The organism is Micromonospora sp. NPDC005205 (assembly GCF_040608275.1).
GTDB lineage: Bacteria > Actinomycetota > Actinomycetes > Mycobacteriales > Micromonosporaceae > Micromonospora.
In genome coordinates this window covers 1-55,595 of sequence record NZ_JBEXHV010000019.1, presented here as the reverse complement: position 1 = coordinate 55,595, position 55,595 = coordinate 1, and the positions used below count along the sequence as shown (strand labels likewise).

The window sequence follows — 55,595 nt, the reverse complement described above, 5'->3', positions numbered from 1 at the left end:
TGAGATCTGCGTGATCAATAGTGCGATTCAGTGGGCATTGCCCGATTGTGCGGTGACTGCCGGTTAAGAGATCCGGGTCGGTCAACCCTCGTTGAACACCTCGGCGACCACCTGGCCGGCGGGGTTCTGGCGGCCGTCCACCCGGCCCCACGAGCCGCCGCGGGCGGTCCACTCCAGGTCGCCGAAGCCGACCCGCTTCACGCCGTGGTCCTGGGCGTGCGAGACCAGCCAGTGCGCGTACCGCCAGCCGTCGCGCTGGTCGCCCGGAGTCACCGCCAACCCGGTCTGGTCGGTCGGGTCGGTGCCCTTGAGCCCCCAGTCCAGCACCAGGTTGCGGGTCAGTTGCGCGGCCGCGGCCGCACCGTGCATCGCCGGGGTGCGCCCCACGGTGCAGGCGACCGCGCCGCTGGCGTCGCCGAGCAGGGCCCGGCTGAGCACCTCGGAGTCGTCGGCCCACTTCTGGTACGCCTCGGGGAACGCCGAGCGCTGCACCCGCTGGGCGGCGTCGGTGACGCGCATCTTCTCCCAGCCGCGCACCTTCTTGAGAGCCGCGTAGAACCTGTTCGCCGCGTACCGCGGGTCGCGGATCTGCGCCGGGGTGCCCCAGCCCTGGCTCGGCCGCTGCTGGAACAGGCCGACCGAGTCGCGGTCGCCGTCGGCGAGGTTGCGCAGCCCGGACTCCTGGTACGCGGTGGCGAGCGCGACCACGACGGCCCGCTCGGGCATTCCGCGCTTCGCGCCGATCGCCGCGATGGTCGCCGCGTTGGCCATCTGGTCGGCGTCCAGCGCGACACGTCCGTCGGCCTGCACCGTGCACTTGCGTGCCACCAGCGGCAACCCGAGGTTGTCGCCGACCTGTCGTACGACGAGCCAGATCGCGATCACGGCGACGAGGATGAGCACCACTCCACCCGCCACGGTTGCCCGAGTTCGCACCCACACCCCCAGATCGACAGTCCGACAAGCGTACGTCCCCGCAGGCCCCTTCCGGGTCGTCCGAGCGGTTCGGGCCCGGCCTGGACGACTCCGACCGGTTCGGGGCGGGCTCCGCCGCCGCGTACCGGTTGGCGACGTTCCCGCTCCGGTCGCGATCTCACCTGCCACGCCCCTCCGACACGCAGGGCTGTCGTGCGCGTCACCGGGTACGCGATATCGGGAAGCGATTGAGCGGTCAAGGACTTAACTCGGTTGACATGTCAATCTGACCTACCGCCCCAAGCCGGGCGCGTTGGTCATTGAACGAGGAGGAGTTCCATGGGAACGCTTGATGGCAAGGTCGTGCTGATCACCGGCACCGGCGGGGGCCTGGGCCGCGTCGCGGCGCTGACCTTCGCCCGTGAGGGCGCGAAGGTCGTCGGGGCCGACCTCCAGGTCGCGGGTAACGACGAGACCGTCGAACTCGTCCGGCGCGCGGGCGGCGAGATGACCGGCATCGCGCCGGTCGACCTCACCGACCCCGAGCAGGTACGCAAGCTCGTCGACGACGCCGCGGCCGCCTACGGCGGGCTCGACGTGGTCTACAACAACGCCGCCGCGCTCCGCTTCGGCCCGATGCCCGACTTCTCCGTGGAGGACTGGCGCTACACCATCACCGGAGAACTCGACATTCCGTACTTCGTGTCGAAGTTCGCCTGGCCGCACCTGGTCCGACGCGGCGGCGGTGTCATCATCAGCGCCGCCTCCATGGCCGGAATGATCGGCGGCCACGTCCCGCCGATGGTCGGTCACACCGCCGCGAACGCCGGCATCATCGGCATGACGCGACAGCTCGCCCTCGAAGGTGCGCCCCACGGCATCCGCGCGGTGGCGGTCAGCCCCGGGCCCACCCTCACCCCGGCCAGCGAACGCGACCTCGGTGACAACCAGGAGGCGCGGGACGCCATCACGGCCAAGACGCTCCTCAAGCGCTTCGCGCGCCCCGAGGAGGTCGTCGAGCTGGTGGTCTTCCTCGCGTCCGACCGGGCGTCGTACATCACCGGGGCGAACTACCCGGTCGACGGCGGCGCGACCGCCTGGTGACCCGACCTTGGGGCGCCGCCGAACGACGGTGGCGCCCCGACCGTCAGTCGTCGAGAGCGGGAACCCAGCGCGCCGGTCGCTTCTCCCGGAAGGCCATGACCCCCTCGCGCCCCTCGTCGGAGAGGAAGTAGCCCGTCGAGACGGCGGAGAGTCGGGCCAGGTCGGCGCGCAACTCGGCGGTGCCCGGTCGACGCAGCAGCTCCTTCGCGCCGGCCAGCGCACCGGGGGCGCCGCGCACCAGCGAGTCGCAGTAGCCGCGTACCGCGTCGTCCAACCCGTCCGCCGGGACCGAGGCCGTCACCAGGCCGACCTCGGCGGCGCGGCGGCCGTCGAAGGTGTCCCCGGTCAGATACAGCTCGGCGGCGGCGCGGGGGTGCAGCCGGGGCAGCACGGTCGCCGAGATCACCGCCGGGATCACCCCGATGCGTACCTCGGTGAACGCGAAGGTCGCCTCGTCGGCGCAGACCGCCAGGTCGGCGGCGGCGATCAGGCCCAGCCCGCCGGCCCGCGCCGGCCCGCCGACCCGGGCCAGCACCGGCTTCGGGCACTCCCAGAGCGCCGCGAGCACGTCACCCAGCATCCCGGCCGGCACCGTCCCGCTGGCGTACGCCGCGGCGGTCTCCTTCAGGTCCGCGCCGGAGCAGAACACCGGGCCGGTGTGGTCGAGCACGATCACCCGCACCGCCTCGTCGGCGACCGCGTCCGCCAGCCCGGCCAGCAACTGGGTCATCAGGGCGGTGGAGAGGGCGTTGCGGTTGTGGGGGCTGTCGAGGGTGAGGGTGGTCACCCCACGGGCCGTGGCGACCCGCACGAGGACGTCGGGAGAGGTCATGCCGGGCACACTAGTGGCCATGCCCGGCGTCCTTCCAGATGGTGAGACCGTCCCCGTCGACGGATCGTTGCCCGCCACCGCCACCGCGGCGGTCGGCGCGCGCGGCTTCGGCGTGTACGTGCACGTGCCGTTCTGCGCCAGTCGCTGCGGATACTGCGACTTCAACACCTACACCGCGGCCGAACTGGGCGGCGGCGCGAGCCGCGAGGGGTACGCGGACACGGTGCTGGCCGAGCTGAGGCTCGCCGCCCGGGTGCTCGGCGACACTCCGCCGCCTCGGGTCGACACCGTCTTCGTCGGCGGCGGCACGCCGACCCTGCTCCCCGCCGACGACCTGGCCCGCATCCTCGACGGCATCGACAGCACGTGGGGGCTGGCCGCCGACGCCGAGGTGACCACCGAGGCCAACCCCGAGTCGGTCACCCCCGAATCGTTGAAGCTGCTGCGGTCCGCCGGCTACACCCGGATCTCGCTGGGCATGCAGTCCGCCTCCCCGGGGGTGCTGGCGATCCTGGACCGCAAACACAGCGCCGGTCGGGCCACCGCCGCCGCCCTGGAGGCGCGTGACGCCGGGTTCGAGCACGTCAACCTGGACCTGATCTACGGCACCCCGGGGGAGCGCTCCGAGGACTTCGCCGCCTCGCTGGAGCAGGTCGTCGCCGCCGGGGTGGACCACGTCAGCGCGTACGCCCTGATCGTCGAGGACGGCACCCGGCTCGCCGCCCGGATGCGGCGCGGCGAGCTGGCGTACCCCAGTGACGACGTGGCCGCGGACCGCTACCTGGCCGCGGAGGCCGCGCTCGACGCGGCCGGGCTCTCCTGGTACGAGGTCTCCAACTGGGCCTGCACCGAGGAGGCCCGCTGCCGGCACAACCTGCTCTACTGGACCGGCGCGGACTGGTGGGGGCTGGGGCCGGGGGCGCACAGCCACGTCGGCGGGGTCCGCTGGTGGAACGTGAAGCACCCTTCGGCGTACGCCAAGCGGTTGGCCGCCGGGGAGTCTCCCGGCCTGGCCCGGGAGGTGCTCACCGTCGACGAGGCGCACATGGAGGACGTGATGCTCCGGCTGCGGTTGGCCAGCGGTCTCCCGCTGGCGGTGCTCGACGCGGCCGGCCGGGCCGGCGCCGAGCGGGCCCTGGCCGGCGGTCTGCTGGCAGCCGACGAGTACGCCGCCGGCCGGGCGGTGCTCACACTGCGCGGGCGGCTGCTCGCCGACGCGGTCGTCCGCGATCTGCTGCCCTGAGCGGCCCACCGCTCCCGGACCGGGACGGCGGTGAATCGGGCCGGCCGGGGGAGCGGCCGGCCCGGTTCACTTGATGAAGTTGGCAGTCATCGGGTAGCGGTACGGGGTGCCCTCGTTGGCCTTCATGCCGGCGATGATCCCGAACAGGATCTGGATCACCACGACGGCGACGCTGGGCAGGAAGAGCAGGCACCAGCTCACGAAGAGCAGCACGAACGCGATGATCGACCAGAGGATCTGGAAGTTCAGGGCGGCGAGGGCGTGCGCCCGGACGGTCGGCGACTGCTGGCCCCGGGCCAGGTAGGCGATCAGCGGGGCGACGAAGCCCAGCGGACCGAAACTGACCAGCGCGCCGAGCGCGCCGCCGAAGTGCGCGACCAGCGCCCAGGTCTTGTCCTCGTTGTTGGCGTAGCCGCCGCCGGGGCCGCCGTAGGCCCCACCGGCCGGGTAGCCGCCGGGCGGGGGATAGCCCCCGGGCGGGGGGTATCCGCCTGCCGGAGGGTAGCCGCCTGACGGCGGTTGGTCACCGGTGGGCGGCGGATAGCCGCCGGGCGGGGGATAGCCGGCCGGGCCGGGCGCCCCGGACAGTGGTGCGGTGGGCGGCTCGGCCGACGGGTACGGCCCGGGGGAGGTGGGCTCCGGCGGGTAGTTGCCGGGGTCGCCCGACCCGGGAGGGCGAGGAGGTTCAGTCATGGATGTCACGGTAGGTGCCGGTGGCAACGCCGCACCAGAGCGACTTCGCCTCGCTGTGCGGGCCGATCGGCCCAACAGGGTGGCGTGGGCCGCACCGAAGGGTGGCCGTTGATCATCGCGTCGGCGGGCCCGCCGACGTAGACTGGCACTCGTTACAGTCGAGTGCCAGGACGGCCCGGCCGGCCCAGAGCGCCGGCGGCCGACGTGCGACAGGAGGTGCGGAGGATGGGTCTCGACGACCGGAAACTCGCCGTGCTCCGCGCCATCGTCGAAGACTACGTCTCCACCCAGGAGCCGGTCGGCAGCAAGGCGCTGGTCGAGCGGCACCAGCTCGGGGTCTCCCCGGCCACGGTCCGCAACGACATGGCCGTGCTGGAGGAGGAGGGCTACATCCGGCAGCCGCACACCAGTGCCGGCCGGGTGCCCACCGACCGCGGCTACCGCCTCTTCGTCGACCGGTTGTCCCGGGTCAAACCGCTCAGCCCGGCCGAGCGCCGGGCCATCGAGCGCTTCCTGGTCGGCGCGGTCGACCTCGACGACGTGGTGCACCGCACGGTGCGGTTGCTCGCCCAGCTGACCCGACAGGTCGCCGTCGTGCAGTACCCGAGCCTGGCCCGCTCCTCGGTGCGTCACCTGGAGCTGGTGCCGATCTCCACCACCCGGTTGATGCTCGTCATGATCGCCGACACCGGGCGGGTGGAGCAGCGACTCGTGGAGCTGCCCGGCCCGGTACCCGCCGACGACGTCACCGACCTGCGCCGACTGATCAACGAGAAGCTCGCCAACGCCCGGCTGTCCGAGACGCCCCCGCTGGTGCAGGCGCTGGTCGAGGAAGCGCCGCCCGGCCTGCGTCCGACCATGACCACGCTCGCCACCGTCCTGCTGGAGACGCTCGTCGAGCGGCACGAGGAGCGGATCGCCCTCGCCGGCACCGCGAACCTCACCCGGGGCGGCCTGCTCGACTTCCAGGGCTCCCTGCGGCCGATCCTCGAAGCTCTGGAGGAGGAGGTCGTGCTGCTCAAGCTCATCGGTGAGACCGAGCCGAGCACGACCCGGGTGCTGATCGGCGACGAGAACGAGTTCGACAACCTGCGAGCCGCCTCGGTGGTCAGCACCGGGTACGGCCCGGGCACCACCATCCTGGGCGGCCTGGGGGTGCTGGGGCCCACCCGGATGGACTACCCCGGCAACATCGCCACGGTCCGCGCCGTGGCACGCTACGTGGGCGAGTTGCTGGCCCAGAACTGATTGGTCAGGGCCGATGCGGCCGGCTGCGGCCGCCGACCGGCGCAACGCGAGACGAACATGAGGACACGGAACGCAGTGGCCAGGGACTACTACGGCATTCTCGGTGTGAGCCGGGAAGCCTCCGATGACGAGATCAAGCGCGCCTACCGCAAGCTGGCGCGCCAGTTCCACCCGGACGTCAATCCGGACCCGGAGGCTCAGGAGAAGTTCAAGGACATCAACGCCGCGTACGAGGTCCTCTCGGACGACCGTAAGCGGCAGATCGTCGACCTGGGTGGTGACCCGCTCGCCCCTGGTGGCGGCGGCGCCGGCGGCCCGGGTGGCCCCGGAGGCGCCGGCCCGTTCGTCGGTTTCCAGGACATCATGGACGCGTTCTTCGGCGGTGCCGGAGGTGGCGCCCGTGGCCCCCGGCCGCGTACCCGCCCTGGGGCCGACGCGATCCTGCGGCTCGAACTCGACCTGCACGAGACGGCCTTCGGCGTGGAAGCCCCGATCACCGTCGACACCGCGGTGCTCTGCACCACCTGCTCCGGCGCCGGCACGGCCGCCGGCACGCACCTGGCGACCTGCGAGGCGTGTGGTGGTCGGGGCGAGGTGCAGTCGGTGCAGCGCACCTTCCTCGGCCAGGTGGTCTCCGCCCGGCCGTGCACGGTGTGCCAGGGCTACGGCACCACCATCCCGCACCCCTGCCCCACCTGCGCCGGCGACGGCCGGGTGCGGACCCGCCGTTCGCTGACCGTCAAGATCCCGGCCGGTGTCGAGGACGGCATGCGGATCCGGCTGGCCCAGCAGGGCGAGGTGGGCCCCGGCGGCGGCACCGCCGGCGACCTCTACGTGGAGATCCACGAGCGCCCGCACGACGTGTACTCCCGCAAGGGCGACGACCTGCACTGCCGGGTCACGGTGCCGATGACGGCGGCCGCGTTGGGCACCCGGCTGACCATCAAGACGCTGGACAGCGAGGAGACCGTCGACGTCAAGGCCGGCACCCAGCCGGCCAGCACGCTGCGACTGCGCGCCCGGGGCGTGCCGCACCTGCGCGGCACCGGCCGGGGCGACCTCTACGTCCACCTGGACGTGCGGACGCCGACCAAGCTCGACCCGGACCAGGAGAAGATGCTGCGCGACTTCGCCAAGACCCGTGGTGAGGAGGTCGCCGAGTTATCCAAGCAGGGCGGCTTCTTCTCCCGGATGCGCGACGCGTTCAACGGGCACGCCTGAGGTGTCCGCACCGCTGTTCCTGGTGGAGGCGCTGCCCACCGGCGACGCGCTGACCCTGGACGGCCCGGAGGGGCACCACGCCGCGACAGTGCAGCGGTTGCGCGTCGGCGAGGAGTTGCTGCTGGCCGACGGCCGGGGTGGCACGGCCGCCGCCGTGGTCACCGCCGTCGGCCGGGGCACCCTGGAGGTCACCGTCACCTCCCGGGGGTACGCGGACGCGCCGGTACCCCGACTGGTGACGGTGCAGGGCATCGCCAAGGGCGACCGAGGTGAGCTGGCCGTGCAGGCGATGACCGAGGTCGGGGTGGACGAGATCGTGCCCTGGGCTGCCTCGCGCTCGGTGACCCAGTGGCGCGGCGACCGGGGCGTACGCGCCCGGGAGAAGTGGGTGGCCACCGCACGGGAGGCGGCCAAGCAGGCCCGCCGGCCGTGGCTGCCGGTGGTGGCCGGTGCGCCGGACGAGTCCACCGCCACCGTTGCCCGCCGGATCGCCGGTGCCGCCGTCGGGTTCGTGCTGCACGAGGAGGCCGACGACCGGCTCACCACCGCCGAGCTGCCCTCCACCGGCGAGATCGTGCTGGTGATCGGCCCGGAGGGTGGCATCGCCCCGGCCGAGTTGACCGCCTTCGCCGAGGCCGGCGGGCGACCCGTACGCCTCGGGCCGGCCGTGCTGCGCACCTCCACCGCCGGGGTGGCGGCCCTCAGCGTGCTCGCCGCCCGCCTCGGCCGCTGGTGACCGTTCAGGGCCTCGGGAACACCGGTACGACCTCCTCCTCCGGCCCCAGGTCCAGCCCAGCGTTTCCGATGATCTGCGGGTCCGGTGTGCCGACCACGTCGGGGTCCTTGCCGGTGTAGTCGAAGCGGTGCAGCACGTGCCGAATCGCCTCGAGTCGAGCCCGCTTCTTGTCGTTGCTCTTCACCACCGTCCACGGCGCGTCGGCCGTGTCGGTCCAGAAGAACATCGCCTCCTTGGCCTCGGTGTACTCGTCCCACCGGTCCAGCGAGGCGATGTCCATCGGAGACAGCTTCCACTGCCGGACCGGGTCGACCTGGCGGATCGCGAACCGGGTGCGCTGCTCGTTCTGAGAGACGGAGAACCAGAACTTGACCAGCCGGATACCCGAGCGCACCAGCATCCGTTCCAGCTCCGGGGCCTGCCGCAGGAACTCCAGGTACTCCTTACGGCTGCAGAAGCCCATCACCCGCTCCACGCCGGCCCTGTTGTACCAGGAACGGTCGAACAGCACGATCTCGCCGGCCGCCGGCAGGTGTGCCAGCCAACGCTGGAAGTACCACTGGGCGGCTTCCCGCTCGTCCGGCTTGGCGAGCGCCACCACCGACGCGCCACGCGGGTTGAGGTGCTCCATGAAGCGCTTGATGGTGCCGCCCTTGCCGGCGGCGTCCCGGCCCTCGAAGAGGATCACCAAACGCTCGCCGGACTCCTTGATCCAGTCTTGGAGCTTCAGCAGCTCGATCTGGAGCAGCCGCTTGTCACGGTCGTACTCGTCGCGGTCCAGTCGCTCGTCGTACGGGTAGTCCTCGCGCCAGGTCTCGACGGGGGTGCCGTCGGGGCGGAGCAGGACAGGGTCGTCGTCGTGGCCATCGGCCACCCGGTAGTCGGCGGTGAGGTCCAGCAGCGCGGAGTCGGCCATGTCGGTGAGACTTACCCGCCCACGAACCGCCAACCACATCCCTGGCCAGGTGATTTGCCGCTCGCGTCGTCAACTGCGCAGGTACGAGGCGCCGTTGAGGTCGACGATCGTGCCGGAGGCCCACTCGGCCTGCGGCGAGGCGAGCCAGTGCACGGCGGCGGCGATCTCCTCCGGTCTGCCCACCCGGTCGAACGGGCTCTGCGCCCGGATGGCCACGCCCTCCTCACCGCGCAGGTACTCGGTGACCATGTCGGTCGCCACGAAGCCCGGCGCGACGGTGGCGACCGCGATGCCGTACGGCGCGAGCGCCACAGCGAGGGACTGGCCCAGCGCGTTGAGCCCCGCCTTGCTGGCCCCGTACGCCGGCTGGTGCGGCTCGCCGCGGAACGCGCCACGGGACGAGACGTTGACGATCCGTCCGCCGCGTTCGCGCATGTGCTGGGCGGCGCACCAGATGGCGTTGCCGGCGCCGGTCAGGTTGGTCTCCACCACCTGCCGCCAGCGCTGCTGCCACTGCTCGTACGAGGCACCGAAGATCGGGTGCGGGTCGTCGCGGTCGCCGTACGTCCCGGCGTTGTTGACCAGCACGTCCAGCCCGCCGAGCAGTTCGGCGGCCCGGTCGACCATGGCCCGGACCGCGTCCGGATCGGTGAGGTCGGCGCGGACCACCACGTGCCCGGTGCCCGGCAGTTGCGCGCGCAGCTCCTCGGCCGCCTCGGCGGAGTCCCGGTGGTGGATGGCCACCCGGTCACCGCCGGCCGCGAACGCCTCCGCCACCGCGCGGCCGATCCCGCGCGAGGCCCCGGTCACGAGTACCGCCCGATCCGTCATGCCGGCCATCCTGCCTCAGCGTGCCTTCCCCGCGAACAGGCCGGTGGCGGTCGCCGCGCCGGAGTGTCCCCGGCCCGTTGGTCCCTACACTGCTCCGATGGGATCCGACTGCCTGTTCTGCCGCATCGTCGCCGGGGAGATCCCGGCCACAGTGGTCCGGGAGACCGACACCACGCTCGCCTTCCGCGACATCGACCCGAAGGCGCCGGTGCACGTCCTGGTCATTCCGAAGGAGCACTACGCCGACGTCGCCACGCTCGCCCAGGGTGACCCGGCGCTGGCCGCCGACGTGCTGGCGACGTCCGCCGCCGTGGCCGAGGACGAGGGGCTGCTCGGCGACGGTTTCCGGCTGATGTTCAACACCGGCGCGTACGGCGGGCAGGAGGTGTTCCACGTGCACGCGCACCTGCTCGGTGGTGCGCCGCTCGGCCCGATGCTCGCCCGGGACCTGGCGTGACCCCAGGGGCGGCACCCGGCTCTGGGGTGGATGAGCACCTGGCCCGGTTGGTCCGGCGGGTGCAGGCCGAAGCGCGGGTGCCGGCGATCTCCGCGGCCCTGCACCGGGCCGACCGACCGCTCTGGAGCTGCACCGTCGGCGAGACCGGCACCGACAGCCCTCTGGGCGCGGGCACCCAGTTCCGGATCGGCTCGATCACCAAGACGTTCACCGCGGTGCTGGTCCTGCAGTGCCGCGACGACGGGCTGCTGGACCTGGACGACCCGGTGGGCCGGCACCTCGACCTCCCGGCGCACGGCGAGCTGACCGTACGCCGGTTGCTGTCGCACACCGGTGGCCTGCAACGCGAGCCGTTCGGCGATGTGTGGGACAGCCTGCGCGCACCGGACGACGCCCAGCTGGTCGCCGAGCTGGACCGGGCCGAGCGGGTGCTGCCGACCGGCCGACGGTTCCACTACTCCAACCTGGGCGTGGCCGTACTCGGCCAACTCGTCGCCCGGCTCCGGGGTGGCAGCTGGGCGCAGGCGCTCACCGAGCGGATCCTGACTCCGCTGGGGCTGACCGACACCACGGTGACCCCACGCCCGACGGCGGCCACCGGGTTCCTGGTCGACGCGTACTCCGACGAGGCGCACCCGGAACCGCCGACCGACTTCGGCGCGGTCGGCCCGGCCGCCCAGCTCTGGAGCACCGCTACCGACATGGCCCGCTGGGCGGCGTTCCTGGCCGACCCGGCGGCGCTGGACCCGTCCGGCGCGGTCCTCGCCCCGGCCACCCTGGACGAGATGCGGTGGCCGCTGACCACCACCGACGAGACGCTCTGGGGCGCGGGCTTCGGGCTCGGGCTGATCCTGGTCCCGCAGGGGGAGCGGGTGATGCACGTGGGGCACGACGGGGCGATGCCCGGGTTCCTCGCCGGGGCGTACGGCCGTCGCGGCGGTGACGGCACGCCCGGGGCGATGGGCGCCGCCGTGCTCGGCTCGTCCGGCACGGCGACCGATCTGTTCGATCTGTCGCACCGACTGCTCGCCGCGGCGGTCGAGCGCGACCCGGCCGAGATCGAGCCCTGGCGACCCGGCGCACCCGCGCCGGCGGCCCTGCGGGGTGTGCTCGGCCGCTGGTGGGGCGAGGGCTCCGAGTACGTCTTCTCGTGGCACGACGGCACCCTGCGGGCGCGCGGGGTCGGTGACCCGACCGGACGTCCGCCGGCGATCTTCACCCCGCTGCCGGACCAGCCGGACGTGTTCCGGGTGGTCTCCGGTCGGGAGGTCGGGGAGCTGCTGCGGCTGACCCGGGACGAGGCCGGCGCGGTGGTCCGGATGCACTGGGCGACGTACCGGTTCACCCGCCACCAGGAGACCTTCGACCGGTACGACTTCCGGGCCGGGAGTTGATCGCGGCCAGCGGAAATGGGCGCGATGCGCCCCGCGTTGAACCGATACGATGGGTGTAACGTCCGCACGCCAGGCCAGCAGGCCGGCGCCGAGATCGAGAGCAGGTGCGCAGGGCCCTTCGGCCCAACCTATGACCGGCACCCCACCTCCCGGCCCGCCCCGGGTGCAGACCAGGATCACCGTGCCCGACCCGAAGATCATGGTCAATCTGCTCGGCGCAGGCGACGAGATCCTCAGGCTCGTCGAACGCTCGGTCACCAGCGACGTGCACGTTCGCGGCAACGAGATCACCATCACCGGTGACCCCGCGGACAACGCCCTCGCCGAGCGGGTCTTCAGCGAGCTCCTCGAACTCATCGAGAAAGGCGAGACCCTGACCAGTGACGCCGTCCGGCGTACCGTCGGCATGCTCGAGCAGGGCAGCGCCGAGCGGCCCGCCGAGGTCCTGACACTCAACATCCTCTCCCGGCGCGGGCGCACCATCCGCCCCAAGACGCTCGGGCAGAAGAAGTACGTCGACGCGATCGACACCCACACCATCGTCTTCGGCATCGGCCCGGCCGGCACCGGAAAGACCTACCTGGCGATGGCGAAGGCCGTCCAGGCGTTGCAGGCCAAGCAGGTCAACCGGATCATCCTCACCCGGCCGGCGGTCGAGGCGGGCGAGCGACTGGGCTTCCTGCCCGGCACGCTCAACGAGAAGATCGATCCGTACCTGCGCCCGCTCTACGACGCGCTGCACGACATGCTCGACCCGGAGACCATCCCGAAGCTGATGGCCGCCGGCACGATCGAGGTCGCCCCCCTCGCCTACATGCGGGGTCGGACGCTCAACGACGCGTTCATCATCCTGGACGAGGCGCAGAACACGACGCCCGAGCAGATGAAGATGTTCCTCACCCGACTCGGCTTCAACTCCAAGATCGTCGTGACCGGTGACATCACCCAGGTGGACCTTCCCGGCGGGACGAGCAGCGGGCTGCGGGTGGTCCGGGAGATCCTGGAAAACGTCGATGACGTGCACTTCTCCCAGTTGTCCAGCTCCGACGTGGTCCGCCACCAGCTGGTCGGGGAGATCGTCGACGCGTACGCCCGCTGGGACGCCGAGCGGGAGAACCAGCAGGCGCAGGGCGTTCACGCCGTGCCTGGGCGACCCGCCCAGGGCGGCCGGGCCGCCCGCCGCCGCTAAAGCAGAGGAAAGCAGTTGTCCATCGAGATCGCCAACGAGTCCGGTGTCGACGTCGACACCGACGCCGTGCTCGCCGTCGCCCGGCACGCCCTCGACGAGATGGGGGTCAACCCCCTCGCCGAGCTGTCAGTGCTGCTGGTCGACATCGACTACATGACCGAGCTGAACCACCGCTGGATGGGTGGCGACGGCCCGACCGACGTCCTCGCCTTCCCCATGGACGAGGGCAGCGTCGACCACGGCCCGGGTGAGTCCGCACCGGCCGGCGGCGAGCCCGCCCTGCTCGGCGACATCGTGCTCTGCCCCGAGGTGGCGGCCAAGCAGGCGGCGACCGCCGGGCACGCGCCCGCCGACGAGCTGCACCTGCTCACCGTGCACGGGGTGCTGCACCTGCTCGGTTACGACCACGCCGAGCCGGAGGAGGAGCGGGAGATGTTCGCACTCCAGGCTCGGCTGCTGTCGAGCTGGCGGTCGACCCGCACCCAGTGATGTCCACTCCTCCGTTACTCGCGGCCGGCGCCACCGCCGGCCTTCCCGACTTTCAGCTGATCGTCTTCGCGGCCGGTCTCGTGGTGCTGGCCGGCCTGATCGCGATGACCGAGGCGGCCCTCGCCGCGGTCTCACCGGCCCGAGCCGCCGAGCTGGCCCGCGACGGCGTGCGCGGCGCCCGTACGCTCCAGGTCGTGGCCGGCGACGTCGTCCGGCACCTCAACCTGCTCCTGCTGTTGCGGCTGCTCGCCGAGCTGACCGCCACCACACTGGTGGCGCTCGTGGCGGTGGACAGCTTCGGCGCCGGCTGGCGGGCCGCACTGGTGACCGCCGGCGCGATGACAGTGGTCAGCTTCGTGGTGGTGGGCGTCGCCCCGCGCACCATCGGCCGGCAGCACGCCTACGCCGTGGGTCGTGCGGTGGCACCGCTGGTCCGCTGGCTGGGCCGGGCGCTCAACCCGCTCGCGTCGCTGCTGATCCTGATCGGCAACGCGGTCACCCCGGGGCGCGGCTTCCGGGAAGGCCCGTTCGCCACCCAGGTGGAGCTGCGGGAGCTGGTCGACCTGGCCGAGCAGCGCGGCGTGGTCGAGCACGGCGAACGCCAGATGATCCACTCCGTCTTCGCGCTCGGCGACACCATCGCCCGTGAGGTGATGGTGCCGCGTACCGAGATGGTGTGGATCGAGGAGGGCAAGACGCTCGCGCAGGCGCTGGCGCTCTTCCTGCGCTCCGGTTTCTCCCGCATCCCGGTGATCGGCGAGAGCGTCGACGACGTGCTGGGGGTGCTCTACCTCAAGGACCTGATCCGGCGCTCCCGTGGCGGGGACCCGCGGGCCGAGCAGTTGCCGGTGGCCGAGCTGATGCGCCCGGCGACCTTCGTACCGGAGTCCAAGCCGGTCGACGACCTGCTGTCCGAGATGCAGGCGGCCCGCAACCACCTGGTCATCGTGGTCGACGAGTACGGCGGCACCGGCGGTCTGGTCACCATCGAGGACATCCTCGAGGAGATCGTCGGTGAGATCACCGACGAGTACGATGTCGAGCGCCCGCCCGTCGAACGTCTGGCGGACTCCTCGGTGCGGGTGACCGCTCGCCTGCCGGTGGAGAATCTCGGCGAGATGTTCGACACCGACCTGCCCACCGACGAGGTGGAGACGGTCGGCGGTCTGCTCGCCCAGTCGCTGGGGCGGGTGCCGATCCCGGGCGCCGAGGCCGAGGTCGCCGGTCTCCGCCTGGTCGCCGAGGGCACCACCGGGCGGCGCAACCGGATCGACACCGTCCTGGTCACTCGGGTGGAGCCGGGCGATGAGCAGGACACCACGGGGCGCGGCGAGCACGCCGGCCCCGGGGACGACACGGACAACTATCGAGACGATGAGAGGCAATCCGCCGATGCCTGAAACACCCACCGCGCCTGCCGCCCGGCCCACCCCCACCGCGTCGGGCGCGCTGAGCGCCGAGGACGGCAAGCTCGTCGTCCTGGCCCGGGGAGCCCGGGCGCGGGTCGGTGCCGTCGAGGGCGCCGCGGTCCGCGACCAGGACGGCCGGACGTACGCGGCGGCCAGTGTCGCGCTGCCGTCGCTGACGCTCACCGCGTTGCAGTTGGCGGTGGCGTCGGCCGTGGCTGCCGGCGCGAGTCGGTTGGAGGCGGCGGTGGTGGTGACCGAAGCGTCGACGCTGGATGGTGCCGGGCACGCGGCGGTACGGGACCTCGCGGCGGACGCACCGGTCCACGTGGCCGCTCCGGACGGCACGGTCCTCGGCACGGTGACCCAGTGAGCCCGGTGCAGGATCCGCAGGCGCGTCCGTACCGGGCGGGGTTCGGCTGCTTCGTCGGTCGCCCCAACGCCGGCAAGTCGACGCTGACCAACGCCATCGTCGGCACCAAGATCGCCATCACCTCGAACAAGCCGCAGACCACCCGGCACGTCATCCGGGCAGTGCTGCACCGACCGGAGTCGCAGCTGGTCCTCGTCGACACACCGGGCCTGCACCGCCCCCGTACGCTGCTCGGCGAACGTCTCAACGACCTGGTCCGCTCCACCTGGACCGAGGTCGACGTGATCGGCCTCTGCATCCCGGCGAACGAGCCGGTCGGGCGCGGTGACAAGTTCATCACCGGTGAGCTGGCCGAGTTGAAGGCGACAGTGCTGGCGGTGGTCACCAAGACCGACCTGGTGGACAAGCGCCAACTGGCGGAGCAGTTGCTCGCGGTCAGCAAGATGGGGGAGTTCGCCGAGATCGTGCCGGTGAGCGCCGTGTCCGGGCACCAGGTGGACACCCTCGTCGACGTGATGACCAAGTACCTGCCGCCGTCGCCGCAGCTCTACCCGGACGACATGCTCACCGACGATCCCGAGCAGGTGCTTGTCGCCGAGCTGATCCGCGAGGCCGCCCTGGAGGGGGTCCGCGACGAGCTGCCGCACTCCATCGCCGTGGTGGTGGAGGAGATGATCCCCGAGGGTCAGGTCATGAAGATCTACGCCGACCTGTACGTGGAGCGGCCCAGCCAGAAGGCCATCGTGCTCGGGCACAAGGCGAGTCGGCTCAAGGAGGTCGGCACCACCGCCCGCAAGCAGATCGAGGAACTGCTCGGCGGTCGGGTCTACCTCGACCTGCACGTGCGGGTCGCGAAGGACTGGCAGCGCGACCCGAAGCAACTGCGCAAGCTGGGCTTCTGACCCACCTCGTCGGCGGTGCCCGACCGGCGGCACCATCGCCGTCGGTCGGGCAGCCGGGGATGTTCACGCCTGGCCGGGACAGCCGTCGTTTGGTACGGGCGCCACGCAGGGTAGGAAAGTCGTGCCCCGCGTCCCCGACCGAGATGCAGGCTGATGCGCAACAGGTACCTCGACCTCCTCCGTGCCCTGGCCATCATTCGAGTGGTCGTTTACCACGTCACCGGATGGGCGACCCTCACCCTCGTCTTCCCCGCCATGTCGGTGATGTTCGCGCTGGCAGGCTCACTGATGGCCGCGTCGCTGACCCGGGTCGGCCCGGCGGCGGTCGGGCGTAGGCTGCGTCGGCTGCTGCCGTCGCTGTGGGTGCTCGCGGTGGTCTTCGTGCCGGCCATGCTGTTCAGCGGGTTGTCGGTGAGCCCTCGGGTGCTGCTGTGGCTGTTCCCGATCGCCGACCCGCCGGCCAACCACTGGGGCGCGCTGGCGCTGAGCACCATCTGGTACCTGCGCGACTATCTCTGGTTCGTGCTCGCCTCGCCTGTCGCGTTCTGGCTGTTCCGGCGTGCCCCGCTGATGACAGTGCTCGCCCCGTACCTCCTGCTGGTGACCATCGAGGTGGGGATCTACCCGGCACCGCCGGTGCTGCGCGAGTTCGGGCTCTACTTCGGCGCGTGGCTGCTCGGCTTCGCCCACCACGCCGGGATGCTGCGCCGGCTCTCCGGCCGACTGCTGTACCCGGTGGCCCTCGCCCTCGCCGTGGGCGGCGGCGCCTGGATCGTCGAGCATCCCGGTCCGCGGGGGTACGACCTGAACGACAACCCCCTGGGCAACGCCCTCTGGTCGGCCGCGTTCATCCTGATCGTGCTGGGCCGGGCGCCGGCCGGGGTGGCCTGGCTGAGCCGGAGCCGACCGGCCGACCGGGCGGTGACAGTGCTCAACCGGCGGGCGCTCACCGTCTACCTCTGGCACATGCCGTTCGTGGTGGCGCTCACCCCACTGGTCGACGTGGTGGGCTGGTCCCACCAGGACCCGGTGGGCCTGGCCATCCGGGTGCTGCTGGTCTTCGCCCTGGTCGGGCTGGTCACCCTGGCCGTCGGGTGGGTCGAGGACGTCGCCGCCCGCCGCCGCCCGGAGCTGATCCCCGGTGGCCCGACGCCGTCCGCCGACGCGGCGGCCCGGCCGGGTGCCGAAGCCGGTGCCGGGGCGACCGTCGGACGACCGGTGGTGCCGGCGCAGCGGACGGCCCGGGAGCCGGCCGACGTCGAGATCAACGCTCGCTGATCGTGAGGTTGCCGCTGTTGGCCGAACCGTCGAGCACCAGGGACGCCGCCGGGTTGTCGGCGACGGTCACGGTCTCGTCGCCGGAATCGGCGTTGGACCGGACCCGGTAGCTGCCCTGCGGCACCACCAGCGTGACGTCACCGCTGGAGGCGTGGACGCGGGCCGAGGCGGGCTTGTCCAGCTCCACGTTGACATTGCCCGAGCTGGCCTCGGCGTCGACAGTGCCGCCCAGCCGGCGTGCGGTGATGTCTCCCGACGAGGCGCGCAGCCGTACCGCCGCGGCGGCCTCGTTCACCTCGATGTTGCCCGACTGGGCCTCCACGCCGACCGCGCCCGACGCACCGGAGATCCGCACGTCGCCCGAGCGCACCTGTAGCTCCACGGTGCCGACCCGGCTCAGCTCGACGTTGCCGGAGCTGGTCTCGCCCTTCACCGCCACACCCTCCGGCACCGTCACCTCGTAGGAGATGCTGCATCGCGAGCCACAGTCGGTGTCCAGCACCAACTCGCTGCCCTTGATCTCGTAGCGGGTGTTGTCCGGTTCACCGCCCTGGTAGCGAACCACTCGCTTGATCCGCACCTCGGACGCCGCGCCGGTGCCGCGGATCACCACGTCGCCTGAACCCCCGGAGACCCGGACCGTGGTGATCCGGGCCGCCTCGGTGTTGTCGTAGTCGAGCCGACGGAACGACAGGTTGTCGCACCCGGCGAGCACGATGAGGGTGGTGGCGAGCCCCAGCGCGACGGGAGCGGCGACGCGACGACGGCGGGCGGTGGGGGTCAGGTGCAGGGCCATGACCAGCACGCTACGGCCGGGCACGAGGCCGCCGCATCGGGGTTCAACCGCGCTTGCACCCCGAACCAACCCTGATTTCACACCCCGAGGGAGAATGGCCCGATGGCCGGGTATCGCCGACAGCTCTACCGCGACGACGCGGTGGTGCTGCGTGTGCAGAAGCTCGGCGAGTCCGACCGGATCATCACCCTGCTCACCCGCCGGCACGGCCGGCTACGCGCGGTGGCTCGAGGCATCCGCCGCACCACCAGCAAGTTCGGTGCCCGGCTGGAGCCGTTCGGCCACGTCGACCTCCAACTCGCCGGCGACCCGAAGGGCAACCACGGCAGTTCACTGCACACCGTGAGCCAGGTCGAGGGCATCGACCTGTACGGCAAACGGTTCCTGGGCGACTATCCGCGCTACACGGCGGCCAGCGCGATCGCCGAGACCGCCGAGCGGCTGACCCCGGTGGAACGGGAGCCGTCGCTGCGGCTGTTCCAGCTCACCATCGGCGCGCTGAAGGCGCTGTCCCGGGGCGAGCACGCCACCACCCTGGTGCTCGACGCGTACCTGCTGCGCGGGATGTCCCTGGCCGGCTGGGCGCCGGCGCTGGTCGCCTGCGCGGTCTGCGGCACGCCCGGGCGGCACCGGGCGTTCTCCGTTCCGGCCGGCGGCGCGGTCTGTCCGGACTGCCGGCCCCCCGGGGCGGCTCATCCCGCCCCGGCCACCATCGACCTGATGTCCGCGCTGACCTCCGGCGACTGGGTGATCGCCGACGCCACCGACACCGCCGTACGTCGAGAGTGCAGTGGGCTGGTCGCGGCTCACCTGCAGTGGCACCTGGAGCGCGCGCTACGCTCGCTGCCGCTGGTCGACCGGGGTCCCTCGGCGGCCGGCACGGCCCCTCCGCCGGAAGGCACCGGGGCCGTGGTGCTCCGGCCACGCGGCGACGTCGAGGCCGGGGCGGACGGCGCGAACAGGGAGTGACCGAGTGATTCGATCGAAGAAGGCCGGCCGGCGCGAGCCGACCCCGCCGGTGCCACACCCGTCCGGGGCCCGACCGCCGGCGCTGCCCACCGACGCGGTGCCGAAGCACGTGGCGGTGGTGATGGATGGCAACGGCCGCTGGGCCAAGGACCGCGGGCTGCCCCGCACCAAGGGGCACGAGGCGGGGGAGCACAGCCTCTTCGACACCATCGAGGGCGCCATCGAGATGGGCATCCCGTACCTGTCGGCGTACGCGTTCTCCACCGAGAACTGGCGGCGCTCGCCCGACGAGGTCCGGTTCCTGATGGGGTTCAACCGGGACGTGATCCGTCGCCGCCGTGACCAACTGGTCGACCTGGGAGTACGGGTGGTGTGGTCGGGCCGGCCCGGTCGGCTGTGGAAGAGCGTCATCACCGAGCTGCAGACCGCCGAGGAGATGTCCCGCGACAACTCGACGCTGACCCTGCAGTTCTGCGTCAACTACGGCGGGCAGGCCGAGATCGGTGACGCCGCCGCCGCGATCGCACGGGACGTGGCGGCCGGCCGGTTGGACCCGGCGAAGGTCACCGAGAAGACCGTGGCGAAGTACCTCTACCACCCGGAGATCCCGGAGGTTGACCTGTTCCTGCGCCCTTCCGGTGAGGAACGGATCTCCAACTTCCTGCTCTGGCAGACCGCATACGCCGAGTTGGTCTTCCTGGACACGCTCTGGCCCGACTTCGACCGTCGCCACCTCTGGTACGCGTGCGAGCTCTACGCCCAGCGGGACCGACGCTTCGGCGGCGCGCTACCCAACCCGGTCGCCCCGGTTATCTGAGCCGACGCGCTTACCCGCACGTCACTCTGGGTATCAGAGACGTCAGAATCCACTGACGGAGGTGAACCCACATGATCCAGAAGCGCATTGCCCAGTGGGCGGTGATGGCTATCGCGGTGCCGCTGGCCGCGGCCGGCGCCCGCCGACTCAGCCACACCCTGGAGGCCCGGCGTGGTCCCTCCGGGGCGACCCGGCTGCTGACCAAGGGTGCGGACCTGATCCGTCCGCAGAAGGCCAAGCGCCGCCGCTTCTTCTGACCGACCCCTTATCTGTCCTCGGCGCCGTCCGCACTCCCGTGCGGGCGGCGCCGTCGCGTCCCCACCAACTCACCCCGCGTGTGGTCCCCGCCCCGCGTGTGGTCCCCGCCCGCGTGTTCCCCGACCCACCCCTGCGCCTGCCCCGCCCCAGCCCCGACCCTCCGCGCCCCAACCTCGCCCCAACCGCGGCCGCATCCAGGCCTCGACCCAGTCGATCATGGAGTTGTAGTGGCCAGATTCGATGTTCTTGCGGCTTATATCCACCACCACAACTCCATGATCGATGCGGCCGGGCAGGGCAGGGCCGGGCGGGGGCGGGCGGGGGCGGGGGCGGGCAGGGTGGGCGCAACGGTCGGGTGGGCCGCAACGGTCAGGGTGGGGCGCAGGGCTGGGGTGGGGCGCAACCGCCGTGGGGATCGCCGGGCCGGTCCGCGCTCGCGGGGCAGGGTGGGGCCGTGTGGTTGGGGTGAGCCGCCCGGTCTGGGCCAGCTCTCGATCGGGGGCGGGGTGCGCGGTGGTGGGTTGGGGTGGGTGCGCTCGTTTCGGGGTCCTGCGCAAGGGTGGCGGGTAGGGTCCGGAGGTGGTGGGACGACAGCGGTTGGGGGCCAGATGCGGGATCTCCGCTTCAAGATGATCATGGCGTTGAACGCCGCCGACCTGGGCGACCCGATCTGCGAGCAGGTAGCCGAGATCTGTGCCGAGATCGCCGAGCAGCACTGTGCCGAGTTCGGCCACACTCCCCAGCTACGCACCGGTGAGATCGCCGAACTGGCCAGCGGCGATCCGGCCCTGACCTGGGCGCCGTCGACCCCCGACGCCGGGCAGCGTGCCTGGTGACCGCGCCAGCGCCCGCCGTCGACATCCGTCGTGCCGATGATCGATTCGCCACCCGGATCTCCTGGCTGGACTCCAAGCACTCCTTCTCGTTCTCCCGGCACTACGACCCGGCCAACACCCACCACGGCCTGCTGCTGGTCAACAACGACGACGTGGTCCGACCGGGCGCCGGCTTCGAGACCCACCCGCACCAGGACATGGAGATCGTGACCTGGGTGCTGCGCGGTTCCCTGGTGCACCAGGACTCCACCGGGCACTCCGGGGTGATCTACCCGGGTCTGGCCCAGCGGATGAGCGCCGGCACCGGCATCCTGCACTCGGAGAAGAACGACGCCTGGCGGCTCAACAACCAGGAGCCGCACACCGACCCGGTGCACTTCGTGCAGATGTGGGTGCTCCCCGACGAGCAGGGCGTAGACCCCGGCTATGAGCAGTTGGAGATCGAGGACGAGCTGCTCCGCGGGGGCCTGGTGCCGATCGCGTCTGGGATGGACCGCTACGACGGCGCGTCCGCGATCCGGATCCGCAACCGGTACGCGACCCTGCACGCCGCCCGTCTCGCCCCCGGCGACGAGGTGACCATCCCGGACGCGCCCTACGTGCACCTCTACGTGCCCAACGGCACGGTGACCCTGGAGGGCAGTGGTCCGCTCGGCAGCGGCGACGCCGCCCGGCTCACCATGACCGGTGGCCGGCGGGTGACCGCCGACGAACCGGCCGAGATCCTTGTCTGGGAGATGCACGCAACGGTCGCCTGACCGCTACCGGTTCGCACCTGCCGTCTCCCTAGATCACGCTTGAACATGGATGTAGTGGCCTCCACGGAGAGGGAGGCCACTACATCCTGGATCAAGCACGATCTTGCAGGGCGCGGAGCGCGGAGCGCAGGGCGGCGCGAACCGGGCTTCGCGCCGGCTACGCCGGCGACTCGGTGCGGTCGGCGGCCCAGGTGGTGTGGAACGAGCCCTCGCGGTCCACCCGCTGGTAGGTGTGTGCGCCGAAGTTGTCCCGCAGACCCTGGATCAGCGCCGCGGGCAGCCGCTCCGCGCGCAACGCGTCGAAGTACGCCAGCGACGACGAGAACGCGGGCGTTGGCACACCGGCCCGGGTCGCGTCGGCCACCACCCGCCGCCAGCTCGGCACGCCAGCGCTGACCGCCTCGGCGAAGTACGGCGCCACCAGCAGCGTCGGCAGGTCGGGCTGCTCGTCGTACGCCTCACGGATCCGGTTGAGGAAGCGGGCCCGGATGATGCAGCCGCCCCGCCAGATCGTCGCGGTGCCGCCAAGGTCGATGTCCCAGTTGTATTCCTGGCTGCCCGCGCGGATGTGGTCGAAGCCCTGCGCGTACGCGACGATCTTGGAGGCGAGCAGTGCCCGGCGGACGTCCTCGACGAACGTCTCCCGGTCGGTCACCTGCCACTTCTCACCCGCGTCGGGGAACGCCCGGCGGGCCGCCTCGCGCTGGTCGACGTGCCCGGAGAGCGAACGGGCGAAGGTCGCCTCGGCGATCCCGGTGATCGGGATGCCCAGGTCCAGGGCGCTCTGCACGGTCCACCGACCGGTGCCCTTCTGCTCGGCCCGGTCCTGCACGATGTCCACGAACGACCTGCCGGTCGCCGCGTCGGTGTGCGCGAGCACGTCGGCGGTGATCTCGATGAGGAACGACTCAAGCTCGCCGTTGTTCCACTCCCGGAAGATCTCCGCGATCTCAGCGGGCGTCGCGTCCAGGCCGGCCCGGAGCAGGTCGTACGCCTCGGCGATGAGCTGCATGTCGGCGTACTCGATGCCGTTGTGCACCATCTTGACGAAGTGCCCGGCGCCGTCCGGCCCGACGTGCGTGCAGCACGGCACGCCGTCCACCTGGGCGGCGATCTTCTCGAACATGGGCCCGAGCTTCGCGTACGACTCGGCGGAGCCGCCCGGCATGATGCTCGGCCCGCGCAGCGCGCCCTCCTCGCCGCCGGAGACACCGGTGCCGCTGAAGTGCAGCCCCTGGGCCCGCAGCGCCTCCTCGCGGCGACGGGTGTCGGCGAAGTGGGCGTTGCCACAGTCGACGATGATGTCGCCCTCGTCGAGCAGCGGCACCAACTCGTCGATCACCGCGTCGGTGGGCGCGCCGGCCTTCACCATCACGATGACCGCGCGGGGTCGTTCCAGTGACGCCACGAAATCGGCCATCGTCTCGCCGGGCAGGAACGTGCCCTCGTCGCCGTGCTCGGCAACCAGGCTGCGGGTGCGCTCCGGCGAGCGGTTGTGGACTGCCACCGTGAAGCCGTTGCGGGCCAGGTTGCGGGCCACGTTGCGACCCATCACCGCCAGCCCGGTCACACCGATTTGTGCCCTCGCCTGATCAGCCATTCGTGCCGCCACCTCTCGTCACACCACTATCAGCGCTTGGAAACTTACCGTGATGTGAGCCGATACGGACCAGTGATCGACGTCCCGTTACTGCACGTGATGCGGACGTTGCCCCTGGCGGCTCGGGCCATCGGCGCTGGTCGGTGAGCCCCGGGCAGGGAAACGTGTCGTCATTCCGCGCCGCGCGCGTCAGCCTTCGGCGAGACGGGCTTCGATTCGGGCGATCTTCCCGGTCAGCGCGTCGGTGACCCCGGGTCGGACATCGGCCTTGAGCACCACACTCACCCGGGGCGCCCGCGCGGCGACCACGTCGACCGCCTGCTTCACCACCGCCATCACCTCGTCCCACTCGCCCTCGATGGTGGTGAACATGGCATCGGTCCGGTTGGGCAGGCCGGACGCACGGACCACCCGCACCGCCTCGGCGACCAGGTCACCCACGGAGTCGTCACCGCCGAGCGGGGTGATCGAGAACGCGATCAGCATCTGCCGATCGTGCCAGTAAAAACGGATGCGCGTCGGTCGGGCGGTGGCTACGGTACGAACATGCGTAACTGACGCCCCACTTCCGAGCCGGCCCGCCGTCCCGCGTCGCGGTCCGTGCGCTCCCGGGCGTCCCGCATCCCCTCCCCGCCGTTCGGTGGCGATGGCCCTGCCTGGCCCGGTGAGCAGTCCCTTCCCCAATCGACCGCCGCGCAACGGCGGTCACCAGCCGATCCGACCGACCGCCGCAGCGCGGGACCGGCCGTGCCGGTCGGCCTTGAAGGAGGCCCGGATGCCTGCCAGGCGTAACCCGAAGAAGACCCGTACCCCGAGAGTGACGCCCCTCGGCGTCGACCCGGCGGCCGGCAACGGCCCGTTTCCACCCACCCGCCCCGACCTGGACCTCACGGTCGAACCGGCCCTGCCGGCGGTGCTGGTGGAACCGGCCCTGCCGGCCGAGCCGGCCCTGCCGGCGGTGCTGGTGGAGCCGGCATCTGGCCTGGGCGAGGTGGCGCCGCCGGTCGATGTGCCGGCAGCGGTCGACGCGCCGACGGTGGGAGATCTGCCCAAGCCAGCCGCACGACCGAAGGCACCGACAGCAGGGCCACCGCAGGGTGGCGGCAACCGCTCCGGCGGCGGCCGCAGCCAGCAGGCCGGCCAGGCCCGCCGCTACGCCTTCCGCCGCAGCTGATCGAGCCGCCCACCCCGCCCCGCCCGTCCCGCCCACCCGGCCGCGCCCGTCCCGCCCACCCCGCCCCGCCCGTCCCGCCCGCCTCGGGCCGCCCGTCCCGCCCGCCTCGGGCCGCCCGTCCCGCCCGCCTCGGGCCGCCCGGCCCCGCCCGCCTCGGGCCGCCCGGCCCCGCCCGCCTCGGGCCGCCCGGCCCCGCCGCGCCCCACCCCGCCCGGCCCCGCTGCCCCCCGCGATCTTGCAATTTCTGTCCGCGTATAAACGGCATATCGGGATGAACCAACGACAGAAGTCGCAAGATCGGCGTAGGCGGGCGAGGGCGAGGGCGAGGGCGGGGGCGCTGGGCGCTGGGCGCTGGGCGCTGGGCGCTGGGCGCGGGATGGTGACAGCAACATCAGGGATGTAGTGGCCTCCATGGCGAGCGAGGCCGCTACATCTCTGATGTTGTGTGGATCTTGGCCCAGCGGGGGCCCAGCGGCGGGCCAGCGGCGGGACTCAGCTGATCAGGGGGCGGAAGGCGCCTAGGAGGATGCTTGTGGTCAGGGCGGCTCCGGCCAGCACGAACGCCCCGGCGATGAGGAGGGCGTCGGCGCGGGTGAAGTACGGCCGCCGGGCGACGGTACGGGGTGTGCCGGCGTCGAATCCGCGGGCGTCCATCGCCACGGCCAGCCGGGTGCCTCGACGGATCGCCCCGACCAGCAGGGCGAACGCGGTGGGGTCCGTTCCCGGATTCGTGGGGCAGCGGGGCGTCGGCCGCCGTGCTAGAAACTCTCCGACGTGGCACGGGCGGGGCGTGCCGCGCGAACGGGGAGCGGTCTGGTGGAACAACATGAGGCGGCCGGAGATCTCAACTCCGAACTGCTGGCCAGCGACGTGTGGGCCGATGAGATGCTGGCCGGCGCCGGCATACCGGTGGTGGATGTCCCGTTCGTGACGGTCGGCGGCGGGATTGGCTCCTTCGTCACTGTGGACTACCTCCGCATCGCCGGAGTGGCTGCCGACCGGATCCGGGTGCTGTCCAACATCGACCATCCCTGGCAGACGTACGAATATCTGACCCGGGTGTCGCAGATTCCGCGCCACGAGCGGATCCGCTCCGACTCGTCCTCCCGGCCCGACAACATCTGGGGCTTCCCGTCGTACGCGGTGGCGGAGGCCTGGCAGGAGCGCAGCCTTCGGCCGCTGCTGCACGTGCTGGGTGAGCCGCTGTTCAGCGACTACTGGACGCCCCGGGCCGGGCAGGTGTTCGCCGGCCTGGAGCGGGAGGCGGAGCGGATCGGATACCGGGACATGCTGGTCGACGGCGTGGTGCGGATGGTCCGGCGGCGTGCCGGGGGCGGCTACTTCACCATCCTCACTCCGCCGGCCGGCAGCTCGTCGACCCGGCGGGTTGCCTACCGGTCCCGATTCGTGCACCTCGCGGTCGGCTATCCCGGCCTGCGTTTCCTGCCGGACCTGCAGCAGTTCCGCGAGACCCACCAGGATTTCGAGCACGTGGTCAACGCCTACGAGCCGCACGAGCACGTGTACGAGGTGCTCAAGAACCGGCCGGGCACCGTGCTGGTCCGGGGCGGCGGCATCGTCGCGTCCCGGGTGCTGCAGCGCCTGATGGACGACCGGGAACGGCACGGTCTGGGTACCGAGATCGAGCACCTGTTCCGCACCTATGTCAGCGGCGCGCACGGGCCGCACCCGTGGCTGCGCCGCCGGGGCGGCGACGGATGGGCGTACCAGGGGTTCAACTATCCCAAGTCGGTGTGGGGCGGCCAGCTCAAGGCCCGGATGCGCCGCCTCGAGGGCGCGGACCGGGCCGCCGCGTACGCCGCGATGGGCGGCACCAACACGCCGAGGCGCCGCCGCTGGCAGGAACAGATGCGCGCCGGCCGGAAGGGCGGCTGGTACCGCACCTGGCAGGGCACGGTCGACCAGGTGGAACCGACCGCCGACGGCCGGATCGCCAGCCGGGTCACCGGCGACGCCGGCACGAGGACGCTGCTCGCGGACTACGTCATCGACTGCACCGGCTTGGAGGCCGACATCGCCGAGCACCGAGTCATCGCGGACCTGCTCGAACATGGCGGCGCCGGCCGCAACCCGGTCGGCCGCCTCGACGTGGAGCGGCACTTCGAGGTACGCGGGACAGCGAGCGGCGACGGTGCCCTCTACGCCTCGGGCACGGCTACCCTCGGCGGCTACTTCCCCGGCGTGGACACCTTCCTGGGGTTGCAGATCGCAGCCCAGGAGATCGCCGACGACCTGGCGCGTCGAGGCTTCGGCGCCCGCCTCGGGCCGGTGCGCTCCACCATGGAGTGGATGCGGTGGATGCGTGGCCGGCCTGCCGGTCAGAAGGGCTGAGACGATGGTGCCCACCCTCGCCGGACGGATCCAGACCCGGCTCGTGCTCCTGGCGGTCGTCGGCTCACTCGTGACCGCGATCGTGACCCCGCTGCTGCCCTCCGGTGTCGGCTACCGGGACACCTTCGGGGTGCTGGTCGCCGTCGCCGTCCTCGGCGTCGGCTGGGAGCTGGTCTACCACCTGCTCATGCAGTTCCGCTGGGAGAAGGACTGGCCGCTGCTGTTCGGTCTGGGCACGGCGGTGCCCGAGGCGGCGCTGATCTGGCTGCTGCTCGACCACCACGCGCTGCCGGGGCTCGCCGGGCCACCTCCGCTCGGTGCGTTCCTGCTGCACTTCTTGGCGGTCTGGCTGGCGGTCTGGCTGGTCGCCAACGGCCCGATGCGGGTGCCGTTCCTGCGCTGGCGCTTCTTCGGCGGGCGGCTCGGGTGAGCGGCCGGAAGCCGGACCCGGCCGTGCCGTTCACCGCGGTGCTGCTCGTCGCCGGCGCCACCGAGGTGGTCGCGACGACGGCCGGTGAGCCGACGGTCGTGCTGCCGGCGATGGTCGAGGGCGTGGACTGCCGGAACGGCCACTTCAACGACCCCGGGCTGCGCTACTGCCAACGCTGCGGCATCGCCATGCATCAGCAGACGCTCGCCACCCGGCTGGCGCCGCGGCCGCCACTCGGCGTGCTGATCACCGACGATGGGGTCACCTTCCGGCTGGACACGGACTATGTCGTCGGGCGCCGTCCGGAGCAGCATCCGGACGTCCGGGCCCGGCGGGCGCGGCAGGTCCGGCTCACCGGCGAGATCTCCGGAGTCTCCCGCCTGCAGTTGCGGATCCAGCTGCGCGGCTGGCAGGTGGCGGTGGTGGACCTAGGCTCTGCCAACGGCACCATGCTGCGCGAGGCAGCGGACGCCGACACCCGGCGGGTGCCCGCCGGCGAGCCGGTCGTGATCCGGCCCGGCACCCAGATCGAGTTCGCCGCACGGTGGCTGCGGTACGAATCCCACCGGAACCCCTGAGGAAGCCCGTGCGCGGCATCGCCGACTACACCTTCATCCGCCCGCTCGGCTCAGGTAACCACGGGACCTTCTACCTGGCGAACCGGCCGGCCCGGCTCCCGATCCCGGCCGACCTGGTCGCCGTCAAGGTGCTGCACGCCGAGTCCGAGGAGACGGCGTTCCGGCGGGCGACCCGAGAGCTCGCCGCGTTCGCCGCGGTCAGGTCCCCGTACCTGGTCGACCTGTACGACGCAGGTCAGCACGACGGCTTCTTCTACTACTCGACCGAATACCTGCCGGACGGCTCGCTAGCCCAGCCCGCCGTACCGGTCGACCGGTCGACCGCGCTGCGGGCGCTCGCCGACGCGGCCCGGGCGCTGTCGGCCCTGCACGCTGCGGGCATCGCGCATCGCGACATCAAGCCGGGGAACGTGCTCCTGCGCGACGGTGGCGGTCGGCTGGCCGACCTCGGCCTCTCGCAGATCTTCACCGAGGGCGCCACCATCACCGGGATGGGGTCGGCCGACTCGGTCGAGTACGTCGACCCGGCGGTGCTCCTCGGCGACCCCGCCGGACCCGACGGTGACGTCTGGTCCCTCGGCGCGACCGTGCACCGGGTGCTCGCCGGCAGCGGCGTCCACGGCGAGTTGCCCCCGGGAAACGCGCTGCTCGCCCTGCGGGCGGTGCTCGCGCGGCCGCCCCGCGTCGACCCCGACCTGCCGGACGCGCTGCGCGGGCTGGTGGCGGACTGCCTGGCGCCCGCGGGCGACCGTCCCACCGCGGCGCAGGTCGCGGCCCGGCTCGACGGGATCGCCGCGGAGAACGAGGCGTGACCGCGCACGCGGTGGGCCAACTCCTGCTCGCCCTGGCCGTCGTGATTGCGCTCGCCCGCCTGCTCGGGGCGGCGGCGAAGCGCCTCGGGCAGCCGCCGGTGGTGGGCGAGATCGTGGCCGGTGTGCTGCTCGGTCCGACCATCTTCGGTGCCGAGCTGAGCGGGCGGCTGTTCCCCACCGAGATCCGGCCCGCCCTGTCCGGGCTCGCGAACGTCGGTCTCGTGCTGTTCATGTTCATCATCGGCTACGAGCTGGACCAGTCCCTGGTGCGGGGCCGGCTGCGGGCGGCGGCCGCGGTCTCGCTGGGATCGATCGTCGTGCCACTTGGCCTCGGCGTCGGTCTGGCCGGGTGGTTGGCGGGGCGGCACGACGTCGACCGGGTGGTGCCGTTCGCGTTGTTCCTCGGCGCCGCGATGGCGGTCACCGCCTTTCCGGTGCTGGCGCGGATCCTCGCCGATCGGAGGATGGTCCGGACGGAGTTGGGCGGGCTGGCGCTTGCGAGCGCCGCCGTCGACGACGTGGTCGCCTGGTGCCTGCTGGCCGGGGTCGTCGCGGTGGGCGGTGCGGAGGCCGGATTCCCGTGGCAGGTGCTGCTCGTGGCACCGTACCTGCTGGTGATGTTCGGCTGGGTGCGGCCGATGCTGCGCCGGTTGACGGTCGTCCGGGCACGTGCCGGCCGACTCACCCCGGACGTGCTCGGTTTCATCCTGGTCGGCCTGCTGCTGTCCTGCTACACCACGGAGCTGCTCGGCCTGCACGCCATCTTCGGTGCCTTCGTCTTCGGCGCGATCATGCCGCGGGTGGACGGTTCGGCGCTGCGGGAGGAGATCCTGGAGCGCCTGGAGCAGGTCTCCGTGCTGCTTCTGCTCCCGGTCTTCTTCGTGATCGCCGGGCTCCAGGTCGACCTGTCCCGGATCGGTCTCTCCGGTGTGGTGGACCTCGCCCTCATCCTCGTCACGGCGATCGGCGGCAAGTTCGTCGGCGCGTACCTCGGCGCCCGCTCGCAGCGGGTCGCCCGACGGCCGGCGGGGGCGCTCGCGGCCCTGATGAACACCCGTGGCCTCACCGAGATCGTCATCCTCACCGTGGGTCTGCAGCTCGGCATCCTCAACCCTGAGTTGTTCTCGCTGATGGTGGTCATGGCGCTGGTCACCACCGTGATGGCCGGGCCACTGCTCAATGTGATCTATCCCCGTCGCCTGGTGGACCGGGACATCGCCCAGGCACAGCGGGCCGCGCTCGGTGGGCCCGACACCCACCGGGTGCTGGTGGTCGTGCCGGAGGGTGAGCGGGCGGCCGAACTGACCGCGCTCGCGGTCGACCTGGCCGGATCCCGAAGACCCGCCGAGGTGGTGCTGAACCGCCTGCTGCCGTACCCGGTAGCCGCCGTGGAGGTCGGTGCGGGCCTGCACACGGAGCTGGCGGGGATGACCGCCGCGATGGGGGAGCTGGCCCGGTTGGCCGAGTCGGTCCGCAGCGCGGGTCTCGGCGCGCCGGTGCTGGTGCGGTATGCGACCGACCCCCGAGGTGAGCTGGCGGGCGAGGTGGCGACGGCGCAGCCGGCCGTGGTGCTGTCCACCCAGCCCGCCGACGTGGACGTGCCCGACGCGGTGTGGGTCACGGCGCACCGGTTGCCGGCCCGCCCCTGGCCCGCCGTGGCGGTCGCCGCGGACGGCGCCGACGGGCCGGCCGCGCTGCGGATGGCCGCCCAGCTCGCGGCGGGCGCGGGGGTGCCACTGGTGGTGGAGTCGGTCGGTTCCGGCGGCGGGGCCCGGCGGGCCAACGCGGCGGTTCGCGCGCTGGTCCGGCAGGGGGTGGCCGTGGACACTGGCGGGGAGGCGCCGACGGGGGCCCTACGGATTGCCGGCCGCGACGTCGCCTCCGACGGGGCGCACCTCACCGTCCAGGGTGGAAGGTCGGTGGACGCCGCCGCTGGGCAGTGGTTGGTTCCGCCGCGGTCCCGGGATGAGCGGGACGGGTGCGATACTGTGCCGGCTCCCGGCGCGGACCGGGCGTGAGGCACGGAAGTGGGACGGGATGACGGGCGATACCACCGAAGACTTCCAGCCGCTGCGCCCTGGCGATCCCCGGCACCTCGGGACGTGCCGGCTTCTCGGCCGGCTCGGCGAAGGTGGGATGGGCACCGTCTTTCTGGCGGAGCAGCCGGGTGGCCGACGGGTGGCGGTCAAGGTGATCCGCACCGACCGCTCCGACGACGCCGAGTTCCGGCGGCGCTTCCGGGGCGAGGTGAAGCGGGCCCGGCAGGTTCCGCCCTTCTGCACCGCCGAGGTGCTCGACGCGGACCCCGATCATGAGCCGCCCTACCTCGTCGTCGAATACGTCGACGGACCGAGCCTGGCTGCCGTCGTGGCGGAGCGGGGGCCGCTGACCGCTGGCAACCTGCACGGCCTGGCGATCAGCGTGGCGACGGCGCTGACCGCCATCCATGGTGCCGGCGTGATCCACCGCGACCTCAAGCCGAGCAATGTGCTGCTGCCGCCGGGCAGCCCGAAGGTGATCGACTTTGGCATCGCCCGGGCGGTTGAGGGCAGCGCCGTCACCCGGACCGACCAGGTGGTCGGGACGGTCGCGTACATGGCGCCGGAGCGGTTCGAGCCGGCCGGCAGTGGGACGCTGACCGCCGCGGCCGACGTGTTCGCCTGGGGCGCGGTCGTCGCGTTCGCCGGTACGGGTCGGACCCCGTTCGCAGCGGACACGCCGCAGGCCACCGCGGTGCGTATCCTCACCCAGGAGCCGGGCCTGGACGGGTTGACCGGCCCGTTGCGCACACTGGTGGAGCAGGCGCTGGCGAAGGATCCGGCGAGCCGGCCCGGTGCGCGGGAGTTGCTGGACCGGTTGCTGACGGTCGCTCCGCGGCCGGAGACCGGCTCCGCCGAAGTGACGGCCGACCGGTCCGCGCTGCTCGCCGCCGTCGAGCAGGCGCAGGCGGCGACCGACCAGCGTCCCCTCCTCGAGACCGAGCTCGCCGGTCGGCGGCACACCACCCACGGGTCCGTGGTCGCGTCCGGTGCCCCTGCCACGCCGCCTGCGGACGACGACGCCACCACCCGGTGGGGTGTCTCGTCCGCCACCCCGACGCCGAGGCCGACCTCCGTCGCGAGGCCGGCGGACGCCCTACCCGCCTCCGCGCCCCCGCCCGCGACCTCCGCGCCCGCGATGAGCCCGCCCGCGCCGACTCCCCGGCGGTGGCCGTTCGTCGCCGCCACGGTGCTCTCCGCCCTGGCGCTGGTCGCCGCGCTGGCCGGCGTCGGCGTGCTGACCGGGGTGCTGCGGGGAGGCCCGGGCGAGCCGCTCGGCCTCGCCCCGACGCCGTCCGTCGAGCCGTCCGTCGAGCCGTCCGGCGCGACGCCGGCACTGCCGTCGGTGGTGATCCGGGATCCGCTCACCGTCACCAACTACTGGCGGACCCGCACCGACGAGAAGAACCGGGTCAGCTGCGCGTTCGACGGGGCGTACGTGGTGACGAAACGGTCCGAGGGTCCGTACCGCTGCCTGGGGCCGCAGCAGTCCTTCGCCGACTTTCAGGTCGAGGTGGACGTGGCGTTGCGGCGGCCCGGCAGTTGCGCCGGCATCTGGTTCCGCTTCACCGACCTGACGGGTGGGCACGCGCTGCGGGTCTGCCCGGACGGATATCACCTCGTGGCGCACGGAGTGGACAGCCCGAACGCGGTCACCCCGGCGGGCACCTTCCCCTACCCGGCTGGGCAGCTGGCACTGGGCCGGACGATCCAGGTGGGCATCGTCGCCAGGGGCGGGCAGTTGCGGTTCCTCCGGGAAGGTGTGGAGATCGGCGCGGCCCGGGACGGCGCCCCGGTGCCGGGCCGGGTGGTGCTCGGCATCTTCCGCGACCCGGCCCGGGACGAGCCCGCAGAGCCGCCGTACGAGGTGGCCTTCCGCGACGTCGAGATCCGGCAGCTCGACTGAACGTCCGGTCAGTGCTGCCCGGCGCGGCAGGGCGTCGGGTCCGGCACCTCGCACGGGGCGATGCCGGCGGCCCGGTACGGCGTGGCCATCAGCATCAGCTCGCCGGCCTGCCACTGCGGCCGGACGAAGTCCCGGGTGTGCACTACGGTCTCCCGTCCGTCCGGCGGCGCGCCCAACACGATCACCGCTGGATGGCGCTGGCGTCGAGCAGCTCGGCGACGGTCAGCGTCCCGACCAGACGGTCGACCCCGGGATAGCGCACCGCCCGACCCGAACGGCGGGTGGCGTGCTCCATGGCCGCATGGTCGGCGGCCTGTCTCAGCTCGGCGGGGCTCGCCGGCAGCCCGGCCAGCCGGTCGTCGGACAGGTCGCTGCCCAGGCTCAGGGCCACGTGTGGATGCGGTGCCCAGGACAGGTGGGTGCAGGCCACCAGGTCGGGCAGGTCGAGCGGGGGTACGTGCTCGGCCAGCCAGTGCTCGGCCTCCCGTACGGTCCGGTGGCCCAGGCTCAGCCCGACGATCACCGGTTCACCGCCCAGGCGTAGCAGCCCGACCCGTACGCGCGGCAGTGCTCGGCGACCGGGGCGGAGCGGTCCAGCGCCGGGAGTCCGTCGGTGACGGCCGTCTGGTCGTGGTCATCGCGGGGTGCCGGTCCGTGTCCCATGTGCTGCTCCAGTCGCGTTCGCGGGAGGCGTCCGGGTCAATCTGCTGCGGCCAGCGGAACGTCGGGAGTCCCGGTCACGGCAGGAACGCGAACAGGTGACTGCGTAGCCGCCCTCAGCCGAGCAGCGGGCGGAACGTGCCGAGCAGCACGCTGACCGTCAGCGCCGCCCCGGCCAGCGCCGCTGCACCGGCGACCAGCAGCCCGTCGGCCGCCGTGAAGCGCTGCCGCCGGGCGACCGTACGCGGGGTGCCGGCGTCGAATCCGCGGGCGTCCATCGCCACCGCCAGTCGGGTGCCTCGGCGGATGGCCCCGACCAGCAGCGCGAACGCGGTGGAGGCGAAGAGTCGCAGCTTCGCCACCGGATTGCGTCCCGCGTCGACGCCCCGGGCGCGTCGAGCCATGCTGATCATCTGCCACTCCTGACCGAGCAGCGGTACCAGTCGGAACGCGGCCAACGCACCGATGGCGAACCGGGCCGGTGCCTTCGCGTTCTGGATCAACGCGTCGGCCAGGTCGGTGGGGTCGGTGGTCGCGAAGACGATCACACCGGGCAGGGCCACCGCGAACACCCGCAGTACCAGGCCGAGCGCGGTGAGCAGGACGCCGGTGCTCACCAGCACCGGTCCCACGTCCAGCAGGACCCGGCCGGACCGGTCGGCGGCGAACAGCACCAGGGTGACCAGGATGCCGGCGGCACTGAGCAGCAGTGGCCAGGCCCGCCGGGCCAGCACCCGGTAGCGGATGCCGAACAGCGGCAGGACGGCCAGTTCGAGGGCGATGGCGATTGCCGGGGCCACCGGGTCCAGGGTCGCCAGCAGGGTGAACGAGAAGACGAGTGCGGCGGCGACCTTCGCCACCGGGTTGCGGCGGGCCAACGGGGCGTCCGGCGCGGCGACCGGCTCGATGCTGATCATCGGTGGTCGTCCGGGGTTCGGTGCAGGGTGACGGTGCGGTCGGCGAGCGCGGTGACGAAGTCCGCGTCGTGGGTGACGGTGACCACGGCGTGCCCGGCGTCGCGCAGGTCGGCGAAGAGGTCGACCAGCTCCCGCCAGGTCCGCCGGTCCTGACCGAAGGTGGGTTCGTCGCAGATCAGCAGGCGTGGCGCGGTGGCGAGGGCGGTCGCCACGCTCAGCCGCCGCGCCTCGCCACCGGAGAGGGTGTACGGGTTGGCGGCGGCGAGTCGGGCCAGCCGTAGCCGTTCCAGCAGCCCGGCTACGGTTGCCTTGACGGCAGCCTCGGGTTGACCGGTGCGGCGCGGGCCCAGCGCCAGCTCGTCGAAGACGGTGCTGGTGACGAACTGGTGCTCCGGGTCCTGGAAGACCGACCCGATGCGTCGGGCCAGCGCGGGTGCCCGCCACCGGTGCGGGGGAGTGCGGTGGTCCGCGCCGGCCAACTCGGCGGTCGCGGTGACCTGCCCGTTGCCCGGCCTGAGCAGACCGCCGAGCAGCAACGCCAGGGTGGACTTGCCGGCACCGTTCGGTCCGCGTACGGCGAGTGCTTCACCGGCGCGTACCGCCAGGTCGGTGGGGCCCAGCCGGGGCGGCAGGCCGAGCCGGTCGGCGGTGAGCAACAGCTCCCCGGGGCTGGCGGTGGCCGGTCGGGGCGCGATGGGGTGACCGGGCACCCAGACCCCCTCGGCGGCCAGGGCGGCGCCGTGGGCGGCGAAGACCGCCTCGGGCGGGCCGTCCGCGCGGACGCCGCCACCCGGTTCCAGGACGACCACCCGGTCGACAAGCGGCAGTGCCTCGGCGACCCGGTGCTCGACCAGGATCAGCGTGGTGTCGGCGTCCAGCGCGCCGGCCACCGCGTGCCGGACCAGTTCGGCCCCGGTCGGGTCGAGGTTGGCCGTCGGCTCGTCGAGCAGCAGCAGGGCGGGGCGCAGGGCCAGCGCGCCGGCCAGGGCGAGCCGTTGCTGCTCACCGCCGGAGAGCGCGGCGGTGTGGCGGTCCCGGGAGTACGGGAAGCCGACCCGGCGCAGCGCCTCGTCCACCCGGGGCCAGATCTCGTCGGCCGGTACTCCCCGGTTCTCCAGCCCGAACGCGACGTCGTCGCCGCAGCGTGCCATGACCAGTTGGGTCTCCGGGTCCTGGAAGACGATGCCGACCCGTTCCCGCCCCTTGCGGGGGTCGAGCCCGTCGATCTCGACGGTGCCCTCCTGCTCGCCGGAGTCCTCCGGGAGCAGCCCCGCCAGAGCGCTGAGCAGTGTGCTCTTGCCAGCCCCGGACGGCCCAAGAAGCAGAACCCGTTCCCCAGCCTCAACCCGCAGATCAACCCCGCGCAGAGCCCAGGCCCGCCGCCCAGCGTGCCGCCACCCGAACCCCCGCAGCAGTACCCCGCCCACCAAACCACCCCCTCCCCGCCGCGCCCCGCCCCACCTCACCTCACCCTGCACGGTCGATCATGAGGTTGACGGTGGTTGTGGAGATCCATCCGCCCGTCAACCTCATGATCGACGCGAGTTGGTGGGGGTTAGATCAGGGCTCGGTTCCGGCCTGCCGGGAAGCGGTCCAGGACGCCGGTGTTGGCCAGGGCGTTCGTCAGCAGCCAACCGCCCAGGCCGGCGATCACTGTGGCGCTGACGATGGTGAGCAGCGCGTACGGGATGCGGTAGTCGGTCAGCGCGTAGTCGACGTTCCAGACGAAGAAGTCGAACAGCGCGGCGCTGAGGCCGGTCAGCGCGCCCGCGAACACCGCGGTCGGCAGGCGGAACGACCGGTACCGGAAGGCGGCGAAGGCCAGCTCGGCGCCGATGCCCTGCACGATGCCCTGCGGAATGACAGTGCCGGCCCACTGGCTGCCCAGCAGCGCGGACAGGACCGCGGCCACGGTCTCGCAGTAGAGCGCGGCGCCGGGCTTGCGGATGACCAGCCCACCGATCACCGCCGGCATCAGCCAGACGCCGTAGAGCAGCGTCTGCGCCGGCGGGAAGAAGGCGAACGCGCCCTCGGTGGCGCTCCAGACCAGGCCCCAGGCCCAGAAGATGACGCCGAAGGCGACCGCGATCACCGAGGCGACCACGATGTCGATGGTGCGCCAACGGTGTGTGTCAGTGGTGGATGTCATGTGTTGCTCCCAGTTCGTGAGTGCGAACCAGGAGAAGACGCACGCCGCGTCCGGTGGCACCGGACTGCGGCGCGGCTGGAGGTCGACCGAACTCCCTGCGCTGGCATTACCCAGATCAGGTTCGAGGGTCTGCGGGCGTGCCCGCACTCTCAGCGCTGTGCGCTCCCCTGTCGGATATGAAGTTGTCTCGCTGACGCTAACACCGACCAGGGGCGCGGGCCCAGCAGGGCATCCGCCTGACCTGCGGGAGCGAGCGGCCGACCGCCGTCTGGGTACGCTTCCGATCATGCGGGTTGATGCGCGAGGCTTCACGTTCGAGGTGACCGTCGGCGGTCCGACGGACGGCGTACCCGTCCTGCTGCTGCACGGTTTCCCCCAGCACAGCGGCGAGTGGGACGACGTGGTGCCGGCGCTGCACGCGGGCGGGCTGCGCACGTACGCGCTGGACCAGCGCGGTTACTCACCCGGTGCCCGGCCCACGGTGGTGGCCGACTACCGGATTCCCGAACTCGTCACCGACGTGGTGGCGGTGCTCGACGCGCTCGGGCTGGACGCCGTGCACCTGGTCGGCCACGACTGGGGCGCGATAGTGGCCTGGGCGGTTGCCGCCGGGCACCCCGAGCGGGTCCACACGCTGACCGCCGTGTCCGTACCCCATCCGGCGGCCATGGCGCACGCCCTGAGCACGGACGCCCAACAGAAGGCCCGCTCGTCGTACATCGCCCTGTTCCGCAAGCCCGAAAAAGCGGAGAAGGTCCTGCTGGCGTGGCACGCCACCGCGCTGCGCAAGATGCTCGGCGGGGTGGGCGACACGTCCCGGGTGAACCGGTACGCCGACCCGATGCGTGAGCCGGGTGCGCTGACGGCCGCGCTGAACTGGTACCGAGCGATGTCCCGCGCCGACCTGGCCGGCGTCGGCCCGGTCGCGGTGCCCACCACGTACGTCTGGAGTGACCGGGACGTCGCCATCGGCCGGACCGCCGCCGAGGCGTGCGCGCAGAACGTCACCGGCGACTACCGCTTCGTGCAGCTGCCCGGGGTGAGTCACTGGATCCCGGACGCGGCACCGGCCCCGCTCGCCGAGGCGATCCTGGCCCGAGCCGGCGGGACGGCCTGAGCAGCAGTGGACACCAACGGGCTGCTGGCCCGCAATCGAACGACGGAGGACGTATGACGGTGAGTGCCGAGGACTACCTGGCCGTGGTGACCGAGACGATCGGCCGGGTGGCTGCCAGTCAGCGGGAGGCGGTGGGGCGGGCCGCCGACCTGATCGCCGAGGCCGTCCGAGCCGACGGTGTGGTGCACGCGTTCGGCACCGGGCACTCGGAGGCCCTCGCCATGGAGATCGCCGGACGGGCGGGTGGTCTGGTGCCTACCAACCGGATCGCGCTACGCGACCTGGTGCTGCTCGGCGGCGAGCCGGCCGACCGGCTGGGCCCGCTGCTGGAACGGGACCCGGCCGTCGCGCACCGCCTCTACGAGCTGGCCCCGGTGCGCCCCACCGATGTCTTCGTGCTCGCCTCGAACTCCGGCGTCAACGGCGCGATGGTGGAGTTCGCCACGCTGGTGAAGGAACACGGTCACGGGCTGGTGGCGATCACCTCGGCGCGGCACTCCGGCCAAATGGCCTCCCGGCACCCGTCCGGGCGCAAGCTGAGCGACCTCGCCGACGTGGTGCTCGACAACGGTGCGCCGTACGGCGACGCGACGCTGCCCCTGCCGGGCGGTGGCGCGGTCGGCGCGGTCTCCTCGATCACCGCGGCGTTGCTGGCGCAGCAGGTGACAGTGGAGGTGGTGGCGCGGTTGCTGGCGGCGGGCGAGCGGCCCCCGGTCTACCTGTCGGCGAACATCCCGGACGGCGACGCGCACAACAACGAGCTGGAAGCGCGCTACGCGGGCCGGATCCGACGCGGGTCCTGACGCCGCCGGGCGGCCGACGCGCGTCGCCGAGATGAACGGCAGGTGTCGTGAACTTGTTTCGCGCTCGGCCGGGTGGGGCATTGGCGTTGCTGCCGGCGGGCGGGACCGCCGGCAGTAGCGTCTCACCGGAGGTAGCGCGTGTCGAAGGAGACCGAGAAGCAGCGCTGGCAGCGCAACTTCGCCGACCTGCTGCAGGAGTTGCGGGTCGCCCAGACCGGCGTGCAGATCCTCTTCGCCTTCCTGCTCACCCTGCCGTTCAGTAACGGGTTCAACGAGACCACCGAGTTCCAGCGCGACGTCTACATCGTGGCGTTGCTCGCGGCGGCCGCCGCCACCGCGATGATCATCTCGCCGGTGGCGTTCCACCGGGCGCTGTTCCGGCAGGGGCGCAAACCGGAGCTGGTCCGTTTCGCGCACCGGATGGCGACCGGTGGCCTCGGCTTCATGCTGATCGCGATGGTCAGCGCGGTCCTGCTGATCACCGACTTCGTGCTGGACCGGCCGATCGCCTTCCTGCTCAGCGCCCTGACCGGGCTCTGGTTCCTCACCTTCTGGATGGTGCTGCCGTTCGCCCGGCGCAGCTGGGGTGAGGACGACATCGACGACGATGACGACGACCCGGACACCATCGAGGAACGCTGACCGCGTCGATCTTCACGCAGCGCTACCCCTGGGTAACAACCGGGGGTAGCGTGACGGTAGCCGCATCGAGCTTCGAGGGGGCAGCCGTGACCACGACGCAGAACGGCCGACCGGCACCGGACGGCCCCGACTCCGAACCCACGGCCGGTGCCGCCGCGCCGCTGCCCGCCGAAGCCGGGCAGGTCACCGAGAAGGAAGCCCGGCAGGTCGCCGAGGCCGCCCGCGAATCCACCTGGGACCGGCCCAGCTTCGGCAAGGAGCTGTTCCTCGGCCGGTTCCGGCTCGACCTGATCGACCCGTGGCCCCGATCTGACCCGGACGACGTGGCTCGCGCGGAGGAGTTCCTTGGCCGGTTCCGCGCCTTCCTGACCTCCGAGGTGGATGGTGAGGCCATCGAGCGGGACGCGTCCATACCCGACTCGGTGTTCCACGGCCTGGCCGACCTCGGCGCGTTCGGCATGAAGATCGACCGGAAGTACGGCGGGCTCGGGCTGAGCAACCTGCACTACTGCCGAGCGCTCATGCTGGCCGGCTCGGTCAGCCCGGCCATCGGCGCGCTGCTCTCGGCGCACCAGTCGATCGGGGTGCCGCAGCCACTGAAGATGTTCGGCACCCCCGAGCAGAAGCAACGCTTCCTGCCCCGGCTCGCCGCCGGTGAGGTGTCCGCGTTCCTGCTCACCGAGCCGGACGTCGGCTCCGACCCGGCCCGGCTGGCCACCATCGCGGAGCCGACCGAGGACGGCACCGGCTACCGGCTCAACGGGGTGAAGCTCTGGGCCACCAACGGCATCGTGGCCACCCTGCTGGTGGTGATGGCCCGGGTGCCGGCCACGCAGGGACGTCGGGGCGGCATCACCGCGTTCGTGGTGGACGGCGACAGCCCCGGCATCACCGTCGAGCGGCGCAACGAGTTCATCGGCCTGCGCGGGCTGGAGAACAGCCTGACCCGGTTCCACGACGTGATCGTCCCCGCCGAGAACGTCATCGGCGGAGAGGGCAAGGGGCTGAAGATCGCCCTGACCACTCTGAACACCGGCCGGCTCTCACTGCCGGCCATGTGCGTGGGTGCCGGCAAGTGGGCGTTGAACGTGGCCCGAGGGTGGGCCGCCGACCGGGTCCAGTGGGGACGGCCGGTGGGCGAGCACGAGGCGGTCGCGCAGAAACTCTCGTTCATCGCCGCCACCACGTACGGCATGGAGACGATGCTCGACCTCTGCTGTCTGCTCGCCGACGACGACCGCAACGACATCCGGATCGAGGCGGCACTGGTCAAGCTGTACGCCAGCGAGATGGCCTGGAAGATCGCCGACGAGCTGATCCAGATCCGGGGCGGGCGCGGCTACGAGACGGCCGACTCACTGGCCGCCCGCGGCGAACGTCCGGCCGCCGTCGAGCAGATGCTGCGCGACCTGCGGATCAACCGGATCTTCGAGGGTTCCACCGAGATCATGCACCTGCTGATCGCGCGGGAGGCGGTCGACGCCCACCTGTCGGTGGCCGGCGACATCATCGACCCGGACGCGGGGCTTGGCCGCAAGGCCCGAGCCGGTGCGCGAGCGGGCGCCTTCTACGCGAAGTGGCTGCCCACGCTCGCCGTCGGTCGGGGGCAGAGCCCTTCGGCGTACGCCGAGTTCGGCCCGCTCGCCGCGCACCTGCGCCACGTGGAGCGTTCGTCGCGCAAGCTGGCCCGGTCGACGTTCTACGCGATGTCCCGCTGGCAGGGAAAGATGGAGCGTAAGCAGGCGTTCCTCGGCCGGGTGGTGGACATCGGCGCCGAGTTGTTCGCGATGTCCGCGGTCTGCGTCCGGGCCTGCGCCGAACGGGACAGCCGCCCGGAGAACGTCGAGCTGGCCGACCTGTTCTGCCGGCAGGCGCGGGTGCGGGTGGACGCCCTGTTCGCCGCCCTCTGGGACAACACCGATTCGGTTGACACCGCTGCCGCGAAGCGCATCCTCGCCGGCCGCTACGCGAGCCTGGAGGAGGGCGTGCTCACCCCGTCCGAGGAGCTGCCCTGGGTGGCCCGCTGGTCGCCCGGTCCGTCCACCTCCGAGGATGTCCGCCGCCGCATCCCGCCAAAGCCGTAAACCCCGCCGCACGGCCTCGCCGCCGCGTGGGTCGGCAGGGGTTGGCCGGGGTGCGGGTCGGCAGGGGTTGGCCGCCGTGCGGGTCGGCGGCTTCGGTCAGCGGGCGACCGCCCAGGCCAGCACCCCCGCCAGGATCAGACCGTTGAGCCCGGCCAGGGCCAGGTACGCCGCAGGTGGAATCTTCTTGCCCCGGCGCAGGAAGGAGACCAGGACAGCGGCGTAGCCGAGCAGCAGGACGGCGATGACGACGAGGAAGTAGAACACCCGACGACTTTAGCGGCCCCGGCTGCGTAGACCGAGTTGGCGCAGCTCCAGAGCGGCCAGGGCGTCGACTGTCGCGTCGTCGCCGCGCCGCCACGCCTCAGCGACGTCCGGGCCGATCCGGGTCAGTTGGCCCAGCGGCTGGGTGGCCAGGGCGCGCAGGGCGAGCAGATCCCGGCCGGCCGGCCCGACGGCCAGCTTCGCGGCCGACCCGGCTCGGCGCATCCAGCGCAGCCGCAGCGGCAACCAACCGAAGAGCACGATGCCGAGCGGGAAGATCAGCACCGCGACGGCGAGGGCGAGGGCGAGCTGATCGACCAGGTGCTGCTGGTCGCGGCCGGCGTCGGCCAGCCCTCGGGCCGCGTCGGCGGCCTGCCGGAACGGAGCGGTCAGCTCGTCGCCGACCAGTGGCACCCGGCCGACCTTCCCGCCGGCTTCGGCGAGGTTGTCGGCGAGGCCGCTGCCCGCGCCCTCCAGCTTCTGTCCGGGTACGGCGAGCTTCTGCACCAGATCGTGCAGCCACAGCGCGCCGCGGATCGCCACGTACACCCAGGCGACGACGAGCAGGTCGGTGAGCAGCTGACGGGCGGCGGTCGGGAACCGATCGGCATAGATCTTCACGCCGGACAGCGTGTCACGAACGGCCTTCGCGGGGCACCCGTGAAGTGAGCCCGGATCGCGATCGACCGGGCCGGTGGTCAGCGCGGGCAGGTCGGGCAGGTGCCGAAGATTTCCAGGGTGTGGCTGACGTCGGCGTAGCCGTGCTGCGCGGCGACCCGGTCGGCCCAGCTCTCCACGGCCGGCCCGGCCACCTCGACCGTACGCCCGCACACCCGGCAGACCAGGTGGTGGTGGTGCCCCTCGCTGCACCGGCGGTACAGGTGCTCGCCGCCCGGCGGACGCATCACATCGATCTCACCGGCGTCGGCGAGCCCCTGGAGGGTGCGGTAGACGGTGGTCAGGCCGACCCGCTCGCCGCGCTGCCGCAGCATCGCATGCAGGTCCTGGGCGCTGTGGAAGCCCTCCATCTCGCCCAGCAGCGCGCTCACCGCCGAACGCTGCCGGGTGTTGCGCACAGCGGCGCTGCTCTCGCTCATGATCCCTCCCCGGCGTGGCTGACCGCGTCCGCCACGATGTGCGCGACGTGCTCGTCGACCAGGCTGTAGGCGATCTCCCGGCCTCGGCGGGAGCCGCGCACCACGCCCGCTCCGCGCAACACCCGCAGGTGCTGGGAGACCAGTGGTTGCGCCGCGCCGAGCTTCTCCACCAACTCGTGCACGCACCGCTCGCCGCCGGCCAGCTCACTGACGATGGCCAGGCGAATGGGAGCGGACAGGGCGCGGAGCAGCTCGCTGGCCCCGTCGAACCCGTCGTAGCCCGTCGCGCTGGTCATCCTGCAACGGTAACCAATACCACTGAGCTCGCGCTGACCAGGCTCAGCTCAGCACGACCTCGTGAGGTTCCGGTGTCGGCGCGGCGGTTGGCGTCGTCCGGCGGCGCACGACCCGCCAGACAGCGCCGGCCACGGCCACCACCAGGAACGAGGCGATCGCCACCAGCACCACCGAGGCGCCCGGCGCGGTGTCCGCCGTGGCCGCCACCCAGACACCCGAGCCGGCGGCGAAGAGCCCGAGCGCCATCGCGGCGGCCATCGTGCTGCGGAAACCCCGGGTGACCTGCTGGGCGGTGGCAACCGGCACCACCATCAACGCGCTGATCAGCAGCACGCCGACGGCCCGCATGGCGATGGTCACGGTGACCGCCGTGGCGACCGCGATCAGCAGGTTCAGCGTGCGGACCGGCAGGCCGGAGACCCGGGCGTACTCCTCGTCGTGACTGACCGCGAAGAGCGCCGGCCGCAACGCGATCATCGTGACCAGGATCGCCGCGCCGAGCACCGCGATGGTCGTCAGGTCGGCGGGCGAGATGGTGGTCAGCGACCCGAACAGGTAGGCGTTGAGGTTCGCGCTGGTCGCGTCGGAAAGGCCGACCAGGAGTACACCGCCCGCGATGCCGCCGTAGAAGAGCAGAGCCAGAGCCAGATCACCGGAGGTACGCCCACGGGCCCGGACGATCTCGATGGCGATCGCGCCGATGGTGGCGGCGATCACCGCGACCAGCACCGGGGAGCGGTTGAGCAGCAACCCCGCGCCGACGCCGGTCAGCGCTACGTGCCCCACACCATCGCCGATCAACGCCAGCCGGCGCTGCACCAGGTAGATGCCGAGCGCCGGCGCGGCCAAGCCGATCACCAGCGCGCCGATCAGGGCGCGCTGCATGTAGGGGTACTGGAAGAGTTCCATGGGTCAGTTGCTCCACAGCCCGGCGGGCTCGTCGTAGCAGTGCGGGTGCACGTGGTCGTGGTCGGGCTCCGCGTGATGGCCGGCCGGGTCGGGCACCGCGCCGTCGTGGGCGATGCGACCCTCGTGGACGACGACGGCCCGGCTGATCACCGGTCGCAGCGGGCCCAGCTCGTGGGCGACGAGCAGCACCGTTCCGCCGTCGGCGACGAAGTCGCGCAGCGCGCCGGCGAAGGCCTCCTGGCTGGCCGCGTCCACCCCGGCGGTGGGCTCGTCGAGCACCAGCAGCTCCGGCTGGCCGGCCAGGGCGCGGGCGATCAGGGTGCGCTGCTGCTGGCCGCCGGAGAGCGTGGACACCGGGTCACCGGCCCGGTCGGCGAGCCCGACCGCGCCCAGCGCCGCGTCGACGGCGACCCGGTCGGCTCGACCCGGCGGACGAAGCACCCCCCGACGGGCCAGCCGGCCGGAGGCCACCACCTCCCGGACGGTCGCCGGTACGCCGCCGCCGGCGCCCAGGCGTTGCGGGACGTACCCGATGCGTGCCCACTGCCGGAACCGGCGCAACGGCCGGTCGAAGAGGGTGACCGAGCCGGCGCTGATCGGCACCAGCCCGAGCACGGCGCGGATCAGGGTGGACTTGCCCGAGCCGTTGGCGCCGAGGATCGCGACCACCTCGCCGGCGGTCACGGTGAGCGAGATGTCCCGGAGCACGGGGCGACCGTCGTAGCCGACCACACCGTGCTCGACGGTGATGACACGTGAGGTCACGAGCAGCTCAAGGCCGTCTGCAGGGTCCGCAGGTTGGTGCGCATCACCGAAAGGTAGTCCCCGTTGCTGCCGGCGGCGAGCCCTTCGATCGGGTCGAGCACGGCGGTCTTCGCGCCGACCTGACCGGCGATGGTCTCGGCCACCTTGGGGCTGACCAGGGTCTCGAAGAAGATCGTGGTGGCCTGGTGCTCCTTGGCCTCCTCGATCACGTGCGCGAGGCGCTGCGGCGAGGGCTCGACGTCCGGGCTCAGCCCGGTTATGCCGACCTGGTCGAGCTGGTAGCGGTCGGCGAGGTACCCGAACGCGGCGTGGCTGGTCACGATCTCCCGCCGCTGGCAGGTCGCCAGACCCTGCTTGAACTCGCCGTCCAGTGTCGTCAGGTCGGCGCGCAGGGCAGTCGCCCGGGCGGTGTAGTCGGCGGCGTGGTCCGGGTCGGCCTTGCCGAGGCGCTGGGCGAGCTGGTCGCCGATGCCGGCCAGCCGGGTCGGGTCGAGCCAGACGTGTGGGTCCTTGCCGCCGCTCTCCTCGGCGTGCCCCTCTTCGCCCTCGTGGTCGTGCCCGCCGGCGGACGCGTCCAACAGCGGCTGCACGCTCGTCACGTCGAACGCCCGGTCGCCGCCGTTCTGGGCCACGGCGTCGTCCACGGCCGGCTGGAACCCCTTGAGGTAGACGATCAGCTCCGCGTCGCTGACCTCTCCGACCTGGCTCGGGTTGAGCTCCAGGTCGTGCGGCTCGGCGCCGGGCTTGGCCAGGTTGGTGACCCGGACCGCGTCGCCGCCGATCCGTTCGGCCAGGAACTGGAGGGGGTAGAACGCGGCCACCACGTCGACTCGCTGGGGGTCGGCCCCGGCGGCGCCGCCGGTGGAGCAGCCGGCTCCGGCGCCCAGGGCGAGGAGAGCGGTCGCGGCGGCCAGGACACGGTACGTGGCGCGGTTGGTCATGTCGTCAACTGTCCGTGGCAACGATAATGATTGTCAAAAACGCATGATTGCATGTCAGAGGAGCTTCGCGAGGCCCACTGCCACCAGCAGGGTGAGCATCACCAGCCGGATCAGCCGGGTCTGCGGCGCCTGAACCGCCCAGGTCGTCGCCAACAGGGCGATCAGGACCCCGGCGAGCGCGAGCGTGAGCAGCCCGCCGATCACCCCGGGCGTGAAGAACGCCACCAGCACCACCACCAGGGTGAGCAGGAACACCGACGTCGGGTTCGCCCCGGCCAACCGGGCGAGCAGAGGGCGCTGCGTACGCTGCATCCCACAGACTCTACGAGGAGGAACCCCCGGTGCTGGTGACCAACCGGTTCGTGGTCGACGTCGATGCCGCCGACGGCTTCACCGAACGGGCGCACGCCGCCCTCACCGCGCTGGCCGCCCGGCCCGGCTACCTGCGCGGCCAACTGGTCCGGGCGTTGGACGACCCCCGGCACTGGTCACTGGTCACCGAATGGGAGTCGGTCGGCACGTACCGGCGGGCGCTGGGCGCCTTCGAGGTCAAGGTCAGCGCCGTGCCGCTGCTGGCCGAGTCCGTCGACGAGCCCTCCGCGTACGAGGCGCTGGCCACCGCCGCCCCCGGCGGGGCCGTGGTCGTCGCCGAGAGTGATCGGGCTGCGGGTCCTTACCGCTGAGCCGCCGGACACTACGCTGCTCCTATGACCGCACCCGCCCCGCCACCCGGTCCCGGGGTGGCTCCGCCGTTTGCCGCGCCGCCCACCGAGGGCCGCCGGACTCGGCTCTGGATCGGCCTCGGCGTCGGCGCGCTCGCCGTGGTGCTCTGCTGCGGCGGCGGTGGCACCGCCGTCGTCGGCCTGGCCGTCAGCGGAGTCCAGGCCATTCGGGAACAGGCCCGCACCGTGACCGGCGACTACTACCAGGCGCTCGTCGAGCGGAACTACGGGCGGGCGTACGACCAGCTCTGCGACGACGCGCAGCGGCGTGAGTCCCGGCCGGAGTTCGAACGGCGCGCCGCCGCCGAACCGCAGGTGACAGCGTTCCGCGTGGGCGAGGTGGACACCACCTACCTGACCGTGCCGGTCGACGTGACCCTCGACGGCGGCGACCGGGAGCGCCAACAGGTCAGCCTCGGGCAGGACGGGCAGACCGGCGGCGTGGAGGTCTGCGAGGTCAGCTGACCCGTCCCCGGTATTCTGCTGGGCTTGGGGCGACGGTGGTCGTACCGTTGTCCCGAACCGACCGTTCCATCCACATCTCGCCCCCGCCGACCGCCAGCCGGCGTAGGAGGAAACATGCCAGCCGACCGTATCGACGCCGTCGTCAGCCTCGCCAAGCGCCGAGGCTTCGTCTTCCCCTCCAGTGAGATCTACGGAGGCACCCGATCGGCGTGGGACTACGGTCCGCTCGGCGTGGAGCTCAAGGAGAACGTCCGCCGGCAGTGGTGGAAGACGATGGTCCAGCAGCGCGACGACGTCGTCGGCCTGGACTCCGCGGTGATCCTGTCCCGCAAGGTGTGGGAGGCGTCCGGCCACATCGCCGAGTTCGTCGACCCGCTGACCGAGTGCCAGTTCTGTCACAAGCGGTTCCGGGCTGACCACCTGGAAGAGGCGTACGCCGAGAAGCACGGCAAGCCGCTCACCTCGCTGGCCGAGCTGAACTGCCCCAACTGCGGCAACAAGGGCACCTTCACCGAGCCGAAGATGTTCAACGGCCTGATGAAGACCTACCTGGGCCCGGTGGAGAGCGACGAAGGGCTGCACTACCTGCGCCCGGAGACCGCGCAGGGCATCTTCGTCAACTACAAGAACGTCGAGACGGTCGCCCGCAAGAAGCCCCCGTTCGGCATCGCGCAGACCGGCAAGTCGTTCCGCAACGAGATCACCCCGGGCAACTTCATCTTCCGGACCCGCGAGTTCGAGCAGATGGAGATGGAGTTCTTCGTCGAGCCGGGCACCGACGAGCAGTGGCACGAGTACTGGCTCCAGGAGCGCTGGAACTGGTACCTCGACCTCGGCCTCTCGGCGGACAATCTGCGCCTGTTCGAGCACCCCAAGGAGAAGCTGTCGCACTACTCGAAGCGGACCGTGGACATCGAGTACCGCTTCCAGTTCGGTGGCACCGAGTTCGCCGAGCTTGAGGGTGTCGCCAACCGCACCGACTTCGACCTCTCCACGCACAGCAAGCACTCCGGCGTCGACCTGTCGTACTTCGACCAGAGCAAGAGTGAGCGCTGGATGCCGTACGTCATCGAGCCGGCCGCGGGTCTGACCCGCGCGGTGCTCGCCTTCCTGCTGGAGGCGTACGACGAGGACGAGGCGCCGAACACCAAGGGCGGCGTGGACAAGCGCACCGTGATGCGGTTCGACCCGAGGCTCGCCCCGGTCAAGGTGGCGGTGCTGCCGCTGTCCCGCAACGAGGCGCTGTCGCCCAAGGCCAAGGATCTCGCGACCCTGCTGCGCAAGCGCTGGGTGGTGGAGTTCGACGACTCGCAGGCGATCGGGCGTCGCTACCGGCGGCAGGACGAGATCGGCACCCCGTTCTGCGTCACCGTCGACTTCGACACCCTGGACGACAACGCTGTGACGGTGCGCAACCGGGACACCATGGCCCAGGAGCGCGTCTCCCTGGACCAGGTCGAGCGCTACCTGATCGAGCGTCTTCCGGGCTGCTGAGACTCTGCGCACGGGGCCTCGGCCGACGCCATGAGCGCCGGTCGGGGCCCCGTACACTTGTCCGGTGACTGCCTCGACCGTGCCCGCGCTGCGCCCGCTGACTCTCGGCCAGCACCAGGTGTGGCCGCCGGTCGTGCTCGCGCCGATGGCTGGAATCACCAACATCGGGTTCCGTCGGCTCTGTCGCGAGCAGGGCGGCGGCATCTACGTCTGCGAGATGATCACCACTCGGGCGCTTGTCGAGCGCAACCCGAAGACGCTGCGCATGATCGCGTTCGGCGACGACGAGAAGCCCCGCAGTCTCCAGCTCTACGGCACCGATCCGGAGATCACCGCCGCCGCCGTGCGGATCGTCGTCGAGCGCAACCTGGCCGATCACATCGACCTCAACTTCGGCTGCCCGGTCCCGAAGGTCACCCGGCGCGGCGGCGGCGCGGCGCTGCCGTGGCGGCGGCGGCTCTTCGCGCGACTCGTGCGGGACGCGGTGGCCGCCGCGGCACCGTCCGGCGTGCCGGTCACTGTCAAGATGCGCAAGGGCATCGACGACGACCACCTGACGTACGTCGAAGCCGGGCTCGCCGCCCAGGAGGCCGGCGTGGCAGCGGTGGCCCTGCACGGGCGCACGGCCTCGCAGCGCTACTCGGGCACCGCCGACTGGGACGCGATCGCCACCCTGAAGCAGGCCCTCGACGTGCCGGTGCTCGGCAACGGCGACATCTGGGAAGCTGACGACGCGCTGCGCATGGTGGCCCACACCGGCGTCGACGGCGTGGTCATCGGGCGCGGCTGCCTGGGCCGGCCGTGGCTCTTCGCCGACCTGGAGGCCGCCTTCAACGGTCGGCCGGAGCGGCGGCTACCCACCCTCGGCGAGGTGGCCGTGACCATGCGCCGGCACGCCGAGCTGCTGGTCGACCAGTTCACTGCCGGTGCCCGCAACCCGGCCCGAGGTGAACGGGACGGCTGCACCGACTTCCGCAAGCACGTTGCCTGGTACCTCAAGGGCTTCCCCGTCGGCGGCGAGCTGCGGCGCTCGCTGGCGATGATCGAAAGCCTGGCCCAGCTCGACGACCTGCTCGGCAAGCTCGACCCGGCGGAGCCGTTCCCGATGACCGCCCTCGGGCAGCCGCGTGGGCGTACCAACTCGCCCGGCAAGGTCTTCCTGCCGGAGGGCTGGCTGGCCAGCCGGGACGACGACACCGTCCCCGAGGGCGCCGAGATGGACGACTCGGGCGGCTGAGTCTCCGACCCTCGTGGGGTCGTCGCTGTCGGACCTACTTCGCAGGTTCCCGGCCCGGTTCCGGCCGGGAGCAGGGGGCGGACGTTGGGGGTGCGGCACGCTATCGAGCTGATGTCGTAAACGAGTCATGACCTGGGCTCGGCCGTGCGCTGTTCGGCGGTGCCACTGACTCGCACTGCCCTGCGGCCGCCACCGTTGTTGCCCTGCGGTGCCTCCACCGCCTTGCCGTCACCGTGTTGCCCTGCGGTTGCCGTGGCGAGTTGCCCTGCGGTTGCCGCCACCGGGTTGCCCGGTAGGTCCCATTGCGACGTTGCTTCGCGGCTGCCCTGGTGACGCTGATTCGTCTACGACATCAGCTCCAAAGGGCCCGTGACGCAGACAACGGACCCCGCGCCGGGTACTTCGTCGCCGAGATCCGCGCAACATCAGGGATGTTGGTGTCTCCGGCGTGTCGGAGGCAGCAACATCGGGGATCTTGCGCGGGGCGCGGGGCGCGGACCTGGACATGCGGAAGGGCCGGACCCCGTGGTGGGGTCCGGCCCTTCCGAGTTGGGTGGTGCTCAGCTGGTGGCGTAGCCGCGGGTGGCGATCCAGTCCGCGAGGTGCTCGATGGTGACCTCGTACGAGGCGGTGTTCGGGTCGGCGGAGTCGGCGATCTTGACGATGTTGCCGTTGTCGCGGTAGCCGACGACGCTGATGTAGTGCCCACCCTCGAAGGAGTGGATACCACCGTCGGTGTCGGTGGTGGTGCCGGCGATGTTGGCGACCACGGCCCGGCCGTCGTCGACGGTCTTGACGACGTCGGCGCGAAGCTTGTCGGTCTGCTTCTCGTCGGCCTTGGGCGTGCTGATCTCGACGGAGTGGTAGGCGTCGTTCTTGCCGGTCTCCTTGTTCAGCACCGGGGTGATGTCGTTGATGGAGTTGGTGCCGGCCTCGGTGGTGCCCATCTCCTTGGCCATGGCGTCCACGCTGATGTCCTTGCCCTGCACGGACAGGGCGTTGCGGGCGGCGGCGGGGCCGCAGTAGTAGAAGTTCGGCTGGGCTTCGTAGCGCACGCCGAGCTCCCGCTCGCCGTGGCCCTTGCGGTCGGTCTGCGCCTGCGACGCCGGCTTACCGGTGTTCGGGGCGGCGAACGCGGTGGTGACGGGTCCGACGATGGCGCCACCGGTGAACGCGAGGCCAGCGGCGGTCAGAGCGGTCTTACGAATCAGATCGGTACGCATGATGGCGTGCTCCTCTGCTTCATCGGGGGTGCCGCGCGGCGTGACAGGGGACAGCAATCCGCGCGGGAGATACGCAGTGTTGTCGTCCCGGCGGCCCGTGGGGCCGGCGTCGGGACAGAGCACAACGGTGCGGGGCGGCGGATCATTCCGCCGGGTTCCTTGCCGGTGCTGCTGCGCTGTGCGGGGGATGTAACTGGGGCGGCCCGGCCGGTGTTCCCGGCGGCTGCCCTGCACCGACGACCGACAGTCGCGGTGCCGTGCCAGGTATAACGACCCCGCCAGGCCGACGATTCCGCCATCCGGGTGGCCCCGGCCACGGGACGTTGAGCCTGATATCGGACATCCGGCGTCTAGCGACCCACGCCGGGTCGGCGATGTGGGGCGTCCTGGCTGAAGGATGCCGCGATATCGGCGATCTGAAAGCGACCACCGGAATCGCGGGCCTATATCCGGTTGGCACCCTCTCGGGTCGTGTTGTCCTGGCTCGGGACCGCCGGGTTGGGTTGGGTGGGGATGATCGGGGTGGTTGGCCAGGGGATCTCGGGCGCGCGGTGGAAGGTGATCCCGGCCGTCGTCCAGCGCGGGCCCTGGCCGGCCAGGCGGTCGCGGAAGTCGGCCCAGTCGTGGCTTGCCCGGGGTGACCAGCCCAACTCGGCGATGGCCGGGAGGCGGGGCAGGAGCAACAGCTCGATGTCGGCCAGCGAAATGACCGATTCGGTCCAGAGCGGGGCCTCCACACCGAGAACCGCCTCGGTGGGTACGCCGGCGACGTGCGTGCCCGGGTCCCAGTCGTACGCCTTTCGCACGTCGATGAGGCCGGCCCAGTCGTGCCCGATCGGGGTGTCCGGGGCGTACTTCATGTCCAGGTAGGCGTGGTTGCCGGGGGAGACGATCAGCCGGGCGCCCCGGCGTACGGCGTCGACGGTGGTGGGGTCCTCGCCGTTCGTGCCCCACCACTGCAGGACCCGCCCGTCGAGGTGGGCGGCTGGCGCGAGCTGGTGCCAGCCGACGACGGTCTTGCCGAGGTCGGCCACGATGCGCTGGAGCCGCTCGACGAAACCGGTGTAGACCTCGCCCTTGACCTTGAACGCCTCGTCACCGCCGATGTGCAGCCAGGGGCCGGGGGTGAGCGCGGCCACCTCGCCCAGCACGTCGGCGACGAAGTCGTACGTGCGCTCGTCGGCCGGGTCGACGTAGCTGAAGCCGACCTCGGTGCCGGTGTACGGCGGCGGTGCGATCTTGTCCGGTGCCAGTTCCGGGTACGCGACCAGCGCCGAGTTGGTGTGCCCCGGCAGGTCGATCTCCGGGACGACGGTGATGTGGCGGGCTGCCGCGTAGGAGACGATCCGCGCGTAGTCGGCCTTCGTGTAGTGCCCGCCGGGGCCGCCGCCGACCTCGGTCGTCCCGCCGATGCTGGTCAGCTTCGGCCAGGAGTCGACGGCGATCCGCCAGCCCTGGTCGTCGGTGAGGTGCAGGTGCAGGTGGTTGAGCTTGTAGCGGGCCAGGTGGTCGACCACCCGCAGCACGTCCTCGACGGCGAAGAAGTGCCGCGCTACGTCGAGCATCGCGCCCCGGTAGGGGAACCGGGGTGCGTCGGTGATGGTCCCGCCGGGCAGCACCCAGCGTTCGGTGACCGGGGTGGAGCTCTCGATCGCCGCTGGCAACAGTTGGCGCAGCGTCTGTACGCCGTGGAAGAGGCCGGCGGAGGTGGAGGCGGTGACGTTCACCCCGTCGGTGGCGATGTCGAGGCGGTAGCCCTCCGCGCCGAGGCCGGCGCTGCCGTCGAGCACCAGCGCGATGCCACCGGCGGGCTCCGGCGTCGTGGCGTCGGTGACCGGCAGCGGGTAGCCGGTGGCCGGACGCAGGAGTTGGGCGAGCTGCTCGGCGACCGCCAACGCGGCGGGGTCGGCGCTGGACACGATGACGGCTTCGGCTGGGAGGGCCCAGTCGGCGGTCGGGTCCGGCTGAACCTGCTGGGGTGCGGGCACGACGTCAGCCAGCCGGTGGGGGGCCGCCGGGGCGAGCAACGCGCCCGCTGTCTGCTCGGCCGTGCGGGCCAGCGTGGCCACGTCCGGTTCCCCCGCCGAGAGGGGCGCGGGGACGGCGGTGGGGCCGGGGGAGGGGGTGGTCGACACGGCGGCGACTCCGGGGGTGTATTCGCGTCGGTTATGGCAAAAGTGAGGTTCACCGGCTGGCGTGGCGTCAAGCGTACGACGCTCTGCCGTATGCGTGATGGTGCGCATGGAAGCGTTCCCAAAAACCGGTACGAACACGGATAGTCGTGATAGCTGTGCCAATTGTCACCGAACGGTCCCAGGTCACTCGATGGTCGCTTAACCTTCGCCCACCGATCGACGTTGACCCCGGGATTACCGGCGGTCCGTCCCGGGGAAGAAGAAAACTGAACCTTCGTTAAGTGTCAATCCGGCGCGTGTGTTGTGGAGGCTCTGGTGGCAGCGCAAGAGACCGTCGATCACAAGTACGTCTACGACTTCTCCGAAGGCAACAAGGAGCTCAAGGAGTTGCTCGGCGGCAAGGGGGCAAACCTCGCCGAGATGACCAATCTGGGCCTGCCCGTTCCGCCCGGCTTCACCATCACCACCGAGGCGTGCCAGGCGTACCTCGCGACGGGACGGGAGCCGGACGGGCTCGCCGGTCAGATCGAGGCGCACCTGGAGTCGCTGGAGCGCGCGATGGGCAAGCGCCTCGGTGACCCGCAGGACCCACTGCTGGTCTCCGTCCGCTCCGGTGCCAAGTTCTCCATGCCCGGCATGATGGAGACCGTCCTCAACGTCGGTCTCAACGACCAGAGCGTGGAAGGACTCGCAGCCCAGGCCGGCAACAACGAGCGGTTCGCCTGGGACTCCTACCGGCGACTCATCCAGATGTTCGGCAAGACCGTCTGCGAGGTGCCGGGCGAGGAGTTCGAGCACGCGCTCGACGAGGCCAAGCACGCCAAGGGCACCCACAACGACCTGGATCTGGACGCCGACGACCTGCGTGGGCTGGTCGACGCGTACAAGAAGATCTTCTTGAAGCACACCGGCCGGGAGTTCCCGCAGCAGCCACGCGAACAGCTCGACCTGGCCATCCGGGCGGTCTTCGAGTCGTGGAACGCCGAGCGCGCCGTGCTCTACCGCCGCCAGGAGCGCATCCCGGCCGAGCTGGGCACCGCTGTCAACGTGGTGACGATGGTCTTCGGCAACCTCGGGCCCGACTCCGGCACCGGTGTCGCGTTCACCCGTGACCCGGCCAGCGGGGCGCAGGGCATCTACGGCGACTACCTGGCCAACGCGCAGGGCGAGGACGTGGTCGCCGGCATCCGCAACACGGTGCCGTTGCAGGAGTTGGAGCAGCTCGACAAGGCGTCCTACGACGAGCTGCTCGGCATCATGGCCCGGCTGGAGGAGCACTACAAGGACCTCTGCGACATCGAGTTCACCATCGAACGCGGCAAGCTGTGGATGTTGCAGACCCGGGTCGGCAAGCGCACTGCCGCCGCCGCGTTCGTCATCGCCGGGCAGCTCGTCGACGAGGGCCTGATCGACCTGGACGAGGCGCTGCACCGGGTCAACGGCGCGCAACTGGCCCAGCTGATGTTCCCGCGCTTCCAGCTCGACCACGAGTTCCAGCCGGTCGCCACTGGCATCGGCGCGTCGCCGGGCGCGGCGTCCGGCACTGTGGTGTTCACCTCCGCCCGAGCCGTCGAGCTGGCCGCCGAGGGGAAGTCGGTGATCCTGGTGCGCCGGGAGACCAACCCGGACGACCTGAACGGCATGATCGCCGCGAAAGGCATCCTCACCTCGCGCGGCGGCAAGACCAGCCACGCCGCGGTGGTGGCCCGGGGCATGGGCAAGACCTGCGTCTCCGGTGCCGACGAGATCGAGGTGAACGTGCCGGCGAAGCGGTTCACTGTCGCCGGCCAGACCGTCGCCGAGGGCGATGTGGTGTCCATCGACGGCACCACCGGCAAGGTCTACCTCGGCGAGGTGCCGGTCATGCCCTCCGAGGTCGTGCAGTACTTCGAGGGCAGCCTCGACCCCGAGCACGTCGACAACGCGCTGGTCCGGGCCGTACACCGGATCATGACGCACGCCGACGGGAAGCGGCGGCTGGCGGTCCGCACGAACGCCGACACCGGCGCGGACGCCGCCCGGGCCCGGCGCTTCGGCGCCGAGGGCATCGGGTTGTGCCGCACCGAGCACATGTTCCTCGGCGACCGGCGGGAGCTGGTCGAGCGGCTGATCCTGGCCCGGGCCCCGGGTGAGCGGGAGGCGGCGCTGGCGGCGCTGCTGCCGTTGCAGCGGGCCGACTTCGAGGAGATCTTCCGCGAGATGGACGGCCTGCCGGTCACCGTCCGGCTCATCGACCCGCCGTTGCACGAGTTCCTGCCGCCGTTGGAGCAGCTCGCCGTCAACGTGGCGGTCGCGCAGGAACGCGGCGAGGACGTGGCCAAGGAGGAGGCGCTGCTCGCCGCCGTCCGGCGGATGCACGAGGAGAACCCGATGCTCGGGCTGCGTGGTGTACGCCTCGGCCTGGTCATCCCCGGCCTGTTCGCGATGCAGGTCCGCGCCATCGCCGAGGCGGCGGTCAGCTGTGCCCGCGGCGGCGGGGCGGCGAAACCGGAGATCATGGTGCCGCTGGTCGGGGCGGTGCAGGAGCTGGAGACGGTTCGCGCCGAGGCCGAGAAGATCATTGCCGAGGTGGTCGGGGACAGCGGCGTCGAGGTGCTGATCGGCACCATGATCGAGGTGCCCCGGGCGGCCCTGACCGCCGGGCAGATCGCCGAGGCCGCCGAGTTCTTCTCCTTCGGCACCAACGACCTGACCCAGATGGGCTGGGGCTTCTCGCGCGACGACGTCGAGGGGGCGTTCTTCTGGCGCTACCTGGAGTTGGGCATCTTCGGCATCTCGCCGTTCGAGTCGATCGACCGTGACGGTGTCGGCCGGCTGGTGCGGATAGCCGCCGAGGAGGGCCGGGCCGCCCGCCCCGGGCTCAAGCTCGGTGTCTGCGGTGAGCACGGTGGCGACCCGGACTCGGTGCACTTCTTCCACGAGGTCGGCCTGGACTACGTGTCCTGCTCACCGTTCCGGGTGCCGGTGGCCCGGTTGGAGGCCGGCCGGGCGGTCGTGGAGACCGGCGGGTCGGACAGCCGTTGACGCACGCCGGCGGCGGCCCCAACACCAACAGCGTCATCACGATCATCTACGACCAGTCCGGCCGCAACAACCGCCTCACCCAGGCGCCCCCCGGCGGCTAC

58 protein-coding genes, 1 pseudogene and 1 riboswitch are annotated in these 55,595 nt (G+C 71.9%); of the genes and pseudogenes, 34 read left to right on the top strand and 25 right to left on the bottom strand.

Annotated features, from left to right (window positions below; all coding sequences use genetic code 11):
* Positions 1–81 precede the first annotated feature (81 nt).
* Complete coding sequence (locus tag ABZU43_RS27175) at positions 82–942, bottom strand: hypothetical protein (protein WP_355009285.1); 861 nt, start codon at positions 940–942, stop codon at positions 82–84.
* A gap of 312 nt (positions 943–1,254) precedes the next feature.
* On the opposite strand from ABZU43_RS27175, the gene ABZU43_RS27170 reads away from it, so the two are divergent.
* Positions 1,255–2,019: an SDR family NAD(P)-dependent oxidoreductase gene (locus tag ABZU43_RS27170; RefSeq protein WP_355009284.1), complete on the top strand. Its 765-nt coding sequence runs from the start codon at positions 1,255–1,257 to the stop codon at positions 2,017–2,019.
* Between the two features lie 43 nt (positions 2,020–2,062).
* On the opposite strand, the gene ABZU43_RS27165 is transcribed toward ABZU43_RS27170, so the two are convergent.
* A complete protein-coding gene (locus ABZU43_RS27165) occupies positions 2,063–2,851 on the bottom strand; it encodes an enoyl-CoA hydratase-related protein (RefSeq protein ID WP_355009283.1) in 789 nt (262 codons plus the stop codon).
* 19 nt (positions 2,852–2,870) lie between these two features.
* Between ABZU43_RS27165 and hemW the strand changes: the two genes are divergently transcribed.
* Positions 2,871–4,094 carry a radical SAM family heme chaperone HemW gene (gene hemW / locus ABZU43_RS27160; protein ID WP_355009335.1) on the top strand — a complete coding sequence of 408 codons (1,224 nt, stop codon included), beginning with the start codon at positions 2,871–2,873 and terminating at the stop codon, positions 4,092–4,094.
* Between the two features lie 66 nt (positions 4,095–4,160).
* On the opposite strand, the gene ABZU43_RS27155 is transcribed toward hemW, so the two are convergent.
* Positions 4,161–4,787, bottom strand: coding sequence for a DUF4870 domain-containing protein (locus ABZU43_RS27155; protein ID WP_355009282.1), 627 nt, complete (start codon positions 4,785–4,787; stop codon positions 4,161–4,163).
* A 225-nt stretch (positions 4,788–5,012) separates the two neighbouring features.
* On the opposite strand from ABZU43_RS27155, the gene hrcA reads away from it, so the two are divergent.
* From hrcA to ABZU43_RS27140, 3 genes are all read left to right on the top strand, one after another.
* On the top strand, positions 5,013–6,035 hold the full coding sequence (hrcA, locus tag ABZU43_RS27150) for a heat-inducible transcriptional repressor HrcA (protein ID WP_355009281.1): 1,023 nt from the start codon (positions 5,013–5,015) through the stop codon (positions 6,033–6,035).
* 75 nt (positions 6,036–6,110) lie between these two features.
* Positions 6,111–7,256, top strand: coding sequence for a molecular chaperone DnaJ (gene dnaJ / locus ABZU43_RS27145; protein WP_181518639.1), 1,146 nt, complete (start codon positions 6,111–6,113; stop codon positions 7,254–7,256).
* Between the two features lies 1 nt (position 7,257).
* Complete coding sequence (locus ABZU43_RS27140) at positions 7,258–7,992, top strand: 16S rRNA (uracil(1498)-N(3))-methyltransferase (protein WP_355009280.1); 735 nt, start codon at positions 7,258–7,260, stop codon at positions 7,990–7,992.
* Positions 7,993–7,996: 4 nt separating this feature from the next.
* Here ABZU43_RS27140 and ppk2 read toward each other — a convergent pair whose 3' ends face one another.
* Positions 7,997–8,908 carry a polyphosphate kinase 2 gene (ppk2, locus tag ABZU43_RS27135; RefSeq protein ID WP_355009279.1) on the bottom strand — a complete coding sequence of 304 codons (912 nt, stop codon included), beginning with the start codon at positions 8,906–8,908 and terminating at the stop codon, positions 7,997–7,999.
* A 69-nt stretch (positions 8,909–8,977) separates the two neighbouring features.
* Positions 8,978–9,739: an SDR family oxidoreductase gene (locus ABZU43_RS27130; RefSeq protein ID WP_355009278.1), complete on the bottom strand. Its 762-nt coding sequence runs from the start codon at positions 9,737–9,739 to the stop codon at positions 8,978–8,980.
* A 97-nt stretch (positions 9,740–9,836) separates the two neighbouring features.
* On the opposite strand from ABZU43_RS27130, the gene ABZU43_RS27125 reads away from it, so the two are divergent.
* The 8 genes from ABZU43_RS27125 to ABZU43_RS27090 all read left to right on the top strand — a co-directional run bounded on the left by ABZU43_RS27125 (position 9,837) and on the right by ABZU43_RS27090 (position 17,227).
* On the top strand, positions 9,837–10,196 hold the full coding sequence (locus ABZU43_RS27125) for a histidine triad nucleotide-binding protein (RefSeq protein WP_088988083.1): 360 nt from the start codon (positions 9,837–9,839) through the stop codon (positions 10,194–10,196).
* 26 nt (positions 10,197–10,222) lie between these two features.
* Positions 10,223–11,590 (top strand): serine hydrolase domain-containing protein, encoded by a 1,368-nt coding sequence (locus ABZU43_RS27120; RefSeq protein WP_355009277.1) that lies wholly within the window; start codon positions 10,223–10,225, stop codon positions 11,588–11,590.
* Positions 11,591–11,720: 130 nt separating this feature from the next.
* Positions 11,721–12,779 (top strand): PhoH family protein, encoded by a 1,059-nt coding sequence (locus ABZU43_RS27115; RefSeq protein ID WP_145792520.1) that lies wholly within the window; start codon positions 11,721–11,723, stop codon positions 12,777–12,779.
* A gap of 15 nt (positions 12,780–12,794) precedes the next feature.
* Positions 12,795–13,268: an rRNA maturation RNase YbeY gene (gene ybeY / locus ABZU43_RS27110; RefSeq protein ID WP_355009276.1), complete on the top strand. Its 474-nt coding sequence runs from the start codon at positions 12,795–12,797 to the stop codon at positions 13,266–13,268.
* Entirely contained in the window at positions 13,244–14,668 is a 1,425-nt protein-coding gene (locus tag ABZU43_RS27105; protein WP_355009334.1) for a hemolysin family protein, read from the top strand. Before ybeY ends, ABZU43_RS27105 begins: the two co-directional genes overlap by 25 nt.
* Positions 14,661–15,047, top strand: a complete 387-nt coding sequence (locus ABZU43_RS27100; protein WP_355009275.1) for a cytidine deaminase — start codon at positions 14,661–14,663, stop codon at positions 15,045–15,047. Before ABZU43_RS27105 ends, ABZU43_RS27100 begins: the two co-directional genes overlap by 8 nt.
* Positions 15,044–15,949 carry a GTPase Era gene (era, locus tag ABZU43_RS27095; RefSeq protein WP_355009274.1) on the top strand — a complete coding sequence of 302 codons (906 nt, stop codon included), beginning with the start codon at positions 15,044–15,046 and terminating at the stop codon, positions 15,947–15,949. The genes ABZU43_RS27100 and era overlap by 4 nt, the downstream gene beginning before the upstream one ends.
* 153 nt (positions 15,950–16,102) lie before the next feature.
* The gene (locus tag ABZU43_RS27090; protein WP_355009273.1) at positions 16,103–17,227 is read left to right on the top strand and encodes an acyltransferase; all 1,125 of its coding nucleotides are present in this window, start codon (positions 16,103–16,105) and stop codon (positions 17,225–17,227) included.
* Here the strand turns inward: ABZU43_RS27090 and ABZU43_RS27085 are convergent.
* Complete coding sequence (locus tag ABZU43_RS27085) at positions 17,214–18,023, bottom strand: DUF4097 family beta strand repeat-containing protein (RefSeq protein WP_355009272.1); 810 nt, start codon at positions 18,021–18,023, stop codon at positions 17,214–17,216. The two genes, ABZU43_RS27090 and ABZU43_RS27085, sit on opposite strands and share 14 nt — an antisense overlap.
* Before the next feature lie 102 nt (positions 18,024–18,125).
* Here ABZU43_RS27085 and recO point away from each other — a divergent pair, with 102 nt between their 5' ends.
* From recO to ABZU43_RS27060, 5 genes are all read left to right on the top strand, one after another.
* On the top strand, positions 18,126–18,992 hold the full coding sequence (gene recO / locus ABZU43_RS27080; protein ID WP_355009271.1) for a DNA repair protein RecO: 867 nt from the start codon (positions 18,126–18,128) through the stop codon (positions 18,990–18,992).
* A 4-nt stretch (positions 18,993–18,996) separates the two neighbouring features.
* A complete protein-coding gene (locus ABZU43_RS27075) occupies positions 18,997–19,809 on the top strand; it encodes an isoprenyl transferase (RefSeq protein WP_355009270.1) in 813 nt (270 codons plus the stop codon).
* Between the two features lie 71 nt (positions 19,810–19,880).
* Positions 19,881–20,066, top strand: coding sequence for a hypothetical protein (locus ABZU43_RS27070; RefSeq protein ID WP_030336441.1), 186 nt, complete (start codon positions 19,881–19,883; stop codon positions 20,064–20,066).
* A 609-nt stretch (positions 20,067–20,675) separates the two neighbouring features.
* Positions 20,676–20,903, top strand: coding sequence for a thioredoxin reductase (locus tag ABZU43_RS27065; RefSeq protein WP_355009269.1), 228 nt, complete (start codon positions 20,676–20,678; stop codon positions 20,901–20,903).
* A complete protein-coding gene (locus ABZU43_RS27060; protein ID WP_112677214.1) occupies positions 20,900–21,661 on the top strand; it encodes a pirin-like bicupin family protein in 762 nt (253 codons plus the stop codon). The genes ABZU43_RS27065 and ABZU43_RS27060 overlap by 4 nt, the downstream gene beginning before the upstream one ends.
* Before the next feature lie 157 nt (positions 21,662–21,818).
* On the opposite strand, the gene gndA is transcribed toward ABZU43_RS27060, so the two are convergent.
* Together gndA and ABZU43_RS27050 are read right to left on the bottom strand one after the other, a co-directional pair.
* Positions 21,819–23,261 (bottom strand): NADP-dependent phosphogluconate dehydrogenase, encoded by a 1,443-nt coding sequence (gene gndA, locus ABZU43_RS27055; RefSeq protein ID WP_355009268.1) that lies wholly within the window; start codon positions 23,259–23,261, stop codon positions 21,819–21,821.
* A 189-nt stretch (positions 23,262–23,450) separates the two neighbouring features.
* Entirely contained in the window at positions 23,451–23,747 is a 297-nt protein-coding gene (locus tag ABZU43_RS27050) for a thiamine-binding protein (RefSeq protein ID WP_355009267.1), read from the bottom strand.
* A gap of 289 nt (positions 23,748–24,036) precedes the next feature.
* Between ABZU43_RS27050 and ABZU43_RS27045 the strand changes: the two genes are divergently transcribed.
* Positions 24,037–24,435 (top strand): hypothetical protein, encoded by a 399-nt coding sequence (locus ABZU43_RS27045; protein WP_355009266.1) that lies wholly within the window; start codon positions 24,037–24,039, stop codon positions 24,433–24,435.
* 492 nt (positions 24,436–24,927) lie between these two features.
* Here ABZU43_RS27045 and ABZU43_RS27040 read toward each other — a convergent pair.
* Positions 24,928–25,146 (bottom strand): annotated as a pseudogene (locus ABZU43_RS27040) (energy-coupling factor transporter transmembrane protein EcfT); the annotation flags it as partial.
* Positions 25,147–25,251: 105 nt separating this feature from the next.
* On the opposite strand from ABZU43_RS27040, the gene ABZU43_RS27035 reads away from it, so the two are divergent.
* Genes ABZU43_RS27035 through ABZU43_RS27010 form a run of 6 tightly spaced genes read left to right on the top strand, consistent with a single transcriptional unit; the run spans position 25,252 to position 32,552 of the window.
* A complete protein-coding gene (locus tag ABZU43_RS27035) occupies positions 25,252–26,787 on the top strand; it encodes a hypothetical protein (protein WP_355009265.1) in 1,536 nt (511 codons plus the stop codon).
* Between the two features lie 4 nt (positions 26,788–26,791).
* Positions 26,792–27,217 carry a hypothetical protein gene (locus tag ABZU43_RS27030; protein ID WP_355009264.1) on the top strand — a complete coding sequence of 142 codons (426 nt, stop codon included), beginning with the start codon at positions 26,792–26,794 and terminating at the stop codon, positions 27,215–27,217.
* Complete coding sequence (locus tag ABZU43_RS27025) at positions 27,214–27,795, top strand: FHA domain-containing protein (protein ID WP_355009263.1); 582 nt, start codon at positions 27,214–27,216, stop codon at positions 27,793–27,795. The genes ABZU43_RS27030 and ABZU43_RS27025 overlap by 4 nt, the downstream gene beginning before the upstream one ends.
* A gap of 8 nt (positions 27,796–27,803) precedes the next feature.
* Positions 27,804–28,607 carry a protein kinase gene (locus ABZU43_RS27020; RefSeq protein WP_355009262.1) on the top strand — a complete coding sequence of 268 codons (804 nt, stop codon included), beginning with the start codon at positions 27,804–27,806 and terminating at the stop codon, positions 28,605–28,607.
* Positions 28,604–30,625, top strand: coding sequence for a cation:proton antiporter (locus tag ABZU43_RS27015; RefSeq protein WP_355009261.1), 2,022 nt, complete (start codon positions 28,604–28,606; stop codon positions 30,623–30,625). Before ABZU43_RS27020 ends, ABZU43_RS27015 begins: the two co-directional genes overlap by 4 nt.
* A gap of 19 nt (positions 30,626–30,644) precedes the next feature.
* Positions 30,645–32,552: a serine/threonine-protein kinase gene (locus tag ABZU43_RS27010; protein WP_355009260.1), complete on the top strand. Its 1,908-nt coding sequence runs from the start codon at positions 30,645–30,647 to the stop codon at positions 32,550–32,552.
* Between the two features lie 8 nt (positions 32,553–32,560).
* On the opposite strand, the gene ABZU43_RS27005 is transcribed toward ABZU43_RS27010, so the two are convergent.
* The 6 genes from ABZU43_RS27005 to ABZU43_RS26980 form a co-directional block, all read right to left on the bottom strand.
* Entirely contained in the window at positions 32,561–32,737 is a 177-nt protein-coding gene (locus tag ABZU43_RS27005; RefSeq protein ID WP_355009259.1) for a hypothetical protein, read from the bottom strand.
* Positions 32,734–33,075, bottom strand: a complete 342-nt coding sequence (locus ABZU43_RS27000; RefSeq protein ID WP_355009258.1) for a hypothetical protein — start codon at positions 33,073–33,075, stop codon at positions 32,734–32,736. Before ABZU43_RS27000 ends, ABZU43_RS27005 begins: the two co-directional genes overlap by 4 nt.
* Positions 33,072–33,215 (bottom strand): hypothetical protein, encoded by a 144-nt coding sequence (locus ABZU43_RS26995; protein ID WP_355009257.1) that lies wholly within the window; start codon positions 33,213–33,215, stop codon positions 33,072–33,074. Before ABZU43_RS26995 ends, ABZU43_RS27000 begins: the two co-directional genes overlap by 4 nt.
* Positions 33,216–33,328: 113 nt before the next feature.
* Positions 33,329–34,129, bottom strand: coding sequence for an energy-coupling factor transporter transmembrane component T (locus tag ABZU43_RS26990; protein ID WP_355009256.1), 801 nt, complete (start codon positions 34,127–34,129; stop codon positions 33,329–33,331).
* The gene (locus tag ABZU43_RS26985; protein WP_355009255.1) at positions 34,126–35,556 is read right to left on the bottom strand and encodes an ABC transporter ATP-binding protein; all 1,431 of its coding nucleotides are present in this window, start codon (positions 35,554–35,556) and stop codon (positions 34,126–34,128) included. The genes ABZU43_RS26990 and ABZU43_RS26985 overlap by 4 nt, the downstream gene beginning before the upstream one ends.
* A 128-nt stretch (positions 35,557–35,684) precedes the next feature.
* Complete coding sequence (locus ABZU43_RS26980) at positions 35,685–36,278, bottom strand: ECF transporter S component (protein ID WP_210786970.1); 594 nt, start codon at positions 36,276–36,278, stop codon at positions 35,685–35,687.
* Between the two features lie 74 nt (positions 36,279–36,352).
* Positions 36,353–36,457: riboswitch (TPP riboswitch) on the bottom strand.
* Positions 36,458–36,564: 107 nt separating this feature from the next.
* On the opposite strand from ABZU43_RS26980, the gene ABZU43_RS26975 reads away from it, so the two are divergent.
* From ABZU43_RS26975 to ABZU43_RS26960, 4 genes are all read left to right on the top strand, one after another.
* Positions 36,565–37,395 (top strand): alpha/beta fold hydrolase, encoded by an 831-nt coding sequence (locus ABZU43_RS26975; protein ID WP_355009254.1) that lies wholly within the window; start codon positions 36,565–36,567, stop codon positions 37,393–37,395.
* 53 nt (positions 37,396–37,448) lie between these two features.
* Positions 37,449–38,198, top strand: a complete 750-nt coding sequence (locus ABZU43_RS26970) for an SIS domain-containing protein (RefSeq protein WP_355009253.1) — start codon at positions 37,449–37,451, stop codon at positions 38,196–38,198.
* A 138-nt stretch (positions 38,199–38,336) separates the two neighbouring features.
* Positions 38,337–38,840, top strand: coding sequence for a DUF6328 family protein (locus tag ABZU43_RS26965; protein ID WP_355009252.1), 504 nt, complete (start codon positions 38,337–38,339; stop codon positions 38,838–38,840).
* Positions 38,841–38,926: 86 nt separating this feature from the next.
* Entirely contained in the window at positions 38,927–40,924 is a 1,998-nt protein-coding gene (locus tag ABZU43_RS26960; protein WP_355009251.1) for an acyl-CoA dehydrogenase family protein, read from the top strand.
* A gap of 96 nt (positions 40,925–41,020) precedes the next feature.
* On the opposite strand, the gene ABZU43_RS26955 is transcribed toward ABZU43_RS26960, so the two are convergent.
* From ABZU43_RS26955 to ABZU43_RS26920, 8 genes are all read right to left on the bottom strand, one after another.
* The gene (locus tag ABZU43_RS26955) at positions 41,021–41,188 is read right to left on the bottom strand and encodes a hypothetical protein (protein ID WP_355009250.1); all 168 of its coding nucleotides are present in this window, start codon (positions 41,186–41,188) and stop codon (positions 41,021–41,023) included.
* Between the two features lie 9 nt (positions 41,189–41,197).
* Complete coding sequence (locus ABZU43_RS26950; RefSeq protein ID WP_355009249.1) at positions 41,198–41,806, bottom strand: hypothetical protein; 609 nt, start codon at positions 41,804–41,806, stop codon at positions 41,198–41,200.
* A gap of 77 nt (positions 41,807–41,883) precedes the next feature.
* Positions 41,884–42,282 (bottom strand): Fur family transcriptional regulator, encoded by a 399-nt coding sequence (locus ABZU43_RS26945; protein ID WP_091409697.1) that lies wholly within the window; start codon positions 42,280–42,282, stop codon positions 41,884–41,886.
* On the bottom strand, positions 42,279–42,578 hold the full coding sequence (locus ABZU43_RS26940; protein WP_030338189.1) for a metalloregulator ArsR/SmtB family transcription factor: 300 nt from the start codon (positions 42,576–42,578) through the stop codon (positions 42,279–42,281). Before ABZU43_RS26940 ends, ABZU43_RS26945 begins: the two co-directional genes overlap by 4 nt.
* A gap of 43 nt (positions 42,579–42,621) precedes the next feature.
* The gene (locus tag ABZU43_RS26935; RefSeq protein WP_238670367.1) at positions 42,622–43,488 is read right to left on the bottom strand and encodes a metal ABC transporter permease; all 867 of its coding nucleotides are present in this window, start codon (positions 43,486–43,488) and stop codon (positions 42,622–42,624) included.
* Positions 43,489–43,491: 3 nt separating this feature from the next.
* Positions 43,492–44,253, bottom strand: a complete 762-nt coding sequence (locus ABZU43_RS26930) for an ABC transporter ATP-binding protein (RefSeq protein ID WP_355009248.1) — start codon at positions 44,251–44,253, stop codon at positions 43,492–43,494.
* Entirely contained in the window at positions 44,250–45,194 is a 945-nt protein-coding gene (locus tag ABZU43_RS26925) for a metal ABC transporter substrate-binding protein (RefSeq protein ID WP_355009247.1), read from the bottom strand. Before ABZU43_RS26925 ends, ABZU43_RS26930 begins: the two co-directional genes overlap by 4 nt.
* Positions 45,195–45,248: 54 nt before the next feature.
* Entirely contained in the window at positions 45,249–45,506 is a 258-nt protein-coding gene (locus ABZU43_RS26920) for a hypothetical protein (protein ID WP_355009246.1), read from the bottom strand.
* A 29-nt stretch (positions 45,507–45,535) separates the two neighbouring features.
* Here ABZU43_RS26920 and ABZU43_RS26915 point away from each other — a divergent pair, with 29 nt between their 5' ends.
* The 4 genes from ABZU43_RS26915 to dusB all read left to right on the top strand — a co-directional run bounded on the left by ABZU43_RS26915 (position 45,536) and on the right by dusB (position 49,112).
* Complete coding sequence (locus ABZU43_RS26915; RefSeq protein WP_112589142.1) at positions 45,536–45,877, top strand: antibiotic biosynthesis monooxygenase; 342 nt, start codon at positions 45,536–45,538, stop codon at positions 45,875–45,877.
* A 24-nt stretch (positions 45,878–45,901) separates the two neighbouring features.
* On the top strand, positions 45,902–46,381 hold the full coding sequence (locus ABZU43_RS26910) for a hypothetical protein (RefSeq protein ID WP_112589144.1): 480 nt from the start codon (positions 45,902–45,904) through the stop codon (positions 46,379–46,381).
* Between the two features lie 114 nt (positions 46,382–46,495).
* The gene (locus tag ABZU43_RS26905; protein WP_091409675.1) at positions 46,496–47,875 is read left to right on the top strand and encodes a glycine--tRNA ligase; all 1,380 of its coding nucleotides are present in this window, start codon (positions 46,496–46,498) and stop codon (positions 47,873–47,875) included.
* A gap of 64 nt (positions 47,876–47,939) precedes the next feature.
* A complete protein-coding gene (gene dusB / locus ABZU43_RS26900; protein ID WP_355009245.1) occupies positions 47,940–49,112 on the top strand; it encodes a tRNA dihydrouridine synthase DusB in 1,173 nt (390 codons plus the stop codon).
* A gap of 560 nt (positions 49,113–49,672) precedes the next feature.
* Here dusB and ABZU43_RS26895 read toward each other — a convergent pair.
* Entirely contained in the window at positions 49,673–50,335 is a 663-nt protein-coding gene (locus ABZU43_RS26895; protein WP_355009244.1) for a C39 family peptidase, read from the bottom strand.
* A 443-nt stretch (positions 50,336–50,778) separates the two neighbouring features.
* The gene (locus ABZU43_RS26890; protein ID WP_355009243.1) at positions 50,779–52,470 is read right to left on the bottom strand and encodes a beta-N-acetylhexosaminidase; all 1,692 of its coding nucleotides are present in this window, start codon (positions 52,468–52,470) and stop codon (positions 50,779–50,781) included.
* Positions 52,471–52,785: 315 nt separating this feature from the next.
* Here ABZU43_RS26890 and ppdK point away from each other — a divergent pair, with 315 nt between their 5' ends.
* Positions 52,786–55,494: a pyruvate, phosphate dikinase gene (gene ppdK, locus ABZU43_RS26885; RefSeq protein ID WP_355009242.1), complete on the top strand. Its 2,709-nt coding sequence runs from the start codon at positions 52,786–52,788 to the stop codon at positions 55,492–55,494.
* Positions 55,495–55,595: the final 101 nt, after the last annotated feature.

Excerpts from the sequence above, each read along its gene's own strand:
- ABZU43_RS27170 (WP_355009284.1), top strand. The coding sequence starts at position 1,255 with ATGGGAACGCTTGATGGCAAGGTCGTGCTGATCACCGGCACCGGCGGG.
- ABZU43_RS27165 (WP_355009283.1), bottom strand. The coding sequence starts at position 2,851 with ATGACCTCTCCCGACGTCCTCGTGCGGGTCGCCACGGCCCGTGGGGTG.
- hemW (WP_355009335.1), top strand. The coding sequence starts at position 2,871 with ATGCCCGGCGTCCTTCCAGATGGTGAGACCGTCCCCGTCGACGGATCG.
- ABZU43_RS27155 (WP_355009282.1), bottom strand. The coding sequence starts at position 4,787 with ATGACTGAACCTCCTCGCCCTCCCGGGTCGGGCGACCCCGGCAACTAC.
- hrcA (WP_355009281.1), top strand. The coding sequence starts at position 5,013 with ATGGGTCTCGACGACCGGAAACTCGCCGTGCTCCGCGCCATCGTCGAA.
- ppk2 (WP_355009279.1), bottom strand. The coding sequence starts at position 8,908 with ATGGCCGACTCCGCGCTGCTGGACCTCACCGCCGACTACCGGGTGGCC.
- ABZU43_RS27130 (WP_355009278.1), bottom strand. The coding sequence starts at position 9,739 with ATGACGGATCGGGCGGTACTCGTGACCGGGGCCTCGCGCGGGATCGGC.
- ABZU43_RS27125 (WP_088988083.1), top strand. The coding sequence starts at position 9,837 with ATGGGATCCGACTGCCTGTTCTGCCGCATCGTCGCCGGGGAGATCCCG.
- ABZU43_RS27115 (WP_145792520.1), top strand. The coding sequence starts at position 11,721 with ATGACCGGCACCCCACCTCCCGGCCCGCCCCGGGTGCAGACCAGGATC.
- ABZU43_RS27100 (WP_355009275.1), top strand. The coding sequence starts at position 14,661 with ATGCCTGAAACACCCACCGCGCCTGCCGCCCGGCCCACCCCCACCGCG.
- ABZU43_RS27090 (WP_355009273.1), top strand. The coding sequence starts at position 16,103 with ATGCGCAACAGGTACCTCGACCTCCTCCGTGCCCTGGCCATCATTCGA.
- ABZU43_RS27085 (WP_355009272.1), bottom strand. The coding sequence starts at position 18,023 with ATGGCCCTGCACCTGACCCCCACCGCCCGCCGTCGTCGCGTCGCCGCT.
- recO (WP_355009271.1), top strand. The coding sequence starts at position 18,126 with ATGGCCGGGTATCGCCGACAGCTCTACCGCGACGACGCGGTGGTGCTG.
- ABZU43_RS27070 (WP_030336441.1), top strand. The coding sequence starts at position 19,881 with ATGATCCAGAAGCGCATTGCCCAGTGGGCGGTGATGGCTATCGCGGTG.
- ABZU43_RS27065 (WP_355009269.1), top strand. The coding sequence starts at position 20,676 with ATGCGGGATCTCCGCTTCAAGATGATCATGGCGTTGAACGCCGCCGAC.
- gndA (WP_355009268.1), bottom strand. The coding sequence starts at position 23,261 with ATGGCTGATCAGGCGAGGGCACAAATCGGTGTGACCGGGCTGGCGGTG.
- ABZU43_RS27050 (WP_355009267.1), bottom strand. The coding sequence starts at position 23,747 with ATGCTGATCGCGTTCTCGATCACCCCGCTCGGCGGTGACGACTCCGTG.
- ABZU43_RS27045 (WP_355009266.1), top strand. The coding sequence starts at position 24,037 with ATGCCTGCCAGGCGTAACCCGAAGAAGACCCGTACCCCGAGAGTGACG.
- ABZU43_RS27030 (WP_355009264.1), top strand. The coding sequence starts at position 26,792 with ATGGTGCCCACCCTCGCCGGACGGATCCAGACCCGGCTCGTGCTCCTG.
- ABZU43_RS27010 (WP_355009260.1), top strand. The coding sequence starts at position 30,645 with ATGACGGGCGATACCACCGAAGACTTCCAGCCGCTGCGCCCTGGCGAT.
- ABZU43_RS26995 (WP_355009257.1), bottom strand. The coding sequence starts at position 33,215 with ATGGGACACGGACCGGCACCCCGCGATGACCACGACCAGACGGCCGTC.
- ABZU43_RS26990 (WP_355009256.1), bottom strand. The coding sequence starts at position 34,129 with ATGATCAGCATCGAGCCGGTCGCCGCGCCGGACGCCCCGTTGGCCCGC.
- ABZU43_RS26980 (WP_210786970.1), bottom strand. The coding sequence starts at position 36,278 with ATGACATCCACCACTGACACACACCGTTGGCGCACCATCGACATCGTG.
- ABZU43_RS26975 (WP_355009254.1), top strand. The coding sequence starts at position 36,565 with ATGCGGGTTGATGCGCGAGGCTTCACGTTCGAGGTGACCGTCGGCGGT.
- ABZU43_RS26970 (WP_355009253.1), top strand. The coding sequence starts at position 37,449 with ATGACGGTGAGTGCCGAGGACTACCTGGCCGTGGTGACCGAGACGATC.
- ABZU43_RS26945 (WP_091409697.1), bottom strand. The coding sequence starts at position 42,282 with ATGAGCGAGAGCAGCGCCGCTGTGCGCAACACCCGGCAGCGTTCGGCG.
- ABZU43_RS26940 (WP_030338189.1), bottom strand. The coding sequence starts at position 42,578 with ATGACCAGCGCGACGGGCTACGACGGGTTCGACGGGGCCAGCGAGCTG.
- ABZU43_RS26935 (WP_238670367.1), bottom strand. The coding sequence starts at position 43,488 with ATGGAACTCTTCCAGTACCCCTACATGCAGCGCGCCCTGATCGGCGCG.
- ABZU43_RS26925 (WP_355009247.1), bottom strand. The coding sequence starts at position 45,194 with ATGACCAACCGCGCCACGTACCGTGTCCTGGCCGCCGCGACCGCTCTC.
- ABZU43_RS26920 (WP_355009246.1), bottom strand. The coding sequence starts at position 45,506 with ATGCAGCGTACGCAGCGCCCTCTGCTCGCCCGGTTGGCCGGGGCGAAC.
- ABZU43_RS26910 (WP_112589144.1), top strand. The coding sequence starts at position 45,902 with ATGACCGCACCCGCCCCGCCACCCGGTCCCGGGGTGGCTCCGCCGTTT.
- ABZU43_RS26905 (WP_091409675.1), top strand. The coding sequence starts at position 46,496 with ATGCCAGCCGACCGTATCGACGCCGTCGTCAGCCTCGCCAAGCGCCGA.
- ABZU43_RS26895 (WP_355009244.1), bottom strand. The coding sequence starts at position 50,335 with ATGCGTACCGATCTGATTCGTAAGACCGCTCTGACCGCCGCTGGCCTC.